Raw genomic sequence first — 40,520 nt, 5'->3', positions numbered from 1 at the left:
CGACGGCCGGGAACCCAAACGGCCGCAGTTGGAGAGTCTCGGCGCGCCGAGCCGACCGGCCGACGCGAAGCGGCGGGTTTAGGGCGCGTACCGCCGGACCGTCAGGCATGCTGGACGCATGGATGTGGAGGCTTTGCTGCACGCGATCCCGCCGCTTCGCGTCGGCCGGTCGGCTCGGCGCGCCGAGACTCTCCAACTGCGGCCGTTTGGGTTCCCGGCCGTCGGCCGACGACAGGCCGCGCAGGCGCCGCCAGATCCATGGGAAGAAACTGTCCTGCGTCCAGCGCAACTGCTCATAGGTGCCTGCTGTCAAAGACCGACGCCTCGCTTCGGGGCTCGCATGGGCCCAATCATGATTGCTGCCAGGCAAATTCAGGGCCTCGGCGGCCGCGGCGGCGAACAACATGTGCCCTTTGGTGGAGGCGTGCACCCGGTCGATGGCCCAGGTGTCCAGCTCGCGCATCGACGGCGCGTTGTAGAGGTCGACGAGCCGGAACCCGTATCGGTCGGCGGCGGCCGTGATCGCCGCGTTGATGCGGGCGAGGCGCCCGGACACCAGCCGACCGAGCGGGAGGAATTGCGCGACGTTCGGGAAGGTCGTCGTCACCACCGTCGCGCCGGATCTGGCCAACGCGGCGTAGACGTGTTCGAGCTCGGCCAGGGCGGGACCGAACGATCGCCCCGGCTGGATGACGTCGTTCATCCCCGCGCACACGGTGATCAGATCGGGCTGCATCGCCAGGGCTTGCGGGACTTGCTCGGACAAGACGTCGGCAACCCGTTTGCCGCGGATCGCGAGGTTGGCGTAGTGCAGCCCCGGGTACAGCGAATCGATCATGACCGCGAGCCGGTCGGCGAATCCGAGGAGACCGACGACGTCGTCGCCGTCCCATAAGCCCTCGGTCTGACTGTCCCCGATGGCGACGTAACGGCGATATCCAGAAGGAATAGCCCCGAACACGAAGCCGAGAATAATAGCGATCGCGATCCCGGTGTGGTAAGCGTGGCCGCCACGCGGCCGACGAGGGTCGCGGTTCGTCGACTAGCGTTGGTGGGCATGGCGATGCCTTTGGAGGGCAATGCAATTCACGCGGGCCGGCGGGGGAACGTCGCGATCGGTGTTTTCGTCGCCCTCGCCTTGTTTGTGGCGGGGTTGCTGTGGGCGAAGTGGCTGCCTTACGCGGGCAAGGCCGCGATGGCCCATCGCACCCACCACTGGTCGGGATCGAGCGTTCTCACTGTGGGCGGCGTGCAACCCGGCGATCGCCCGACCTGGCACGCGGCGGCGACCTTCTTCCACGCGTACGTCGCGTCGATCTGGCCTGCGTTGGTGGCCGCGCTGCTGATCAGCGCGTCGGTGCAGGCGCTGATACCGCGGTCGTGGCTGCCGCGCGCGTTGAACCGCCAAGGGCGGTTGTCCAGCGCGCTGGCCGGCGGGGTCGCTGGCATGCCATCGATGATGTGCACGTGTTGCGCCGCCCCGGTCGCCGTCACCCTGCGGCGCAACGGCGTCACGCCCGCGGCGGCCGTCGCCTACTGGCTGGGGAACCCGTTGCTCAACCCAGCGGTGCTCGTCTTCCTGCTCTTCGTCGCCCCCTGGCAATGGACCCTGGCCAGGGTGGTCGTCGGCGTCGCGACGGTGCTTGGCGTCGGGGCCGCGGTGGGATGGCTGTCCCGACCGTCCGACCCGGATCCGACGGCGCCTGGCGCGATCCCGACTCCGGTCGACGACCGGAGCGCGGGCACGCCGCGCAGGTTCGTGCGGGCGCTGCTGTGGTTGGCGCTGTTCTTGTTGCCCGAGTACGCCGTCTTAGTGCTCCTCGTCGGGGCGTTCCGCGGTTACCTGCTCGCCTTGGGGCAACCGGCGCACCGTGGGCTGCTGCTGGGCCTACTGCTCGTCGTGGTGGTCACGATCGCAGGCACGCTCATGGTCATCCCGACGGCGGGGGAGATTCCGATCCTGCAAGGTCTGGCCCTGCTGGGCGCGTCGTCGGGGACGATCGGCGCGTTGCTGATCACCCTTCCGGCCGTGAGCGTTCCGGGCGCCGCGATGGTCGCCCGCAGCTTCGGGTGGAAGACGACCGCGACCGCTACCGGCATGGTGGTCGCTGCGGGACTTCTCGGCGCGGCCGTGCTCAGCTTGCTGTGAGTCGCAACCGGCGCGAGTACCTTCACTGTCATGCCGAAGAAGCGCGAGCGGGATGCCGAGGCGCCGGTCGCCGATTCGCTTGCGCCGCAGTATCCGATCGAGTCGGTCGACAATGCACTCAAGCTGCTGCTGCTGTTGGGTGAGCAACCCCAGATCCGGTTGAGCGAGGCCACCCGTTACCTGGGCGTGGCGTCGTCCACCGCGCACCGGTTGCTGGCGATGCTGGCCTACCGCGGGTTCGTCCGGCAGGACCCGGCGTCGAAGGCGTACCTGCCCGGCCCGGCGTTGACCGGTGTGGCGTTCGCGATCTTCGGCCGCATCGACATCCAGGGATCGGCCGCCCCGATCATGCGAAGCCTCGGCGAGCAGCTGCGCGAAACCATCCACGTCGGAATGTTGGACGGCGCCAGCGTCCGCTTCATCGCCGCCGTCGAAGGCCCGGCCGCGGTCCGGGTGGCGTCGCGGCTGGGCCGCACCATGCCGGCGCATTGCACGTCCACGGGCAAGGTCATGCTGGCGCAGCTGCCCGAACCGGAGCTGCGTCAGCTGCTGCCGCACGAGCGGTTGGAACGCATCACGTCCTCGTCGATCGGCAGCCGGACCCAGTTGGAGGCCGAGCTCGCCGCCATCCGCGAGCGCGGCTACGCCATCAACCGCGAGGAAAGTGAGGAAGGCGTCGCGTCCGTCGCGGTGCCCATACCGACCCGGGCGCCGGGCCTGCGGCTCGCGCTCAACGCCGCCGCCCCGCAGAACCGGCTGGACCCCTCCCGCTACGGCGCGGTGGCCGCGGCTCTTGGCAAGGCGGCCAAGGAGATTGGCGACCAACTCGGCTGAGCCGCCGCCTCGCCCGCGCTCCCGGCGCTCTCCGCAAGGATGTGCGCGCTGCCGTTTTTGATAGCGCCCGCGCTATCAAAAACGGCGTGACCCATATGGTCCGGAGAGCCGCGCGGCCCTGGGCACAAATGACTACCGATCTCGACAGCGCCGGCACTATCAAATCCGCCGTGTGACAGCCGTGAGGGCCCGAGTGATTTGAGTAGTCCTACGGATTTCGGCGAGCGGCGCGCTGCCGCAAGCTTTTTGGCATGACCGTTCCCAATAGCATGTCCATCAAGGCTGGTTTTCGCGATCGTGGTCAGCATAAATGGGGGCCCTGATGGCGGGCGGCAACCGTGCGACCTCGTGCCGCCAGGCGGCCTCGGCGGTGAACGAGGGCCCAAGGTCGGGCAGGTCGTCCCAGTCGGCGTCGTCGATATCGCGCAGGGTCCCGCCGGCGCCTAGCACCCGCAACGACATTCGGGCCAGCCCGTCGAGGCTGATGGCCTGCAACACCGCCTCCGGCACGGTGGCGGCCGCGCTGGTGATGCCGTGTCCGCGGCAGATCACCACCGGCCGCCCACGCATGGCCGCCACCATCTCCTTGCCCAGCGCCGGGGTGCGGATCAGCACGGCGCGCTCGTAGACGGGCACGCCGCCACGGGCGAGCCACGCGCCGGGAATGTCGAAGGCGCCGTAGATCGGCCGGATCGCGATGCCGGCCAGGTCGGCGGCGACCACGGCGGGTGGGTGCAGATGCGCGACGGCCCGGTGCCGGGGATCGGCCAACATGGTCTCGACGTGGATGGGCAATTCGTTGGGCACCTGGTATCCGTCGAGCTCGCCGTCGGCTCCGGCGCCGCCGTCGAAGGTGATGAGCCGGACGTCGCTGGGCCGGGTGAAAGCCACCCCGGTGTCGGTGTCGCTGCGGCAGCGGACGAGCAGGCGATCGTCGTCGACGCGCAGGCTCAGGTGGCCGAGGATGCCGTCGACGAGGCCGCGGGCCGCGGCCACCCGGCAGCCCTGCGCCACCAGCGCGCGTTGCTCGTCGAGCGGGGTCATCGCGGTGCGCCCAGCCCGAATCCCCCGTCGGGGCGGACGGTTTCGCCGGTGATCCCGCGGGCGCGGTCGGAGGCCAGAAACGCGAAACTCCACGCGTGGTCTTGCCCGGAGAGCGCGACGTTCAGAGGCGTGCGCGCGGCCAGCTCATGCGCCCGGTCGGGGGTGTCGTCCAGGCGGGCGCCCGCGAGCCCGAGGCTGGCGAGCCCGCGCAGGTCGGTGCCCAGCGTGCCGCCGGGCGCCACCCCGTTGACCCGGATATGCGGCGCCAGCTCGTGGGCCAGGGCGGCCACCAGGCCGCGGACGGCGAATTTCGACGACACGTAGAGCGCGCCGCCGCGTCCGGGATAGAACGACGACGCGGACTCGGTCAGGATGATCGAGGGCCCCGTGCCGGCCCGCAGTCGGGGCAGCGCCGCCTTGACGGACTGCAGGTGGCTGAGCACGTTGGTGCGAAACATCTCGTCGAAAGCGTCGGGAAGCTCGTCGGCGTCGATGTCGCCGATGCCCCGGTAGAAGTCGAAGACTCCGACGCAGTTGACCAGCGTGTCCAACCCGCCGTAACCGTCCACCGCCGCGGCGACCGCTCGTTCGTTGGCCTCGCGGGTGGTCGCGTCGCCGTCGACGACCGGAACATCGGGCAACTGACCGCGCAAGGTCTCGCATTTTGCTTGATCGCGTTCCAGCACAGCAACTTTCGCGCCCTCATCGCGAAACACGTCCACTACGGCCCGGCCGATCCCGGAACCGGCGCCGACGACCAGCGCGCGCTTGCCCTCAAGCCAGCCGGTCATCGCCCTCCTCGGCTTCGTCGGGCAGCAGCGGCGCGTGGGAATTGCCGACCATGGCCTCCAGGGTGCGACTGTTCTGCCAAGTCAGGGCCTCCAATTCCAGCGCGTCCAGGCTGATCGACCGCCCGGTTCTGGGTGCGCTGATCAGCAGCCGCGACCCGTTGCGGGTGTCCTCCCGCCGCACCTCGACTTCGGCGAATTCGTTTGCCACCACGATTGGTTCGTTCACAGGAACACTGCCAGATTCTGCATCCGCAAGACGGACTCGTCGACAAAGATGCTGCGGGATGCCAGCTTCCAGCGACCATCGCACCAGCGCAGCAAGTCCTCGCGCCCGCACGACAGCAAGGCGCTTTCGTTCGCGTCGCCCCGGCTGCGGAACAGCAGTTCGGCCGACTCGACCAACAGCTGCGCCGGGTCGTCGTGCTCGAAGGTGCGCACGTTGGTGACGAAGTGGCGCAGCCGCGACGGCGGATCCTCGGCCCAGGCGTGTTCGGTGCCCATCCGCGCGACCCGCTGGGTCAGCGAATACTTGTCCTCGTCGAAGTGGGCCATCCCCGGGGATGCGTCGAACCCGGCGCCACGCGCGGTGGTGACCCGCACGGGCATCAGGTAGCGGACATCGCCGGTCATCGTCTCGAGCCACGCCTCGTATTGCTGGGCATCCAGCAGGTATGCCTCGTCCACCAGGAACTGGTGCGCCTGCAGGTGCCGGATGTCGTTGAAAGGCAATGGTTTTCTCACGACAGGTAGTCCGCCCACATCTTCAGCAGCGCGCGCTGGTTGTGCTCGTTGTAGCCGACCTGCGCGCGGCCCGGCCCGTGAAACGCGTCGGCGGTCAGCGGCTCGACCACCGGGCTGCCGTCGGACAGCAGGCCCATCCGGCTGTTCAGCAGCAGCCGCCGGGCCATCGAACCGCCCGCGGTGGTGGTCAGCGACACCCAGTTCTCCACGTCGTCCTGCTCGAACATGCCGGTCGAGCCGAAGCACATCAGATACGCCTTGTACGAGTCCTGTTTGTACTGCGGGGGAGCGGCGGAGTCCACGGCGAACCACGAACAGACCTCGGTCTCGTTCTCGCTGATCGGTTGCCACAGCCGGATCGAGATGAACGGCAGCACCTGGTCTTCGCGGTCGTGCACCTTCGGCCAGTTGTGCACGAAGCTCAGGTTCGGAAAGCAGGTGGCGGCCGAGATCATGAAGCCGTCCTCACCGACCACCCGCTGGTGCCGCGGCGTCCACGCGTCCTTGATCCGGCCGATCATCTCGTCGGGATAACCGACGTAGCGCATCCGTTCGTCGAAGCCGCCCGGCGGAAGTTTGTAGGTGGTGCCGCCGCCCCGGTGCGCCCAGTAGGTGGCGCCGTCCTTGCGTTTCTGCGCCTTGGGCTCGCGGAACAACCCGATGTCCACGATCGACGCGTGGGTGTGCGGCGTGTGGTACATGTCGCCGGCGAAGTTCTCGGCGCCGATCTTCCAGTTGGCCTTGATGCGCCAGCGCTGCGGCCCCCGCACTTCGAGGCCGCTGGTGCTCTGTTTGGTGTAGAAGTCCAGGTAGAACTTGAAATCGCCGAGGAAGTCCTCGAGCGGTTCGGCGTTCGGGTCCATGCTGATGAACAGCAGACCGTTGTAGCTCGCGAACTTCGGTGCGGGGAGCAGGGTTTGGGCATCCTTCGCGAACCCGTCGTCGCCGCCGTATGCCTCTCGATGGAACGGCAGGCCGGTGAGCCGGCCGTCGTTGCGGTAGGTCCAGCCGTGGTACGGGCAGCGGAAGTTGGAGGCGTTGCCCAGCTCCGCGCGGCAGACCTGCATGCCGCGGTGCAGGCACATGTTGAACATTGCGCGGATCTCGCCGCCGGCATTACTGATGATGAAGGAGTCATCGAGGACCCGGCGCACCACATAGTCGCCGTCCTGCGGGATCTCGGACTCGTGCGCGACGAACATCCATGCTCGCGAGAACAGCCGCTCCTTCTCCAGCGCGAACAGTTCACTGTCGTTGTAGATGTGGGCGGGGATCATCCCGTCGCGGACGCTGGCGAACACGCCGTCGAGACGGCCGTCGCAAGCGTCGCGATGGACCGTCACAGCGACCCCTCCCACCGTCGGTTGTCTGCTCTGCAGAGAAGTACTCCGCTAAGTAGAATCCCGCATTTACCCACCGCCGGTCAATCGCCCCGCCCACCGGGCCCGGTCCGCGGTCAGGGGTTTACAAGAATGCTTAGTGGTAACTCACAGGTTTCTAACAACTAAGGGGCCGGAAGCCCGGGCTACGGTGGTCACGTCAGCTCTGCTGCGCATGTGAGCGTGCGGTAATCAACGGGTAAACGGTTCGATTTTGCGTGCGTTGCTGACTTGTGGCGACGTATGTGAGGAAGGCTGGTGCAATGGCTGCTCGGTCATTGAGTCGATTGCAGAAACTCGGATCACGGGTGGTGTCCGCCATCGGGCGGCAAGAGTGGCTGGATCGGCCGAGCTACCGGTTCGAACACGCGTTGAGCTTCGCCTTCAACGGCCTGGGCGGCGCCCGCAACACCGTCACCAACGCGCTGCACGGCGTGTGGCTCGGCCACCCGGTTCACCCGCCGCTGGCGTCGTTGACGAGCGGCGCGCTGGGTACCACCGTCGCATTGGACGCCCTGAGCCTGCTGCCGGGCCAGCCCGCCACCGAAGTCCGCGACGCGTCGAGGTTCGCGTCGCGCGCTCTGGGGGTGGGCATTCTGGCCAGCATCGGGTCGGCCGTCACCGGCGTCACCGATTGGCAGCACACCCACGAATCCGATCGCCGGGTCGGTGCCGTGCACGGACTGATGAACCTGGTGGCCACCGGGCTGTACGCCCAGTCCTGGTGGGATCGCCGCCGGGGCCGCCACGGACGCGGCATCGCGCTCACCGCGCTGGGTTACGGCATCACCGTCGCGGGCAGCTACCTCGGCGGGGCGTTGGTGTTCGAGTCCGGCATCGGCATCGACCAGTCGGGCGCGCGGCTGCGCGCCGCGGAATGGACGCCCGTGCTGCCGGCGGCCTCGCTGAACGGAAAGCCGGTGCGTGTCGAGGTCGACGGGGTGGGGCTGGTGGTATGCCAGATCAGCCCCGGGCAGGTCGCGGCCTTCGGGGAGTTGTGTCCACACTTGGCCGCCCCGATGGCCGATGGCTGGGTCGACCGGGGCCGGCTCGTATGCCCTTGGCACGGTTCGTGGTTCGCGGCCGAGTCGGGAGAAGTGCTGCGTGGCCCGGCGGCGGCCCCGCTGCCGTGTTATCAGGCGAGGCTGGTCAACGGGATGGTCGAAGTTCGGAGCGAACCCGATCCCGGGCTCGGTGCAGCCGTGGGAATCGGAGAAGGGAAAGCGCAGTGAACGCCTACGACGTGCTGAAAGAACACCACATCGTGATCAAGGGCCTCGGCCGCAAGGTCAGCGAGGCGCCGGTGAACAGCGAAGAGCGGCATGCCCTTTTCGATGACATGCTGATCGAGCTCGACATCCACTTCCGCATCGAGGACGACCTCTACTACCCGGCCCTCAAGGACGCCACCAAGCTGATCGCCGTCGCCCATGCCGAGCACCGCCAGGTGGTCGACCAGCTTTCGGTGCTGCTCAGGACCCCGCAGAGCGCGCCGGGTTACGAGGACGAATGGAACTCGTTCAAGACCGTGCTGGAGGCGCACGCCGACGAAGAGGAGCGTGACATGATCCCGGCTCCCCCCGAGGTCAAGATCACCGACGCGGAGCTAGAAGAACTGGGCAACAAGATGGCCGCGAAAATGGAGCAGTACCGCGGATCCGCCCTCTACAAGATGCGCACCAAGGGCCGGGCCGCGCTGGTGCGCTCGCTGTAACCCCGGCCGCACCGCCGATTTGCGCGGTGTGCGGGGCCATCGAGAGTAGCGTCACGGCTCATGAACCCCGAGTGTCTCGCGTCGCAGCGTGACATCACGGCCGAGATCGCCAGCATCGCAGCCGAATACCGGGGGAGCGAAGCGCAGCCCCGGCTCGACTACCCGCCCTACCGCAGCACCATCCTGCGCCACCCCAAACAACCCCTGGTGCCGGTCGACCCCGAGGAGGTCGAACGCTGGGCGCCGTGCTTCGGCCACCAGGAGGTGGACCCGCTCGACGCCGACCTGACGGCGGGCCATCCCGGCGAGCCCCTCGGCGAGCGCGTCATCGTGGCCGGGCGGGTGGTCGACGGGTCCGGCAATCCGGTGGCGGGCCAGCTGATCGAGATCTGGCAGGCCAACGCCGGTGGCCGGTACCGCCACCAGCGTGACCAGCACCCGGCCCCGCTCGACCCCAACTTCACCGGCGCAGGCCGGTGTCTGACCGGGCCGGACGGGACGTACCGCTTCCTGACCATCAAGCCCGGTCCGTATCCGTGGCGCAATCACCGCAACGCGTGGCGCCCGGCGCACATCCACTTCTCCCTCTTCGGCACCGCCTTCCCGCAGCGCCTGGTCACCCAGATGTACTTCCCCGGCGACCCGCTGTTCGACCTCGACCCGATCTTCCAATCGGTCCTCGATCCCGCCGCGCGTCGACGGCTGATCGCCCGCTACGACCACGACCTCACCGAACCGGAGTGCGCGACCGGCTATCGATGGGACGTCGTGCTGGGCGGTGGCGGCCGAACCCCGATCGAGGCTGGCGATGGCTGAAATTGCTTGCACCCCAGGGCAAACGGTGGGGCCTTTCCTGGACCTGGGGTTGCCGTATCCCGGAGACAGCGACCTGGTCAACGATGACCATCCGCACGCCGTCCGGCTGCACGGCACGGTCTACGACGGCGCAGGCGACGGAGTCCCGGACGCCCTGATCGAGGTGTGGCAACCCGATGGCGCCGGCCGCATCCCGCGCCAAGCCGGTTCGCTGCGCCGCGACACCGCGGTATTCACGGGCTGGGGCCGGTGCGCGACCGACGCCGCCGGGCATTACACCTTCACCACCGTGGCGCCCGGGTCGGCAAGCGCCGGGCGGCCGCCGTTCTTCGCCCTCGCCGTCTTCGCGCGGGGCCTGCTGGACCGGTTGTTCACCCGGGCCTACTTGCCCGACGCCGAGGTGTCCGGCGACCCATTGCTGACGAGCCTCGATGCCGAGCGACGCGCCACCTTGCTCTGCGACGCCGAAAGCGGTTGCGGGCAATACCTTTTCGACATCCACCTGCAGGGCCCGCGCGAGACCGTGTTTCTGGCGTACCGGGACGGTGCGCGATGACGAACCTGTTGTGGCCCGGCGACCACCGGGCCCGAGACCACATGACGGATCGGGCCCTGCTCGAATCGATGGTCGCGGTGGAAGCCGCCTGGCTGGACGCGCTAGTCGCCGAAGGCCTGGCCCCGCCCGAGTGCGCCGGGATGGACCTGCCAATGCTGTTGGTGCACAACGATTGTGAATCCCTGGCGGCCGCCGCCGAGGACGCCGGCAACCCGGTCTTCGGTCTCGTGGCGCTGCTGCGGCAGCGTGCGGCGCCGGCCGTCGCGCCGTGGATTCACCGCGGACTCACCAGCCAGGACGTCCTGGACACCGCCCTGATGCTCGGAGTGCGTGACGTGGTCAGCGAGCTGAGAGCGCAGCTCGCGGAGCAGATCTCGACGCTGACCGAGCTCGCCACCCGGCACCGGGCGACGCCCATGGTGGCGCGCACCCTCACCCAGCACGCGGCACCGACCACATTCGGCATGAAGGCGGCCGGCTGGCTGAACGGCATCGTCGACGCCCTCGAGGGGTTGTCCGCGGTGGTCGTTCCGATCCAGATCGGCGGGGCCGCCGGGACGCTGGCGGCCAGCACGGAGCTGGCGGCGCTGCTCACCGGCGCCGCCGACCCCGCGAAGGTCTCGACCGGCCTGGTGCAAAGCGCGGCGACGGCTTTGGGTCTGACCATCCGCTCACCCTGGCACACGACGCGAACACCGGTCACCGCGGCGGCCGACGCGTTCGTCTGCTGCACCGACTCCTGGGGCCGTATCGCCTCGGACGTCGTCACCCTGGGCCGCCCGGAGATCGGCGAACTGAGCGAGCCGGGCGGCGGGAACCGCGGGGGCTCGTCGTCGATGCCGCACAAACGAAACCCGGTGCTGTCCATCCTCATTCGCCGGGCCGCCGTTTCCGCGCCGCAGCTGGCGGCGACCCTGCACACCGCCGCGGCGCTGGCCAACGACGAGCGGCCCGACGGCGCCTGGCACGCCGAGTGGGATGCCCTGCGCACCTTGGCGCGGCGCACCGTGGTCGCCGGATCCCAAGCCGCCGAGCTGCTGGCGGGGCTGGTGGTGCACGCCGACCGGATGTCCGAAAACCTTGCTGCGGCAGACGTCCTGGGGGAGCAGAAGGCGATCGCCGACTTGGCGGGAAAGCCGGCGTCGCCAAGCTACACCGGCGCGGTGGACCGGCTGATCGGCGAGAGCCTGGACCGCGCCCACCGGGCGCTGGGTCAGCGCTGATAAATGCTGGCCAGCCAGATGTGCAGCAGCGTGTCGATCGCCCGGTCCTCGGGCATCGCCTCGTCCTCGGCGGTGAACGTCGCGGCCATCACCCGCTCGCTCAACATGTTGAGGGCCACCGACAGCTGCTCGGCCGGGACGGTTTCGGGGGCGGCGCCCCGGCCGCGCTCGGCCTTGATGGCCGCCGTGGTCAGCAAGATCCACCTCTGCATGAGCGTGGACCACAACTGCCGCACCTCGGGATTGGTCGCCTTCGCCGAGGCGCCCGCCACGGCGACCGCCGGGTGAGCGCCCGACACCTCGAAGAACGCCTCGATGCGGGCCCGCCACAGCTCCGCCGGATCGTCGGTCGATATGCCGCCGAGCGACATGAGGGCGGCATGGGCCTTGGCGTTCATCTGGTCGAGCAGCGAGAGCAGCACCGCGTTCTTCGACGGGAAATAGAAGTAGAAGGTGGGGCGCGAAATCCCCGCGCCCTTTGCTAGGTCGTCGACGGAAAAGTCGGCGAGCGGCCGTTCCTGCAGCAGGCGCTCGGCCGTGGCCAGTATCGCCTGTTCGCGGTCGTCGCCCGAGTGCGGAGCCGACCGGCGGCCCCGTGAGGCATGCAGGTACTTGGTCTGTGTCGGGAGGTCGGACACGCCCGTTACTGTTGGGCACGTCGATATACGCGAACGAAACTGTCGATTAAGCCCAGCAATAATGTCGATTAAGTTCGACATTTTCTTCGTATGCGTCAACATATTTGCTGACCGTTACGACCCACCGGCCCGGCGGTGCGGTGGGCCGACGAACGACCCCATGATTCGGGACTTCCGCCCCTACTCGGGCCCCGGCGCCAAATGATCGCATCTGGTGATGACAACGAACGACGACGGCACCAAGACGTGCCGCATCGACGTGCTGGTCGAGGAGCGCGACGAACGGACCCGGGCGAAGGCGCGGCTGTCCTGGGCGGGCAGGACGCTCGTCGGCGTCGGCCTGGCGCGACTCGACCCGGCCGATCCGCCCGTGGCCGCGATCGGCGACGAACTCGCGATCGCCCGCGCGCTGTCCGATCTGTCGAATCAGCTGTTCGCCGCGACATCCGTCGATATCCAAACCAGTACCCACGAACCCGTCACGGGTCTGCATCACTGAGCGATGACCATGAGACACCGACCCGATTTACCGGCTGCCTTCGACGTCCAGATAACGACGCACGGCCAGTTGCCCGACGCCGAGGAATACGCGCGCACCAAGATCGGCGAACTCGGCCGCCTCACCCACGAACCGGTGCTGCATGCCCACGTCAGGTTGGCCGAGCACGGCGACCCCGCGGTGGCTCGCCGGGTGATCGCGCAGGCGAACCTGGACGTCAACGGCCGGCCGGTGCGCGCACAGGTCGAAGGGACCACCGCGCGGGAAGCCATCGATCGGCTCGAGGCACGGCTGCGTCGCCAACTGGAACGCGCCGCCGAGCACTGGGAAGCCAAACGAGGCGGCGTGCCCCGTCCGCAGGAGTGGCGGCACGAAACCGAACCGAACCACCGGCCGAAGTATTTCCCGCGACCGGAAAGCGAACGCCGGATCATGCGGCACAAGTCGTACAGCTTGCCCACCTGCACGGTCGAAGAGGCCGCGCTGGAGATGGAGCAGCTCGACTACGACTTCCACCTCTTCACCGAGGAGGGCACGCGGCAGGACAGCGTGCTATACCGCGAAGGCCCCACCGAATACCGCCTGGCACAGGTCAATCCGGGATCCGCCGACGAGCTGGCGCCGTTCGAGATGCCGCTGACCATCAGTCCGCAGCCGGCCCCGCGGCTGGACGTCCAGCAGGCCATCGAGCGGATCGGGTTGCTCGGGCTGCCGTTCCTGTTCTTCGTCGACACCGCTCGGGACCGTGGCAGCGTGCTGTATCACCGCTACGACGGTCACTACGGGCTCATCGCGCCGGCGAGCGAACACCAACAGACCAACTGAAGCCGCGGCGGTCCCGGCATCCCCCCGTCCGGGACCGCCGCTCCAAACTTCTCTTGCCTTGCAGCGCAGGCGATTCGCGCCTACGCGCCGCGGCGGTGGGCCCGCTCGCCTGCGGCGTAGCGCAGCAGCGCGCCCACTCCTTCGGCGGGTGCCATCAGCTGACCGGCCCGGACCAGCGAGGCACCCACCGCGATCGCGTTGAAAGGCAACGCCTCGTCGGCCCTCGCCACCCGTGCCGCCGGTTCGCCGAGTTCGGACAGCGCGTCGGGGTCGGCCGCGATGGTGGTCAGTGCCGTACCGGTGACCACGGTGGCATCGCCGAGCTCGCCGACGATCAGCGTGTCGACGTTGCCGTCGCGAAGCGCCCGGCAGACATCGGCAAGGCCTTCGGCCGCCCGTCCGGATCCGCGGCCGATCTCCGCTTCGAATCGTTTCGCGAGGGCGGACATCTCGCTGTCACGACGGCGGGTGAACTCCTTGCCGGTCAGCTCGCTCATCTCTTCGTCGTCGCAATGGCTCTTGCGGGTCCCCGCATGCAACTCCGACACCCGTTCGGAGACCCGCTCGGGCAATTCGGCAACCAGATCCGCAAGCGAGCGCACTTCCCCGCACAAGAAGACCACCTCGGGATTCGCGTCGTCCACCAGGCGCGTGAGCTCGTCGGCGACCGCGCGGCAGTTCATCCGGATGGCTTCCTCGGTCGTGTGCTGGAAGTCACCGTAGCCGTTCCAGCCGGCGGTCGTCGGCTTGTGCACCGGATAACCGCCGCCCTCAACGCTTTCGGAGCTGACAGCGCCGCCGCGGTACAGGCTGATGTCCGCCCCGGTACGGTCGATCGCGGCGAACACGTAGGTGGGGCGCCGGATTTCCGAATCGATCAGCGGCACGAGGTAGGGATACTCCGACACCCGGATGACCGTGGCCGGCGGCGGGTTGGTCAGGTGCTCGTTGATCAGTACATGTTCGGCGGTCGCGACCACCGCGCGGCCGCGCCGTCCGACGGCGGGCCGATGATGCAACACCGCGTCCTCGAGCATGCCGACGATTTCCCCTGGAGCGCCCATCTCGTGCAGATGCTGCCGGATGCCGTTCCATTTCGCTTCGAGCTGCTCGGCGGCGTCCAGGGTGTCGTGCGAGTCGTCGAAATATACCGAGGCGAAGGGGCCCTTCGCTTTTACCAGCCACCTGAGGCGATCTGATTGCATGCCATCACTCTCCACTGTTGCCTTTGCCGATATCCGCCCACCGTATGGACGGCGGACGCGGCTCCACGAGAGTCGTTAGCCCCCAGCTGGGGGTCTTAGGTCCCGGGCGAAGGGTCGGGCTGTCAACGCTCGTAGAGGGCATCGAGGCGGTCGGCGAACTTGTCGATGACCACCTTCCGGCGCAGTTTCATGCTCGGCGTCAGATCGCCGGACTCGACGGTCAATTCGCGGTCGGCGATCGCGAACTTCTTGATCTGTTCCCAGCGATTCAGTTCGGCATTCAGGGCGTCGATGTATCCGGCGATCAGCTGGTGTGTCTTGTCGTCACGCGCTATCTCGGCAAAGGACTTGCCGGCCAGGCCATTCTTGTTGGCCCAGTCGGTGATCGCCTCGCCGTCGAGGCTGACCAGGGCGACGCAGTACGGCTTGCCCTCGCCATAGACCACCATCTCGCTCACGTACGGGCATGAGCCTTTGAACCGCGCATCGATCGCCGACGGCGCCACGTATTTGCCCTGAGAGGTCTTGAACATGTCCTTCTTGCGGTCGGTGATCCGCAGAAATCCGTCGGGGTCGACCTCCCCGATGTCGCCGGTGTGGAACCACCCACCGTCGTCGAGAGCCTCGGCGGTGGCGTCCGGCAGGTCGTGGTAGGCGGTCATCAGACCGGGCCCTTTGAGCAAGACCTCGCCGTCGTCGGCGATCTTCACATCGGTGGCGGGGAACGGCCAGCCGACCGTTCCGAGCCGATAAGCATTGGGGCGGTTGATGAATGATGCCGCCGCGGTCTCCGTCAGCCCATAGCCCTCGAGCACGATGATGCCCACGGCGTCGAACCACTGGGCGACGTCGCGGTCCAGCGCGGCGGCGGCGGAGACGAAGAACCGCAGACGTCCGCCGAACCGCTCGCGGATCTTGCTGAACACGAGCCGGTCGGCCACCTTGTAGGCCAGCGACGTCGCAAGCGAGGGCTTTGTCCCGGTCTGCCGGGCTTCCGACACCTTGACACCGACCTTCATCGCCCAGTCGAACATCCTCTTCGTCAGCCCGCCCTGTTCGGCGATCATGTCCTGGACGCGGGCGTGCGCCTTTTCGAAGATGCGCGGCGCCGCGCCCATCAGGGTGGGCCGCAGGGCCGCCAGGTTGTCGACGATCCGCTCGACGCGGCCGTCGATGGCGGTGGGAAAGCCGATCTGCAGGGGCAAGGCGAGCATCACCTTGCCGAACGCGTGCGCCAGGGGCAGCCAAAGGAAGTTCAGGTCGGTGGGGCCGAGGATGTCCAGCGAATCGATGGCCGCGGCGGTGTACGTCCAAGCGCCGTGCGTCAGCCGCACGCCCTTGGGCCGCCCGGTGGTGCCGGAGGTGTAGATGAGGCTCGCCAGGTGATCGGGGCCGACGGCTGCGACCCGCTCGTTGACGGCATCGGGCGTGTCCGCGAGCAGTTGCTTGCCCAACAGATCCAGGTCGGCGAGCGAGATCACCCAGTCGCCGTCGCCGTTGCCGTCGATGACGACGACCTTGCTCACGTCGGGCAGTTCGGCCCGGTGCTCGAGCAGCTTGTCGAGCTGGGCCTGGTTTTCGGCGACCACCACCCGGCTTCCGGAATTGGCGACGATGTAGGCGACATCGGCTGCGTTCGTCGTCGGATACACGGTGGTGGTGGCGGCCCCCGCGCACATGATCGCGAAATCAACGAGCACCCACTCGTAGCGCGTCGCCGAGGCGAGCGCGACCCGGTCCTCGTGCTCGATCCCCAGCGCGATCAGCCCCGCGGCCAGATTGCTGACGCGTTCGCCGACTTGCTCCCAAGTCACGCTCGCCCAGGTGTGGTCTTGCGGGTAGCGGAAGGCCTCCGCGTGCGGGGTGGCGGCGACCCGGTTGACGAACATCTGTGCCACCGAGGGCGCGCGGTTCTCGATCTTGCGGAAATCGGGCCTCTCCATTGAGGCCAGTGGTGCTTTCATGACGCATTGCTCCCGAAACAGATACCGATGACGTGGGCGAACCGGTATACCGTTCGATCCTGCGGAGCGCGGCGGCTACTTGGTAGTGACGAAAGTCATGTGGGGGTCGGCAAACGTCCCCGCGGCACGGGCCGTTGTGGCGGCCGTCAGTCGGCCAGGGCTATCTCGATGGAGAGGCACTCGCCCAGGGCGTGGGCCGCGGACCAGTCGCCGCCTTCGACCGCGCGCTCCAGGTCGTCGACCAGGGGGCTGTGGGCGCCAAGCTCCGCCAACCAAGCGGACACGGTCGCGGGTATCTGATGGGCGGGCACTCGGGCAACATGTCCCTCGTGGAGGCGATCCGTCAGCTGATAGATGGTGGCCGTCGACCTGCGCTGCGACCAATGCTGCCGCCACTTCGCTGTTTTCATCTTTCCTCCCCGCTAGCCTTAACGATCCATCCGACCAGTCCCGAAGGTCCGGCGGTAGAGGCCAACAGCACGACTACCGAAAGGCTTTGGTCTTGCTTCCGGCCTGCCGAAGTCCCAGTCCGACAGGGTCTTTTGTCACTACGGTCACCTACTTACTTCTCCCGCGATGGCGGTGCAGGTCGCGTACCGTACATCGGGAAGGGTGCATCGCCACGTTACTCGTTTCGGGGGCACCGGATTACGAAATTGGCGAGATGACCGATTTAGCAATGGATTCGCAATCCGCGCGTGATCCGGGCGCCAGGCTCGGGCTGACGGGTGGGCCGGCATGAGTGCTGTCGACGCCGAGGAGCTGGCGGCGCTGCCCGCGTTCGCCGACATTGCGGCAGAGGATCTTACGGCGTTGGCCGCCCTGCTCGAGCCCCTGCACGCCGCCGCAGGGGAGGTCCTGATGCGGCAGGGGGAACGAGCGGAGTCCTTCGCGATCATCGCGTCCGGTCGAGTCGTGGTGCGGCATGTCGGCCCGAAGGGCCGGGTCACGACCACCGAGCTGTCGTCCGCGACGATCGTCGGCGAGATCGCGCTGCTGCGGCACGCGACCCGAACGGCGACGGTGACCGCGCGAGAAGACGTGCGCGGCTACATCGGATACAGCGCGGCCTTCGACCGCATGCTGGCCATGCCGGTGATCGCCGACCGGATGCTGCGCACCGCGCGGCAGCGGCTGGCCGCCCACATCGCCCCCATCCCGGTGTCGTGCGGCGACGGCGCCGCGCTCTTGCTGCGCCCCGTCCTGCCCGGCGATGCCGAGCGGTTCAAGAGCAGCGGTTCCTTCTCCAAGGAGACGCTGTACCGGCGGTACCAGGGTGGCACCCCAACCGATGCGCGCCTGACCTACCTGTTCGAGGTCGACTACGTCGACCACTTCGTCTGGGTCGTCACCGACGGCGCGGCGGGGCCGGTCGTCGCGGATGCCCGCTTCGTCCGGGATCAAGACGACCCCGCCTCGGCAGAGGTTGCGCTGACCGTGGCGGACGGCTACCAGGGGCGCGGAATCGGTACGCTGCTGCTCGGCGCGCTGGCGGTCGCGGCGCGCGTCGACGGCATCAAGCGCTTCCATGGCCGCGTGCTGTCGGAGAATCCGTCCGCGCGCGCGTTGGGCGAGAAGGTGCACGCGCGTTGGGCGCGCGAGGAACCGGGCGTGGTCACCGCGACGGGCGAGATACCGCGCTTTCGCGACCTGCCCCTCGATCGCGGTGTGTACGAGCAGATTCGGCAGGTGGCCCGCCAGGTGATCCAGGCCTTCGACTAGCGGCCGCAAGTGACAAATGCCCCGCCATCTGATGGCTTTGCGCCCTTATCGGAAGGCCGGATTCGGCCGCAGCATGGGACCTGCTTGCTAGTCGAAGGAGTCGCGCCGACCGATGGCACACCAAGACTGCGCTCCTCCCGTCCTCGCGCTGGTGCGTGGCCTCGTCGAAGAGGTCCACTCGCAGGCCGCGTCGCCCTCGGTGACGCTTGACAGCTCCTTTGACAACCTGGGCATCGGCAGCCTGGAACTGGCGGAACTGTTGCTGCGTGTGCAGGACGAATTCGGGGTGGCGCTGCCGCCCCACACCCTGGCCAGCGCGGAGACCCCGCGCGACCTGGTGGCGGCGCTCAACCCGGTCCTGGGTCGTGGTCACGCCGCGGTGCGTGCGGACCGTGGCGTCGTATCCCGCCCGGCCACCGCGTCGTCCGCGCCGGCCCCCGAGTCAGCGCTGACCCTCAACGACGCCCTCAACTGGCACGTCGGTGCGACCCCGGGCCGCACCCACCTGCGGATCCTCGACGACGCGGGTGACCCCCGGAACAGCACCGACATGACCTATGCGGACCTGCACCGCGAGGCGGCCGCGGTGGCGGCCGGGCTGATCGCGCACGACGTCATACCGGGCGACGCTGTCGCCATCATGCTGCCGACCTGCCGGGCGTATTTCGTGACATTCGCCGGCGTGGTCCTCGCCGGCGCGGTGCCCGTCCCGGTCTATCCACCCGCGCGGCCGTCCCAACTGGCGGACCACCTGCGTCGCACCGCCGGCATCCTGGCCAACGCGCGCGCCACGATGCTGGTAACGGTGCCGGAGGCCGTCGCCCTGGGTCACCTGTTGCGCTCGAACGTCGAAAGCCTGCGTCATGTCGTCATTCCCGAATCGCTCACGCGCACAGGCGAACACGCGCCGTCATCGCTTCCCCGGCCGCGGACCGAAGATCTGGCGCTGGTGCAGTACACCTCCGGCAGCACCGGGCAGCCCAAAGGGGTCGCGCTGAAGCACCGCAACCTGCTCGCCAACATCCGGGCGATGGGTCAGGCCGCGGCGGCGACCGGATCGGACACCTTCGTCAGTTGGCTGCCGCTGTATCACGACATGGGTCTGATCGGTGCGTGGTTGGGCTGCTTGTACTTCGGTGTCCCGCTGGTGGTGATGAGCCCGCAGGCGTTCCTGATCCGCCCGTCGCGATGGCTGTGGGCGATCCACGCCAGCCGCGCCACCATGTCGGCCGGCCCGAACTTCGCCTACGAACTCTGCCTGTCGAAAATCCGCGACGAAGAGATCGAGGGACTCGATCTCAGTTGCTGGCGGCTCGCCTACAACGGCGCCGAACCGGTGAGCGCCACGACCATCGAACGTTTCGGTGATCGCTTCGCCCCGTACGGGTTTCGCCGGGACGCGATGACGCCGGTTTATGGGCTGGCCGAGTCGTCGGTGGGGCTGGCGTTCCCCCCGCTTAACCGCGGGCCGATCATCGACCGCATTCGCCGAGACACCTTCGTGCGGTCCGGGCAGGCCGAGCCCGCCAAGCCCGGCGAGCGGGACCTTCGATTCGTCGCCTGCGGCCGGCCCCTGCCCGGGCACGAGATCCGGATCGTCGACGCGGCCGGCAACGAATTGGGTGACCGCCGCGAGGGGCGGGTGGAGTTCCGCGGTCCGTCGGCGACCGCGGGCTACTTCCACAACCCGGCGGCGACGCGCGCACTCTTCCACGACGCGTGGCTCGACACGGGCGATCTGGGGTACACGGCCGAGGCCGACTTGTACGTCACCGGCCGGATCAAGGACATGATCATCCGGGCCGGACGCAACCTGCACCCCGCGGAACTGGAAGAGGCGGTGGGCAACATCGAGGGTGTCCGCAAGGGTTGTGTGGCGGTGTTCGCCTCGCCTGATCCTTCCGGCGGGCCCGAGCGACTCGTGGTCATGGCGGAGACCCGAGCCATCCGGGATGAGGCGCGAGCCGCGTTGCGCTCCGAAATCGCAGCCACGACAGTCGATCTGCTCGGGGTGGCGCCCGACGACGTGGTGCTGGCGCCGCCGCGCACCGTACTGAAGACGTCCAGCGGCAAGATCAGGCGGGCGGCCAGCCGGGCCCTCTACGACTCCGGCAAGATCGGCGCGCGACCACGGGCGTTGTGGTGGGAACTGGCGCGGCTTCGCCTCCGCGGCGCGGTGCCTTCGCTACGCCGCGTTCGTCGCGCGGCGGGCGACGTGGCCTTCGCCGGCTACGCGTGGGCGGTGTACACGATCCTCGGGCTGGCGGTTGCCGCCTTATTGCTGCTGCTCCCACGGGCGGCGTGGCGCTGGCGGGTGGCCCGCGCCGCGGTCCGGTTGCTGGCTCGCCTCACGGGGACGGCGATCACCGTGCAAGGCCTCGACCGCTTTCCCGCGGGCCCGTCGATCGCGGTGGCCAACCACCCCAGCTGGATCGATCCGCTGGCACTGGCGTCGGAAATGCCGCAGCGGTTTCACTTTGTCGCCGCCGAAGTCCTTGAGCATCAAGGCATCAACGGATTCGTGCTCAGGCGACTGGGCCACCAGTTCGTGGAACGTCACGAACGTGAACACGGCGTCGCGGACGCCGACCGGCTGACCGACCTGGTGCGGGCCGGCCAGTCGCTCGTCATCTTTCCGGAAGGCCGCCTGGCCCGCGCCCCGGGGTTGCGGCCGTTCCACATGGGCGCCTTCGTAGTGGCCGCCCGAACCGGGGTGCCCGTCACGCCGGTGGGGATTCGCGGGACCCGGACGATTCTGCGTCCGGAACACCATTTCCCGCGCCGCGGGGCGATCGACATCGTGGTCGGGGAGCCGATCATGCCCTCGGGCGACAACTGGACCGCAGCGGTCGAATTGCAGCACGCCGTGCGGAACGCCGTGCTCGTGCTATCGGGGGAGTCGGACGTGGAATAACCTGTGGCAGCGGTTTATTCGTCGTGTTTGCTGACGGCGTGACCGGCGCTGCGCACCACGTTGCGGAAGAATTCGATGCGGGCGGTGACCAGGTCGTCCGCCAGGTCCAGTGCGGCGTCGACGACGGTCTTGCGTCGCGACTGCTCGGGGAGCACCGGACTGATCTGGTCGACGAACTTGCGGACGGCCTCGATGGCGTGCTTGCGGCCGGATTCGACGGATTCCAGCACGTCATCGGAGAGCTCGGCCCAACGTGGCTCGGTCTTGTGCGGTGCCTCGGTCATGATCTCACTCCTAATCGACGAGTGGTTTTCGAAAGATGCTTGTGACGGCTCCGAGGTTACGACTGCCCAGACATCGGCGCGAGTGACTAAAGACCCTTCGGCCCCGGTCATATGGCCCAGACCGGCCGCCTGCGCTCGGCATGCCGGCCAAGGACTTTCGCTGCCGTGACCGGGCCGTTAGGCCCTAACCCGCCGATTTCAGCGCCTGCTAATTTGCCACCATGGCGGTACCGACCAACAACGGCGCATCCCGACGCCCGGGCGCTTTGCCGTTGAGCCCACCGGGAGGCGTCGCGCTGGGCAGTGCGGTCAAACCGTTCACCAGCACAGGTCGATACGTCGCCGACTCGTGGCGCGAATATCTCGGACAGCCCCCCGACGAGCTTCCGATCGCGCGACCCACGCTCGCCCTGGCGGCCCAGGCGTTCCGCGACGAAGTCGTCCTGTTGGGCCTGAGGGCGCGGCGCCCGATCAGCCGCCCCGAGGAGTTCGAGCGCATCACGAACGAGGTGGCCGCGGGGCTGAAGTTCTACGGGGACCGGGGATGGCTCACCAATCCGAGGCGATTTTTCGGCGCACCGCCGCCACTGTCGAATGTCACGGTGCGAAAGGTGAAAGGGGGCAGGCGTTCCTTCCACCGCATCTTCTTCGACAGCGGATACCTGCCCCGCCCGGGTGAACCCGGCGCGCGGCGGTGGATGAGCTACACCGCGAACGACCGCGAGTACGCCCTGTTGCTCCGCCATCCGCAACCACGCCCCTGGTTGGTGTGCATCCACGGAACCGAAATGGGCCGGGCCGCATTGGATCTCGCCTTGTTCCGGGCCTGGCGGTTACACGAAGACCTCGGGTTGAACGTCGTGATGCCGGTCCTCCCGATGCACGGCCCGCGCGCCCGGGACCTGCCGAAGGGTGCGGTGTTTCCGGGCGAGGACATCCTCGACGACGTGCACGCGACCGCGCAGGCGGTGTGGGACATCCGGCGGTTGCTGTCCTGGATACGCCGGGAAGAGCCGGAATCGCAGATCGGGTTGAACGGTCTGTCGCTGGGTGGCTACATCGCCGCGTTGGTCGCCAGCCTCGAAACCGGGCTCACCTGCGCGATTCTCGGCGTCCCGGTGGCAGACCTGGTCGGGCTGCTGAGTCGGCACTCCGGGCTCGGCCCCGACGACCCGCGCCGTCAGACGATCGAAGCCGCCGAGCCCATCGGGCGGATGATGTCGCCGCTGTCGCTCGCTCCGCTGGTGCCCATGCCCGGCCGCTTCATCTACGCCGGCGTCGCCGATCAGGTGGTGCATCCACGCGAGCAGGTGGTCCGCCTCTGGGAACACTGGGGGAAACCCGAGATCGTTTGGTACCGCGGCGGTCATACCGGCTTCTTCCGCGCGCGGCCGGTACAGCGATTCCTCGAGGCGGCGTTGCAGCAGTCGGGCCTTTTGGATGGTTCGGTGCCCCGGCGCGACCGCCCCGCTTAGTCGCGGGGGTCGAACATGAATCCGCTGGATCCGCTGGACGCGGCGATGATGACCGCGGAGTGGGTGTCCAACCCGATGCACGTGGGCGCCGTGCTGATCCTGTCGCCGCCTGACGACGCCGGGCCCGGTTACGTCGACGAACTGCACCGCAAGACGCTGGGCGGAAACGATTCGATCGATCCGAGGCTTCGCAGGTATCCGCATCGCGGTGTGGAGACCGGCGGCATGTGGGTCTGGCGGCAGGTGGATTCCGTTGATGTGAGCCGACATTGCCAGCGCCGCACGGTGTCCGGGGACGGGTTCTGGCGGCTGATCGGCGAGCTGGACGCGATGCGCCTCGACTGGAGCCGGCCGATGTGGATGTCGTACCTGATCGACGGCCTCGACGGGGGCCGCTTCGCGTTCTACATCAAGGTGCATCACAGCGTGACCGACGGGGTGGCCGGCTTTCAGATGATCACCGACGCGCTCAGCAGTGATCCCGACCGCCGGTCGATGCCGCCGTTTTACGCCGATTGCCGGCCCGAGCCCTCGCCGCCGGCCTCGTCCGGGTTGCTGTCTCGTCTGGTCGCGCCGCTGCGCTCGCTGACCGATGCCACCGCGTCGAGTGTGGGGCTGATCGGGCGGGTGGCCACCGGCGAGGTCGCAACGGTGCTGGATGCCCTGGTCGGGCACACCACGGTGCTGCCCCTGGGGGCGCCCTACACCCGGTTCAACGGCCGCGTGGGCCCCGAGCGCGCGGTCGCCGCGGGCAGCTGGGCGAAAAGCCGCATCCAAGCCGTGCGGCAGGCCGCCGGCGTGACCGGCAACGACGTGCTCACCGCGATGGCGGCCGGCGTGGTGCGGCGGTGGCTGAGTGATCGCGCCGAACTGCCCGACCGGTCGCTGGTGGCCGCCTGCCCCGTCACGGTGCGCGACCCCGAGCACGAGACGCCAAAAGACCAGCACGGCAACAGGTTCGGGCTGTGGATGTGCCCGTTGGGCACCAACCTGGATGACCCGCTGGCCCGGCTGGACGCGATCCATCGGTCCATGTCGGAGGGCAAGCACTGGGTGGCCAAACGGGGAGCGGCGGCGTCACTGCTGACGAACGCCGGCAGCATCGCCGCGACGGCGATCGGACCGCTGCTGCCGTTCACGCCGAAAATCCGGACCGGATACAACCTGCCGATTTCCCACGTCCGCGGCCCGGTAGCCGAAATGTATTGGAACGGAGCTCGAATCGAGGAGATGTATCCGGTGTCGACGGTGTACGACGGTCACGCACTCAACATCACGACATGCGCGTACGCCGACCGGATCGGGTTCGGCTATGCCGCGGGCCGCGACGTGGTGCCCGATATCGAGACCTTCATACCGGCGACCGAGGAGTGCCTGGCCGAACTCGAAGCGGCAGTAGGCGTTGCCGACTGAGCGTCGGCGCCACGGGTCGGTGTTGCGATCAGCCTCGCGCCCGGTGCGAGGCGCGGCCCACGTGGGCCATGATGCGTTCCAAGACGGTGTTGGACAGGTCGCCGTCATCGGCAACGCGCGACAGGCCGCGGCGCCGCAGGAACGTGTCGAGGCGTCGGTCAGGGGACCAGTCGGCATAAATTGGGCCGAGGTACCGCGATTGCAGGAATTCCGAAGCCAGGGCGTCCACGTCAGAGTCGGTCAACGACAACGTCGGGATACCGCCCATAACCGCCATGCTCCTTCGTTCAGCCGCAACCGCACCAGCCAAGTTACGTCAGACGACGCCATTATTCCGTCACGCGCTGATTGCGGATAGGGCCCAAAGTCATCACTGGAGCCGGCGCCCCCAACGGCCGTGACGGGCCCGGGCGACGCTGCCCGGGCCCCGCTTCAGCCGGCTACTTTGCGGCGACCTTTACGTGCTTCTCCTCGGGCGCGGGCTGTGAGACCGGCACGGAGACAGTGAGGATGCCTTTGTCGTAGCTGGCCTTGATGTCGTCTTCGTTGGCACCGGACGGCAGCGACACGGTGCGGACGAACGAGCCGTAGGAGAACTCCGATCGGCCGTCGAACTCCTTTTTCTCGCTGCGCTCGGCCTTGATGGTGAGCTGACCGTCGCGGACGGTGATATCGACGTCCTTGGCCGGGTCGATGCCCGGGATCTCGGCGCGCAGCTCGTAGCGGCCATCAACCATCTCGTCCTCCAACCGCATGAGCCGGGTGTCGAACATCGGGCGGATTCCGGCGAACGACGGGAACGACGAGAAGAAGTCCGCGAACTCGGGGAACAGCATGTGCGGCTTCTGTGCCGCGGGCAGCGTGCTGGTCATTGTTCTCTCCTGGGATGTCTGTTGTCTTCAAACGGACGTCTTCGATCCGACCACGCAAGCCGCCACCACGGTAGGGACGGAAGTCCTTATCTCGTTTCGGGCGACGACTTTTGGGTGTGACGGGGATACTCGAACGATGGCCGGGACAGCGCGGTCGGCGCGGTGGCCGTCGAGCATCAGGCGCCGGGACGGGCGCCTGGTCCCCTTCGACGTGGGCCGCATCGAGACGGCGATCGCTGGGGCCGCGCGCGAGGCCGGACACCGCGACCCGGACTTACCCGGCGGGCTGGCCAGGTCGGTGGCCGATGCGCTGGCGGGTCAGGCCCGCAGCGCAATTCCGCGGGTCGAGGAGATCCAAGACGTGGTCGAGGCGCAGCTGGCGGCGGCCGGCCTGGACGACGTTGCCCGCGCTTATGCCGACTACCGCCGGCACCACGCCGAATTACGCGCGACCAAAGAGCTGACCGGTGTGCGCGACGAACTCAAATTGAGCGTGGCCGCCGTGACGGTGCTGGGCGAGCGCTATCTGCTGCGCGACGACCGCGGCAGGCCGATGGAATCGACCGGCGAAATGATGGACCGCGTCGCGAACCAGGTCGCGGGGGCCGAGGAGAAGTTCCGCTCCGGGTCCTCGGCGGTGTGGGCCCAACGGTTTTCGGCGCTGCTGCGTGGGCTCGAGTTTCTACCCAACTCGCCGACGCTGATGAACGCCGGCACCGAACTGGGGCTGCTTTCCGCGTGTTTCGTTCTGCCAGTGGCTGATTCGCTGCATTCAATCTTCACCGCGCTCGCACAGAGCGCGGACATACACCAGGCCGGCGGAGGGACCGGCTACGCCTTCACCCACCTGAGACCCGCCGGTGATTCGGTGGCCCGCACCGGCGGGACGGCCAGCGGACCGCTGTCGTTTCTCCGGCTGTTCGATTACGCCGCCGCGGTGATCTCGATGGGTGGCCGCCGGCGCGGCGCATCGATGGCGGTGCTCGACGTATCGCACCCCGACATCTACGACTTCGTCACCGCCAAGTCCCGCTCGGCCAGTGAGCTCAACCAGTTCAACCTGTCGGTGGGCGTGACCGACCGATTCCTGCGCGCCGTCGCGCGCGGCGGCAGCCATCGGCTGGTCAACCCGAGGACGGGTGCGGTGGTCGCGACGGTGCCCGCAGCCGATCTGTTCACCGCGATCTGCGAGGCCGCACACCGGTGCGGCGACCCCGGACTGGTGTTCCTCGACACCATCAACCGCGCCAATCCGACGCCGGCGTTGGGCCGGATCGAGGCCACCAACCCGTGCGGGGAGGTCCCGCTGCTGCCCTACGAATCGTGCAACCTGGGTTCGATCAACCTCGCTCGGATGGTCAGCGGCGGCGGCATCGACTGGGATCGGCTCACGGCGGTGACGGAACTGGCCGTGCGCTTCCTGGACGACGTCATCGACGTCAGCCGGTTTCCCTTCCCCGAAGTCGAAGCGGCCACCAAGGCCACCCGCAAGATCGGGCTGGGCGTCATGGGCCTGGCGGAGATGCTGGCCGGGTTGGGAATTCCGTATGACAGCGAGCGCGGCGTTCGCCTGGCCGGCCGGATCGCCCGCACCGTCAACCGGGCCGCACATGCCGCCTCCGAGCGGCTGGCCGAGGAGCGCGGACCGTTTCCGGCCTTCGCGGACAGCCGCTTGGCGGGCTCGGCGCCGCGGCGTAACGCCCAGCTCACCTCGATAGCGCCGACCGGCACCATCTCGTTGATCGCCGGTACCAGCGCGGGGATCGAGCCGATGTTCGCGATCGCCTACGTCCGGGCGGTCATCGGGCGGCGCCTGCTCGAGGTCAACCCGTGTTTCGACCGGCTCGCCCGCGACCGCGGTTTCTACCATCCCGACCTGATCGCCGAAATCGCCCGGCACGGCGGCGTGCGCGAGGACCGACACGTCCCCGCCGAGGTTCGGGCGGCGTTTCCCACCGCAGCCGAGATCACCCCGGATTGGCACCTGCGGATGCAGGCCGCGGTGCAGCGGCACGTCGACGCCGCGGTGTCCAAAACCGTCAACCTGCCGGCCGAATCGACCGTCGACGACGTCCGCGCGATCTATCTGGCCGCGTGGAAGGCGAGGGTCAAGGGCATCACCGTCTACCGCTACGGCACCCGGGCCGGACAGGTGCTCACCTACGTCGGCTCCGAGGAGGCCCTGCTTGCCGCCGACGCCACGTTCAGCGGCGGCTGCCTGGGACGCCGGTGCGAATTCTGACCGCGTCCCAAGCAGGCCGATTGGCCGCTCGCTCGGGGTCATACGGCCCTAGTTGCGGCCGCGGTAGCGCCCTACTTTCGAGCCAGAGGCGGCAGTGGAACCGCCTCTCCTCAACGACTTTGGAGGTTCGAGGTGCGCGACGCGATCCCGATAGGGCGAGTCGCCGGATTCCCGGTGAACGTCCACTGGAGCGTGCTGGTCATCCTGTGGTTGTTCACCTGGAGCCTGGCCAGCACGCTGCCCGGAACGGTCAAAGGATATTCGCACGGCGCCTACTGGTTGGCCGGAGCGTGCGGCGCGCTGGTGCTGTTGGCCTCGCTGGTGGCGCACGAGCTCGCGCATGCCATCGTCGCCCGCCGCGCCGGGGTGTCCGTCGGGAGCGTGACGCTCTGGCTGTTCGGCGGTGTGACCACCCTCGGTGGCGAGGCCAAGACCCCCAAGGCCGCCTTCCGGATCGCGATCGCCGGGCCGGCCACCAGCCTCGCCCTGGCCGCCGCCTTCGGCGGGCTGGTCGCGGCGCTGCATACGGTGCGCGCCGCTCCTATCGTGATCGGGGTCGCGTCCTGGCTGGCCGTCATCAACCTGCTGCTCGGGCTTTTCAACCTGTTGCCCGGCGCACCTCTGGACGGTGGCCGCGTGCTGCGGGCCATCCTGTGGCGCAGCCACGGGGACAGCGTGCGGGCGAGCATCGGCGCGGCGCACGCCGGACGGGTGGTCGCCTTCATCCTGATCGGGCTGGGGCTGGCCGAATTCTTGTTGGGCGGCGTGATCGGCGGAGTCTGGCTGGCGTTCATCGGCTGGTTCATCTTCGCGGCCAGTCGCGAGGAGGAGACGCGGATATCGACCCAGCAGATGTTTTCCGGCGTGCGCGTCGCCGACGCGATGACCGCCGGGCCGCATACCGCGCCCGGTTGGATCACCGTCGACGATTTCGTCCAGCGCTATGTGCTCGGTGACCGGCACTCGGCATACCCAGTCGTCGACCGGAGCGGGGCGATTACCGGTCTGATCACGTTGCGCCGGTTGCGCGAGGTCGCGCCCGCCCAGCGCGCCACCGTCACCGTGGGGGAGGTCGCGCAACCGCTTCACGAGGTCCCGTCCGGTGCGCCGCAGGAGCCGCTGACGGCCCTGCTGGAGCGGATGGCGCCGGCCGGTCCCCGCAGCCGTGCTCTGGTGTTCGAGGGGGCTCAGGTGGTCGGCATCGTCACGCCCACCGATGTGGCGCGCCTCATCGAGGTCTATCGGCTCGCCCATCCCGAAGACGCGAAACCGGCGTCAGCGCAAAGCTTTTAGTGGGCCTCGTTTTTACAAGCAATGTTGTGTAAACTCTTGCCCATGACGTACGTGATCGGGAAGCCATGCATCGACGTGATGGATCGCGCCTGCGTGGACGAGTGTCCCGTCGATTGCATCTACGAGGGCGGCCGCGCGCTCTACATACATCCCGACGAATGCGTGGACTGCGGAGCATGCGAGCCGGTGTGCCCGGTCGATGCCATCTACTACGAAGACGACCTGCCCGAGGAGCTCAGACCGTACCTGGCCGACAACGAGGCGTTCTTCACCGAAACGCTGCCCGGCCGCGACGCCCCCCTGGGATCCCCGGGTGGGGCGGCCAAGCTCGGGCCGCTCGGTGTAGACACGCCTTTGGTGGCCGCTCAGCCGAGGGCCGACCAAGCGGAAGGAGCGTGAGGGTCCTGTGAAGTTGTCGCCGACGTCGATCGGGGAATCCGCCAGCCGCCGCCGCGAGGTTTTGCGGGTGTTGCGGGCGTCGCCCGATCCCATGAGCATCGCCGCGATCGCCGACGTGCTTGGCGTCCATCCGAACACGGTCCGCTTCCACCTCGACAGCCTGGTCGGTGACGGGCAGGTGGAGCACGTCGAGCTGGACCGCAAGGGGCCGGGTCGCCCGCCGCTGATGTTCCGCGCGGTCCGGCAGATGGACCGCGGTGGCACGCGGCACTACCGCCTGCTCGCCGAGATCCTGGCCGTGGCGTTCGCCGGAGAGCGCGATGCCGGCGCCAAGGCCCAGGCCGCGGGCCGGGCCTGGGGGCGAAAGCTGGACGCCAGCCTGGAAGCGGTGCCACCGGAACCCGCCAGCGCCGACGACGCCATCGACCACTTGGTCAACATGCTCGACGAGCTCGGCTTCGCGCCCGAACGGCGGGCGGCCGACGGGGAGCAACAGGTCGGCCTGCGGCACTGCCCGTTCCTGGAGCTGGCCGAAAACCGGACCGCCGTCGTGTGCCCGGTGCATCTGGGTCTCATGCAAGGCGCCATGGAGGCCTGGGGAGCGCCGGTTTCGGTCGATCGGCTCGAAGCGTTCGTCGAACCGGATCTGTGCGTGGCGCACCTGGCGCCGCGGACCGCGGCCAAATGAGCGCCGGGCCGGCGGTCGCCGTTGCGCTCACCTTCGTGTGGCTCGGCATGGTGTTGGCGATCTCGTTCCTGGAAGCCCCGCTGAAATTCCGCGCGCCCAACGTGACGTTGCAGATCGGGCTCGGCATCGGGCGGCTGGTGTTCCGGGCCCTCAACACCGTCGAGGTCTGCTTCGCCCTGGTCCTCGTGGCGATCGTGGCCGGGGGCTTGACGACGACGGGCACCACCGCCGCGGTTTTCGTCGCGGCGGGCGCGCTGGCCGTGCAGTTGATCGCGGTGCGCCCCCGACTGACCCGCCGCTCGGACAGCGTGCTCGCCGGGTCGGACGGGCCGCGCTCCCGCGCCCACTACGTCTACGTCGGCTTCGAGGTGGTCAAGGTAATCGCGTTGGTCGTGGCGGGGATACTGCTACTGACGGCCTGATGGTGTCCGCTCAACCGCAAAGGACTCAGCTATGGAATCAATCTCGTTGACGAGCCTCGCGTCCGAAAAGCTGGCCGAGGCCAAGGAATCGCACAGCGGGCGGGCCGCCCACACCATCCACGGTGGCCACAGCCACGAGCTTCGGCAGACCGTGCTGGCTTTGCTTGGCGGCCATGAGCTTTCCGAACACGACGGCCCCGCCGAGGCAACGCTGCAGGTGCTGCAGGGCCACGTGCGGATGACCACCGGCGACGACGCCTGGGAGGGCAAAACCGGCGACTATGTCGCGATCCCGACCGAACGGCACGCCCTGCACGCGGTCGAGGATTCGGTGGTCATGCTGACCGTGCTCAAGACCCTTCCGTCGGTTCACTAGCCGGATGCTTTCCACGCCCTGGTCAAGGGAATTCGGGTTGCGGGTACCGATCGTCAACGCGCCCATGGGCGGCGTCGCCGGGGGCCGGCTGGCCGCGGCGGTGACCGCGGCCGGTGGCCTGGGCATGGTCGGCATGGGCAGCGTCGCCACGAGGGAACTGCTGCAAAGCCAGCTGCAGCACGTGCAGGGAACGTTCGGCATCGGCCTGGTCGATTGGGTGATGCGCACCGAGGCGGGGCTGCTCGAGGATGCGCTGGCGGCTCGGCCGGCCCTGCTGTCAGTCAGTTTCGGGACCGACTGGTCCTGGGTCGCAAAGGCGCACGACGCCGGGATCCCCACCGCCACACAGGTTTACGACGGCGCCGGGGCGCGCCAGGCGGCCGATGCCGGCGTCGACATCCTGGTCGCCCGGGGGTCCGAGGGTGGCGGTCACGGCGAGACGAAGCTCGCGACGCTGCCGTTGCTCGACACCGTGCTGGACGCCGTCTCGGTGCCGGTCCTCGCGGGCGGCGGTGTCGCTTCGGCGCGCAGCCTGGCCGCCGTGCTGGCCGCCGGTGCGAGCGGGGCGTGGGTGGGAACCCGCCTGGCCGCGTGTCCGGAGGCGCTCTCCGGCGAAGGCAGCCGCCGCGCGCTGATCGCGGCCCGGGCCACCGACACCGCCGTCACCCGGGCCTTCGACGTCGCCCAGGCCCGGCCGTGGCCCGCGCGGTTCCCGTCCCGGGTGCTGACCAACGACTTCGTCGAGCGTTGGACGGGTAAAGAGGACACGCTCAACCCGCAGGCCTGCGACGACCTCGCGGCCTCCATCGCCGCCGACGACCGCCGGGTGGCCCCCGTGGACGCCGGTCAGGGCGTCGGGATGATCCGCGACGACGCGTCGGTGGCAGAGGTGATCGACGAAATGTGTTCGGGCGCAGAGCGTCTGCTGAGCGTCTGGGGCTCCTAGCGTCCGCCTAGCCGCCGGGGGTGAGCACGACGCAACAGCGGTCGGGCCCCGGGCACAGCTGGGCGTCGGGACCGTGCGGCGCCAGGGCATCGGCGACGCCGGTGATCAGGGCGTGGCTCATGTTGCAGGCCAGCTCGGTCTGCTCCTGCGCGAGCGCGTGGAACGGGCAGTTGGCGAGTTCGATCCTGCGGCCGACGGCGCGGGGTTCGTAGCCGTACCTGCTCAAGACCTTGACGGCGAGCTTGAGTCCGGCGGCGGCGCTGGCGGGCCGGCGCGGCGTGGCGGCGATGGTCTGCCCGTAGTCGTGGGCGACGCCGTTGAGGACCTCGGCAACGGGCGCGCCGGTGGAGGACGACTCGGCGATGGCTTTTGCCATCAAGCGTCCCGCCAGTTCGTATTCGCGCTGGGGGAGGCTGACGGCGATGTCGCGGCTCGCCCGGCGGTACAGCTTGGACGTCCGCCCCGCGCCCGGCCCGGATCGGCCCGTGACGCGCGCGTAGTCGCTTTCCAGCAGGCCGTCGGCGGTCAACCGATCCAGGTGAAACTTGGCCTGGTGGTGCGCAATCCCGACGGCGTCGGCCGCCTGGTCGCGGCTCACCGGCGCCGACTGGGCGCACACGAACCGGTAGAGCTCACGTCGCACCGGGTCGGCGAGCGCCCCGATGCCCGCGGCGTCGCGCTTCAGGGAGTCGTCGTCCACGTCGGCAGCCATTTCTAACGGATAAAACTCTTGACGCTACAGTCTACAGCTTCTAACGTTCAAATTATTGTCTGTTAGAGGAGGATTCCATGAGCACCACCAACGCCACCCCGGCGCTCTCCGCTCAGTTGAAGGACCCGGCGCTGTCGGCGTACTACGCCCTGCGCACGGTTTTCACCATCGCGCCCATCGTCTTCGGGCTGGACAAGTTCTTCAACGTGCTGACCCACCCGCATCACTGGAGCATGTACCTGGCCGGCTGGATCAACGACCTGGTGCCCGGGACCGCCGATCAGTGCATGTATCTGGTGGGGGTCATCGAGATCGTGGCCGGCGTGCTGGTCGCCGTCGTGCCGCGGTTCGGCGCATGGGTGGTCGCCGCGTGGCTGGCCGGGATCATCATCGACCTCGTCACCGGGCCGGGCTTCTACGACGTGGCGCTGCGCGACTTCGGTTTGCTGGTCGGCGCCATCGCGCTCGCCCGGCTGGCGCAGGGCGTGCACACCGGCAGCATCGGGCGCCGATAGCCTGCCAGGCTCAGACCCCGCGCAGATAGCGCTTGGCGATGACGCGCTGGGCCACCGCCACCACTGGCCTGGCGGCCTTGCTCCACCAGGTCGCGGGCCGCGAGAACGCCGTCACCTCCGCGAACACCGCGGAGGTGGCGGGGTCACGCCGGACGACGAAGCGCTCCTCGCCGGACTCCGGATGTCCCGGCAATGTCCCGTAGGCGAATCCGCGGATGTCGGGCTCGTCGACGACATACACAACCCGGCATGGCGCGGGCAGAAAACCCATGCGCACCACCACAACTGTGCCGACCTCGGCGACGTCGGAGCTGGCGCGCACCCGCAACCCCGCCCCGTGCTGCATGCCCCAGCGCATGACGGCGTCGGCGGCCCGCTCGAAGCGCTGCTGGCCCGTGCCGATCTGAGTCTCCGTGTGCAGGTGGCCGTATCCCGCGGGCAAGTTGCCGGATGCGGTCGCCCCCACCTCGGGATAGGTCAGCGGGAGTTCCTCGAGCGCTGCTAAGTCCACCCGCCCAGCTTGCCACGCCGAGGTGCGCGGCGACATTTCCGGCGTACGGTCGTAAAAGTGACCGCACAAAACTCGAAAACTGTTGCACAAGCGTCCGGAACCTTCACCCTCGGCGGCGACTTGACCATCAACCGGCTCGGGTTCGGCGCCATGCGCCTGACCGGCAAGGGTGTCTGGGGCCCGCCCGCCGATCGCGACGAATGCGTCCGGGTTTTGCGCCGCGCCGTCGAACTGGGCGTGAACTTCATCGACACCGCGGACTCCTACGGCCCCTACATATCCGAGGACATCATTCGCGAGGCGCTGCACCCCTACGACGGATTGGTCATCGCGACCAAGGCGGGGCTGCTGCGCACCGGGCCGGACGTCTGGATCCCGCTGGGCAACCCGAGCTATCTGCGCCAGGAATGCGAGATGAGCCTGCGCCGCCTGGGCGTCGACACCATCGACCTGTTCCAGCTGCACCGCATCGACCGCGACTTCCCGCTGGCCGACCAGGTGGGCGAGCTGCTGACCCTGAAGAACGAGGGCAAGATCCGCCACATCGGTCTGTCCGAGATCAACGTCGACCAACTCTCGGAGGCCCAGCGGACCACCGAGATCGTGTCGGTGCAGAACATGTACAACCTGTCCGCCCGGGGCGCCGAACCGCTGCTGGACGCCGCCACCCGACAGGGCATCGGTTTCATCCCGTGGTTCCCACTGGCCGCCGGGCCGCTGGCCGCCCCCGACGGCCCGCTGCAGCGCATCGCCGGTGAGCACCACGCGACTCCGTCGCAACTGGCGCTGGCGTGGTTGCTGAAACGGTCGCCGGTGATGCTGCCGATTCCGGGCACCTCGAAGGTGGCTCACCTGGAGGAGAACGTCGCCGCCGCCGAGATCACGCTGTCCGACGACGAGTTCGACACCCTCTCAGCGGCCGGGGCTCAACAGACGGTCTGACCGCGCCGCCCCTTCGGCCGCGCAATACGGTGTGCTGGTGGCGGAACATCAGCAGCACCCCGGCGGCGGGTTCAACCCACCGGAGCCGACGACCAAGGGCGGGCCCGACTACGGCAGGTTCATCGATGCCGTGCGCACCCTGCAGGACCACGCCCGCGCCGTCGACGCCCCCGACGCGGTGATCACCGAGGCCGCCAACCTGCTGGACAAGGTGTCGGCGCTGCTGAGCCCGTTCGACGCCGACGAGTGGGAGTCCCCGTCGGGGCGTCGCATGGACCTGCCGATGCGCGGCAACATCCTGTCGGTGCCCATGAAGGCCCGCAAGACCGACGACGGCCGCATCCAGGGTTCGGCCCGGTTCGCCCGGTTTCACCTGGGCCGCAACGGTGCCGTGCACGGCGGCTGCCTGGGAATGCTGTTCGACAGCGTGCTGGGGCTGACGTCCTCGGTGCTCACCGGGGGCCCCTACCAGCGCACGGCCTACCTGAAGATCGACTACCGCCGCATCGTGCCGATCGAGAAGGAATTGCGGTTCGACGCCGGCATCGACCGGGTGGACGGGCGCAAGATCTTCGTGTCCGGCCGGTTGACCGACGGTGACACGCTGCTGACCGAAGCCGACGCCCTGTTCGTGCGGCTCAAGCCGGGTCAGCCCTAACGGCCCAGCAAGCGCCACAGGTCGGCGGCGTCGGCGTCAATCGCCTCGAAGATGTCGGCAGTCCGCTCTTGGCCCCACACGGCAGGTCCACTCGCCAACAGCTTTTCGCGGCTGACGGCGTCGGGACTGGTTTTCACATTGCCGGCGCCGCCGCGGGGAACACCGCATTCGGCCGCCAACTCCTGTCCGTCGCGCAACCTCACCCGTACCCGGGCCGGGAAGGTCATGGTGAATGCGTCCAGCGCTGCCGGCGCCCACAACTGTCCTGTCGCCGCTCGTCCGGCCGCCCCGATTCCACCATCGCGCAGCGCGCGGAGTAGGGCGACCGAGTCGCCGAGGGCGAAGCGAACGCCCTTGTGTTCCTTGCGAGTTCGCCGGACGGCGGCGAGCAGCCGGCGGGCTGGCGTGCCGACTGTCATAGCGCGAACCGGAAGAAGCGGCGCCATCGCCTCGGCCGTACGCAAGGTGAGCGACCAGTCGTGCCGCAACGACACCCGTGCGGCGACGTCGGCGAGCTCGCGGTGGTGGCCGGCCAGCCATTCCTCGTTGACCTCGTCCGGTGTGAGCCGGCCGGCGACAAGAGTGGCGGCAACGGTCCACGGGATCGAGAAGTTGATGGTCACCGGGGTGGGCGTGCGGCCGGCCGTGTACCCGTGCGACAGGGCGTCCATCCCGCACGTCAGCACGCCCGCATCGACGACCACCGACGCGACGTCCGCGGCCGGCGGCGGCCCGAGTTCGTGCAGCGCGTCGACGGTCGTGTCGACATACGCGCAGCCCGGATACCGCTTGACGCTCAGAGTCCGTGTCGCCCAACCGGAGCCAAGCCCGCCCAGAAGTGCGGGCAGCGGCGCGTAGGAGAACGCATCGAAGAAGCCTTGTGGGTGGTCGAGGGCATCCAGTGGGCCGGTGACGCCGTTGGCGGCCAGGCGGGCGGCCCGGACGCCGGCCAGTGTCGGTTCCGCGGCCGTCAGCAGCTTCGAATCGGGGGCCATGAACCCCGGGACGGTGGCGCGCGGAGCCTGGTAGAGAGCAAGGGCCAGGGCATGTGCCAGCCGGCGCGCATCGAGTCCAAGCAGACGTCCGGCGCTGACGGCGGCTCCGGCGGCATGCACGAACGACCACAGCTGACCGTTGAGCGGCCCCAGCAGGCAGGCGCCGCCCAAGCGGGCCTCGAGCTCGTTGGCCGCGACCTGGGCGGCCAATTGCTCGGCCGCCGGGGCGCCGGTCTCGGCCGCGAGGAGGACCGGTACCCATACGGCGGAGTGGCCGGCGTGCGCGAAGCACATGTAGTCGTCGAAGTCGAGCGCGATCGACAACGCGGCCGCGGCGTAGAGGGCGTCGTCGACGGCGACGGATCGGTGTAATCCCGGCACCGCCGCGGGGCCGTCGCCGGCCCAGCTCGCGACGCCGGCGAGCACGCGCCGTGACGCGGCGTCGCGGGCCGACGCGGCCGTGGCCGCGAACACGGATCGGCGCTGGGTGCGGCACAGGTCGACCACGGTGTCGGGGACGTCCTCGAGACGCAGGTCAGCGGCCCACCCGGCCAACCGTTCGATGGTGGTGACCACGCTGGCACGGTAGGCGCAGTTCGATCGAGGGGTCAATCAGTGGTGGCCCGGCGGTGTGGGGTGGTGGTCGGCCACACGGATAGCATGGTCGCGATCGTTCCGAGATGTCCAAAGCCTGGAGAATTGACCCGATGAGTGCCGCCGCACAGCTCACGCCGCAAGCCCCGATCCGGGTTCCTGCCGGCACTACCGCGGCCGCCGCGGTGCGGGAGGCGGGGCTGCCGGGCCGGGGTTCCCCGGACGCGATCGTGGTGGTGCGCGACGCCGACGGCAGGTTGCGCGACCTGAGCTGGGTGCCCGAGGCCGACGTCGAGGTCGTCCCGGTGGCGGCCAACACCGACGAGGGGCGCAGTGTCATCCGGCATTCGGCCGCGCACGTGCTGGCCCAGGCCGTCCAGGGCATGTTCCCGCACGCCAAGTTGGGCATCGGGCCGCCCATCACCGATGGCTTCTACTACGACTTCGACGTGGCGGAGCCGTTCACGCCCGAGGATCTGGCGGCGCTGGAAAAGCGGATGCGCCAGATCGTCAAAGAGGGGCAGCTGTTCGAGCGGCGCGTTTATGAGTCCAAGGACCAGGCGCGCTCGGAGTTGGCCAACGAGCCGTACAAGCTGGAACTCGTCGATGACAAGTCCGGCGACCCCGACATCATGGAGGTGGGTGGCGACGAGCTCACCGCCTACGACAACCTCAATCCCCGCAGCCGGGAAAGGGTTTGGGGCGACCTGTGCCGCGGGCCGCACATCCCGACCACCAAGCACATCCCGGCGTTCAAGCTGACCCGAAGTTCCGCCGCCTACTGGCGGGGCGACCAGAAAAACGCCAGCCTGCAACGCATTTACGGCACCGCGTGGGAATCCCAGGAGGCGCTGGACCGCCACCTCGAGCTGCTCGAGGAAGCGCAGCGCCGCGACCACCGCAAGCTGGGCACCGAGCTGGACCTGTTCAGCTTCCCCGACGAAATCGGTTCCGGGCTGGCGGTTTTCCACCCCAAGGGCGGCGTCGTGCGCAGGGAGCTGGAGGAGTACTCGCGGCGCAAGCACATCGAGGCCGGGTACGAATTCGTCAACACTCCGCACATCACCAAGGCGCAGCTGTACGTCACGTCGGGTCACCTGGAGTGGTACGCCGACGGAATGTACCCGCCGATGCATCTCGACGCCGAGTTCAACGAGGACGGCACGGTGCGCAAGCCCGGCCAGGACTACTACCTCAAGCCGATGAACTGCCCGATGCACCACCTGATCTACCGGTCGCGCGGACGGTCGTATCGCGAACTTCCGTTGCGGCTCTTCGAGTTCGGCAGCGTGTACCGCTACGAGAAATCCGGCGTGGTGCACGGCCTGACCCGGGTGCGCGGCATGACGCAGGACGACGCGCACATCTACTGCACGCGCGAGCAGATGCGCGACGAGCTGGCGTCGGTGCTGCATTTCGTGCTCGACCTGCTGGCCGACTACGGACTCGACGACTTCTACCTGGAGCTGTCCACCAAGGACCCGGAGAAGTACTCCGGTTCCGACGAGCTATGGGACGAGGCCACCGAGGTCCTGCGCGACGTCGGCGTGGCCTCCGGGCTGGAGCTGATCCCCGACCCCGGCGGCGCGGCGTTTTACGGCCCGAAGATCTCGGTGCAGGTCAAGGACGCGCTGGGCCGGAGCTGGCAGATGTCGACCATCCAGCTCGACTTCAACATGCCGGAACGCTTCGAGCTGGAATACACCGCCGCCGACGGCTCGCGTCAGCGGCCGGTGCTGATCCACCGCGCGTTGTTCGGGTCCATCGAGCGGTTCTTCGGCATCCTCACCGAGCACTACGCCGGCGCGTTCCCGGCGTGGCTGGCGCCCGTCCAGGTGGTCGGCATCCCGGTCGCCGACGAACACGTGCCCTACCTGGAAAGCGTTGCCGCGCAGCTCAAATCGCAGGGTGTGCGGGTGGAGGTGGACGCCAGCGACGACCGGATGGCCAAGAAGATCGTCCACCACACCAACCAGCGCGTCCCGTTCATGCTGCTGGCCGGCGACCGCGACGTCGAGGCCGATGCCGTCAGCTTCCGCTTCGGTGACCGCACGCAGATCAACGGCGCGCCACGGGACAGCGCCGTCGACGCCATCGTGGCTTGGGTCGCCGATCGCCAAAATGCCGCTCCCACAGCCGAACTCGTAAAGGTGACCGGCGGTGAGTAGACAATGACCGAAGAGGAACGCGCCGACGACACCATCCTGGACACGGGCGTCGGCCAAAGTGACCACCTGCAGCGCCTGTGGACGCCGTACCGGATGAACTATCTGGCCGAGGCGCCGATGAAGCGCGACCCCAACTCCTCGGGCAAGACCGAGCAGCCGTTCACCGACATCCCGCGACTGTCCGACGAGGAAGGCCTGGTGGTCGCCCGCGGCGAGCTCGTCTACGCCGTCCTCAACCTGTACCCGTACAACCCCGGGCACCTGATGGTGGTGCCGTACCGGCGGGTGTCCGAGCTCGAGGACCTCACCGAGGACGAGAGCGCGGAGTTGATGGCCTTCATCCAGAAGGCAATTCGCGTCATCAAGAACGTGTCGCGGCCGCACGGATTCAACGTCGGGCTCAACCTCGGGACGTCGGCGGGCGGGTCACTGGCCGAACACCTGCACGTGCACGTCGTGCCGCGCTGGGGCGGCGACGCGAACTTCATCACCATCATCGGGGGGTCGAAGGTGATCCCGCAGTTGCTGCGCGAAACCCGGCGGCTGCTGGCCACCGAGTGGGCACGACAGCCATGAGCCGCGGCGGCGACGATGCAGAGCGGAGCGATGCTGAGGAGCGGCGCCAATGAGTAAGGTGCCGTTCCTGTCGCGGGCGGCGTTCGCGCGGCTCACCACTCCGACCGCCCGGGCGTGCCTGCGGCTGGGTCTGACCCCCGACGCGGTCACCATCCTGGGCACCATCGTCGCCGTGGCGGGGGCGCTGATCCTTTTCCCGATGGGCAAGCTCTTCATCGGCACGCTGGTGGTGTGGTTCTTCGTGCTGTTCGACATGCTCGACGGGGCGATGGCCCGGGAGCGCGGGGGTGGCACCCGTTTCGGCGCCGTGCTGGACGCCACGTGCGACCGGATCAGCGACGGCGCGGTGTTCTGCGGGCTGCTGTGGTGGATCGCGTTCGGCCTGCACGACAAGCTGCTGACGGTGGCGACGCTGATCTGCCTCGTCACGTCACAGGTCATCTCCTACATCAAGGCGCGCGCCGAAGCCAGCGGACTGCGCGGCGACGGCGGCATCATCGAACGCCCGGAAAGGTTGATCATCGTGCTGGTAGGTGCCGGCGTGTCCGACTTCCCCTTCGTCGCCTGGCCGCCCGCCCTGGCGGTGGCGATGTGGCTGCTGGCGGTGGCCAGCGTGGTCACCTGCGTGCAGCGGTTGCGCACCGTGTGGACCTCGCCCGGCGCGACGGAGCGCATGCCGTGATCCCGGGCCTGAGTTTGATCGGCACTCCCCGCCGCCTGGCATCCGGCACCGCGAGCGACTGGGGGTATGCGGCCGGCTGGATGGCCGTGCGGGCGATGCCGGAATTCGCCGCGCGCACCGCGTTCGGGGCGGGGGCGCGCTACGCGGCCCGCGGCGGCGGCCCGGACCAATTGCGCAAGAACCTGGCCCGCGTCATCGGCGTGCCGCCCGCCGAGGTGCCCGATGCGCTGATGCGGGCCTCGCTGGCCTCCTACGCCCGCTACTGGCGTGAGGCGTTCCGCCTGCCGGGCATGGATCTTCGCGCGGTCGCCCGCCAGCTCGACGAGACATTCAAGGGTGCGGACAACCTGGACGCGGCGCTGGCGAAGGGCCGCGGGGCGGTCTGCGCGTTGCCGCACAGCGGCAACTGGGACATGGCCGGGGTGTGGCTGGCGCAGACGCGGGGCACCTTCACCACCGTCGCCGAGCGGCTCAAGCCCGAATCGCTGTATCGGCGTTTCATCGACTACCGGGAAAGCCTCGGCTTCGAGGTGCTGCCGCTGTCCGGCGGCGACCGGCCGCCCTTCGAGGTGCTCTGTGACCGGCTGCGGGACAACCGGGTGGTCTGCCTGATGGCCGAACGTGACCTCACCCGCTCCGGCGTGGAGGTCGAGTTCTTCGGTGAACCCACCCGGATGCCCGCCGGGCCGGCGAAGCTGGCGATCGAGACCGGGGCGGCGCTGCTGCCCTCGCACTGCTGGTTC

The 40,520-nt window shown here is 68.7% G+C and carries 42 protein-coding genes and 1 pseudogene; 27 read left to right on the top strand and 16 right to left on the bottom strand.

Going from position 1 to position 40,520, the window contains the following annotated elements; genetic code table 11:
- Window positions 1-157 precede the first annotated feature (157 nt).
- A pseudogene (locus tag A5709_RS12580) lies at window positions 158-961 on the bottom strand (SGNH/GDSL hydrolase family protein); the annotation flags it as partial.
- 96 nt (window positions 962-1,057) lie between these two features.
- Between A5709_RS12580 and A5709_RS12575 the strand changes: the two are divergent.
- Together A5709_RS12575 and A5709_RS12570 are read left to right on the top strand one after the other, a co-directional pair.
- A complete protein-coding gene (locus A5709_RS12575) occupies window positions 1,058-2,149 on the top strand; it encodes a permease (protein WP_068120132.1) in 1,092 nt (363 codons plus the stop codon).
- A gap of 30 nt (window positions 2,150-2,179) precedes the next feature.
- Window positions 2,180-2,983: an IclR family transcriptional regulator gene (locus tag A5709_RS12570; RefSeq protein WP_068120130.1), complete on the top strand. Its 804-nt coding sequence runs from the start codon at window positions 2,180-2,182 to the stop codon at window positions 2,981-2,983.
- Window positions 2,984-3,259: 276 nt separating this feature from the next.
- On the opposite strand, the gene A5709_RS12565 is transcribed toward A5709_RS12570, so the two are convergent.
- Genes A5709_RS12565 through A5709_RS12545 form a run of 5 tightly spaced genes read right to left on the bottom strand, consistent with a single transcriptional unit; the run spans window position 3,260 to window position 6,836 of the window.
- A complete protein-coding gene (locus A5709_RS12565) occupies window positions 3,260-4,027 on the bottom strand; it encodes a class II aldolase/adducin family protein (RefSeq protein ID WP_068120128.1) in 768 nt (255 codons plus the stop codon).
- Window positions 4,024-4,818 (bottom strand): 3-(cis-5,6-dihydroxycyclohexa-1,3-dien-1-yl)propanoate dehydrogenase, encoded by a 795-nt coding sequence (gene hcaB / locus A5709_RS12560; protein WP_068120126.1) that lies wholly within the window; start codon window positions 4,816-4,818, stop codon window positions 4,024-4,026. The genes A5709_RS12565 and hcaB overlap by 4 nt, the downstream gene beginning before the upstream one ends.
- Entirely contained in the window at window positions 4,802-5,044 is a 243-nt protein-coding gene (locus tag A5709_RS12555; protein WP_082973856.1) for a dihydrodiol dehydrogenase, read from the bottom strand. The genes hcaB and A5709_RS12555 overlap by 17 nt, the downstream gene beginning before the upstream one ends.
- Window positions 5,041-5,559 (bottom strand): 3-phenylpropionate/cinnamic acid dioxygenase subunit beta, encoded by a 519-nt coding sequence (locus A5709_RS12550; RefSeq protein WP_068120124.1) that lies wholly within the window; start codon window positions 5,557-5,559, stop codon window positions 5,041-5,043. Before A5709_RS12550 ends, A5709_RS12555 begins: the two co-directional genes overlap by 4 nt.
- Window positions 5,556-6,836: an aromatic ring-hydroxylating dioxygenase subunit alpha gene (locus A5709_RS12545; RefSeq protein ID WP_068120140.1), complete on the bottom strand. Its 1,281-nt coding sequence runs from the start codon at window positions 6,834-6,836 to the stop codon at window positions 5,556-5,558. The genes A5709_RS12550 and A5709_RS12545 overlap by 4 nt, the downstream gene beginning before the upstream one ends.
- A 365-nt stretch (window positions 6,837-7,201) precedes the next feature.
- Here A5709_RS12545 and A5709_RS12540 point away from each other — a divergent pair, with 365 nt between their 5' ends.
- Genes A5709_RS12540 through A5709_RS12520 form a run of 5 tightly spaced genes read left to right on the top strand, consistent with a single transcriptional unit; the run spans window position 7,202 to window position 11,247 of the window.
- On the top strand, window positions 7,202-8,170 hold the full coding sequence (locus tag A5709_RS12540) for a Rieske 2Fe-2S domain-containing protein (RefSeq protein WP_068120122.1): 969 nt from the start codon (window positions 7,202-7,204) through the stop codon (window positions 8,168-8,170).
- The gene (locus A5709_RS12535; protein WP_066950130.1) at window positions 8,167-8,652 is read left to right on the top strand and encodes a hemerythrin domain-containing protein; all 486 of its coding nucleotides are present in this window, start codon (window positions 8,167-8,169) and stop codon (window positions 8,650-8,652) included. Before A5709_RS12540 ends, A5709_RS12535 begins: the two co-directional genes overlap by 4 nt.
- A gap of 60 nt (window positions 8,653-8,712) precedes the next feature.
- Window positions 8,713-9,468: a protocatechuate 3,4-dioxygenase subunit beta gene (gene pcaH / locus A5709_RS12530; protein WP_068120120.1), complete on the top strand. Its 756-nt coding sequence runs from the start codon at window positions 8,713-8,715 to the stop codon at window positions 9,466-9,468.
- Window positions 9,461-10,024: a protocatechuate 3,4-dioxygenase subunit alpha gene (gene pcaG, locus A5709_RS12525; protein WP_068120136.1), complete on the top strand. Its 564-nt coding sequence runs from the start codon at window positions 9,461-9,463 to the stop codon at window positions 10,022-10,024. Before pcaH ends, pcaG begins: the two co-directional genes overlap by 8 nt.
- Window positions 10,021-11,247 carry a lyase family protein gene (locus tag A5709_RS12520; protein ID WP_068120118.1) on the top strand — a complete coding sequence of 409 codons (1,227 nt, stop codon included), beginning with the start codon at window positions 10,021-10,023 and terminating at the stop codon, window positions 11,245-11,247. Before pcaG ends, A5709_RS12520 begins: the two co-directional genes overlap by 4 nt.
- On the opposite strand, the gene A5709_RS12515 is transcribed toward A5709_RS12520, so the two are convergent.
- Window positions 11,238-11,885, bottom strand: a complete 648-nt coding sequence (locus tag A5709_RS12515; protein ID WP_067948793.1) for a TetR/AcrR family transcriptional regulator — start codon at window positions 11,883-11,885, stop codon at window positions 11,238-11,240. The two genes, A5709_RS12520 and A5709_RS12515, sit on opposite strands and share 10 nt — an antisense overlap.
- Window positions 11,886-12,102: 217 nt before the next feature.
- On the opposite strand from A5709_RS12515, the gene A5709_RS12510 reads away from it, so the two are divergent.
- Window positions 12,103-12,384 (top strand): DUF1876 domain-containing protein, encoded by a 282-nt coding sequence (locus tag A5709_RS12510; protein WP_068120115.1) that lies wholly within the window; start codon window positions 12,103-12,105, stop codon window positions 12,382-12,384.
- Window positions 12,385-12,393: 9 nt separating this feature from the next.
- The gene (locus A5709_RS12505) at window positions 12,394-13,209 is read left to right on the top strand and encodes an HPF/RaiA family ribosome-associated protein (RefSeq protein WP_068120113.1); all 816 of its coding nucleotides are present in this window, start codon (window positions 12,394-12,396) and stop codon (window positions 13,207-13,209) included.
- A gap of 80 nt (window positions 13,210-13,289) precedes the next feature.
- Here the strand turns inward: A5709_RS12505 and A5709_RS12500 are convergent, their stop codons facing one another.
- The 3 genes from A5709_RS12500 to A5709_RS12490 all read right to left on the bottom strand — a co-directional run bounded on the left by A5709_RS12500 (window position 13,290) and on the right by A5709_RS12490 (window position 16,788).
- Window positions 13,290-14,414, bottom strand: coding sequence for a Vms1/Ankzf1 family peptidyl-tRNA hydrolase (locus A5709_RS12500; RefSeq protein WP_068120111.1), 1,125 nt, complete (start codon window positions 14,412-14,414; stop codon window positions 13,290-13,292).
- 122 nt (window positions 14,415-14,536) lie between these two features.
- Window positions 14,537-16,378, bottom strand: coding sequence for a long-chain fatty acid--CoA ligase (locus tag A5709_RS12495; protein WP_068007373.1), 1,842 nt, complete (start codon window positions 16,376-16,378; stop codon window positions 14,537-14,539).
- 146 nt (window positions 16,379-16,524) lie between these two features.
- Entirely contained in the window at window positions 16,525-16,788 is a 264-nt protein-coding gene (locus tag A5709_RS12490; protein ID WP_067948781.1) for a hypothetical protein, read from the bottom strand.
- 328 nt (window positions 16,789-17,116) lie between these two features.
- Between A5709_RS12490 and A5709_RS12485 the strand changes: the two genes are divergently transcribed.
- Both A5709_RS12485 and A5709_RS12480 read left to right on the top strand, forming a co-directional pair.
- Window positions 17,117-18,100, top strand: a complete 984-nt coding sequence (locus tag A5709_RS12485) for a GNAT family N-acetyltransferase (protein ID WP_068007370.1) — start codon at window positions 17,117-17,119, stop codon at window positions 18,098-18,100.
- A gap of 112 nt (window positions 18,101-18,212) precedes the next feature.
- Window positions 18,213-21,014, top strand: coding sequence for an AMP-binding protein (locus tag A5709_RS12480; protein WP_068007367.1), 2,802 nt, complete (start codon window positions 18,213-18,215; stop codon window positions 21,012-21,014).
- Window positions 21,015-21,028: 14 nt separating this feature from the next.
- Here the strand turns inward: A5709_RS12480 and A5709_RS12475 are convergent, their stop codons facing one another.
- On the bottom strand, window positions 21,029-21,298 hold the full coding sequence (locus A5709_RS12475) for a hypothetical protein (protein ID WP_067948774.1): 270 nt from the start codon (window positions 21,296-21,298) through the stop codon (window positions 21,029-21,031).
- Window positions 21,299-21,519: 221 nt separating this feature from the next.
- Between A5709_RS12475 and A5709_RS12470 the strand changes: the two genes are divergently transcribed.
- Both A5709_RS12470 and A5709_RS12465 read left to right on the top strand, forming a co-directional pair.
- Entirely contained in the window at window positions 21,520-22,773 is a 1,254-nt protein-coding gene (locus A5709_RS12470) for a S9 family peptidase (protein ID WP_068007363.1), read from the top strand.
- A gap of 15 nt (window positions 22,774-22,788) precedes the next feature.
- Complete coding sequence (locus A5709_RS12465) at window positions 22,789-24,186, top strand: wax ester/triacylglycerol synthase family O-acyltransferase (protein ID WP_068120109.1); 1,398 nt, start codon at window positions 22,789-22,791, stop codon at window positions 24,184-24,186.
- A gap of 28 nt (window positions 24,187-24,214) precedes the next feature.
- Here A5709_RS12465 and A5709_RS12460 read toward each other — a convergent pair whose 3' ends face one another.
- Both A5709_RS12460 and A5709_RS12455 read right to left on the bottom strand, forming a co-directional pair.
- Complete coding sequence (locus A5709_RS12460) at window positions 24,215-24,430, bottom strand: hypothetical protein (RefSeq protein ID WP_197500882.1); 216 nt, start codon at window positions 24,428-24,430, stop codon at window positions 24,215-24,217.
- Between the two features lie 196 nt (window positions 24,431-24,626).
- Window positions 24,627-25,058, bottom strand: coding sequence for an Hsp20/alpha crystallin family protein (locus A5709_RS12455; RefSeq protein WP_067948765.1), 432 nt, complete (start codon window positions 25,056-25,058; stop codon window positions 24,627-24,629).
- Between the two features lie 136 nt (window positions 25,059-25,194).
- On the opposite strand from A5709_RS12455, the gene A5709_RS12450 reads away from it, so the two are divergent.
- From A5709_RS12450 to A5709_RS12420, 7 genes are all read left to right on the top strand, one after another.
- Window positions 25,195-27,300 (top strand): adenosylcobalamin-dependent ribonucleoside-diphosphate reductase, encoded by a 2,106-nt coding sequence (locus tag A5709_RS12450; RefSeq protein ID WP_197520132.1) that lies wholly within the window; start codon window positions 25,195-25,197, stop codon window positions 27,298-27,300.
- A 132-nt stretch (window positions 27,301-27,432) separates the two neighbouring features.
- Window positions 27,433-28,593 carry a site-2 protease family protein gene (locus tag A5709_RS12445; protein WP_067948763.1) on the top strand — a complete coding sequence of 387 codons (1,161 nt, stop codon included), beginning with the start codon at window positions 27,433-27,435 and terminating at the stop codon, window positions 28,591-28,593.
- 42 nt (window positions 28,594-28,635) lie between these two features.
- Entirely contained in the window at window positions 28,636-28,992 is a 357-nt protein-coding gene (gene fdxA, locus A5709_RS12440) for a ferredoxin (RefSeq protein ID WP_067948761.1), read from the top strand.
- A gap of 7 nt (window positions 28,993-28,999) precedes the next feature.
- Entirely contained in the window at window positions 29,000-29,680 is a 681-nt protein-coding gene (locus A5709_RS12435) for a metalloregulator ArsR/SmtB family transcription factor (protein WP_067948759.1), read from the top strand.
- The gene (locus A5709_RS12430) at window positions 29,677-30,102 is read left to right on the top strand and encodes a hypothetical protein (RefSeq protein ID WP_067948819.1); all 426 of its coding nucleotides are present in this window, start codon (window positions 29,677-29,679) and stop codon (window positions 30,100-30,102) included. The genes A5709_RS12435 and A5709_RS12430 overlap by 4 nt, the downstream gene beginning before the upstream one ends.
- Before the next feature lie 31 nt (window positions 30,103-30,133).
- A complete protein-coding gene (locus A5709_RS12425) occupies window positions 30,134-30,478 on the top strand; it encodes a cupin domain-containing protein (protein ID WP_067948757.1) in 345 nt (114 codons plus the stop codon).
- Window positions 30,479-30,482: 4 nt separating this feature from the next.
- A complete protein-coding gene (locus A5709_RS12420) occupies window positions 30,483-31,424 on the top strand; it encodes a nitronate monooxygenase family protein (RefSeq protein ID WP_067948755.1) in 942 nt (313 codons plus the stop codon).
- A gap of 7 nt (window positions 31,425-31,431) precedes the next feature.
- Here the strand turns inward: A5709_RS12420 and A5709_RS12415 are convergent, their stop codons facing one another.
- Window positions 31,432-32,136, bottom strand: coding sequence for a metalloregulator ArsR/SmtB family transcription factor (locus A5709_RS12415; RefSeq protein ID WP_197520131.1), 705 nt, complete (start codon window positions 32,134-32,136; stop codon window positions 31,432-31,434).
- Between the two features lie 77 nt (window positions 32,137-32,213).
- Between A5709_RS12415 and A5709_RS12410 the strand changes: the two genes are divergently transcribed.
- Window positions 32,214-32,651, top strand: coding sequence for a DoxX family membrane protein (locus tag A5709_RS12410; protein ID WP_067948753.1), 438 nt, complete (start codon window positions 32,214-32,216; stop codon window positions 32,649-32,651).
- Between the two features lie 10 nt (window positions 32,652-32,661).
- Here A5709_RS12410 and A5709_RS12405 read toward each other — a convergent pair whose 3' ends face one another.
- Complete coding sequence (locus tag A5709_RS12405; protein WP_067948751.1) at window positions 32,662-33,162, bottom strand: DUF1990 family protein; 501 nt, start codon at window positions 33,160-33,162, stop codon at window positions 32,662-32,664.
- 57 nt (window positions 33,163-33,219) lie between these two features.
- Between A5709_RS12405 and A5709_RS12400 the strand changes: the two genes are divergently transcribed.
- Together A5709_RS12400 and A5709_RS12395 are read left to right on the top strand one after the other, a co-directional pair.
- The gene (locus tag A5709_RS12400) at window positions 33,220-34,104 is read left to right on the top strand and encodes an aldo/keto reductase (RefSeq protein WP_067948749.1); all 885 of its coding nucleotides are present in this window, start codon (window positions 33,220-33,222) and stop codon (window positions 34,102-34,104) included.
- A 31-nt stretch (window positions 34,105-34,135) separates the two neighbouring features.
- Window positions 34,136-34,762 (top strand): PaaI family thioesterase, encoded by a 627-nt coding sequence (locus A5709_RS12395; RefSeq protein WP_067948747.1) that lies wholly within the window; start codon window positions 34,136-34,138, stop codon window positions 34,760-34,762.
- On the opposite strand, the gene A5709_RS12390 is transcribed toward A5709_RS12395, so the two are convergent.
- Window positions 34,759-36,333: an MmgE/PrpD family protein gene (locus tag A5709_RS12390; RefSeq protein ID WP_068120107.1), complete on the bottom strand. Its 1,575-nt coding sequence runs from the start codon at window positions 36,331-36,333 to the stop codon at window positions 34,759-34,761. The genes A5709_RS12395 and A5709_RS12390 overlap by 4 nt on opposite strands.
- 131 nt (window positions 36,334-36,464) lie before the next feature.
- On the opposite strand from A5709_RS12390, the gene thrS reads away from it, so the two are divergent.
- The 4 genes from thrS to A5709_RS12370 form a co-directional block, all read left to right on the top strand.
- Entirely contained in the window at window positions 36,465-38,519 is a 2,055-nt protein-coding gene (gene thrS / locus A5709_RS12385) for a threonine--tRNA ligase (RefSeq protein ID WP_067948743.1), read from the top strand.
- Between the two features lie 3 nt (window positions 38,520-38,522).
- The gene (locus A5709_RS12380; RefSeq protein WP_067948741.1) at window positions 38,523-39,095 is read left to right on the top strand and encodes an HIT domain-containing protein; all 573 of its coding nucleotides are present in this window, start codon (window positions 38,523-38,525) and stop codon (window positions 39,093-39,095) included.
- A gap of 49 nt (window positions 39,096-39,144) precedes the next feature.
- The gene (gene pgsA / locus A5709_RS12375) at window positions 39,145-39,777 is read left to right on the top strand and encodes a phosphatidylinositol phosphate synthase (protein ID WP_067948739.1); all 633 of its coding nucleotides are present in this window, start codon (window positions 39,145-39,147) and stop codon (window positions 39,775-39,777) included.
- The coding region (locus tag A5709_RS12370; RefSeq protein WP_369827318.1) for a phosphatidylinositol mannoside acyltransferase at window positions 39,741-40,520 on the top strand (780 nt) is incomplete at its 3' end. The genes pgsA and A5709_RS12370, both read left to right, overlap by 37 nt.

It is taken from the genome of Mycobacterium sp. E1386 (assembly GCF_001672745.1).
GTDB lineage: Bacteria > Actinomycetota > Actinomycetes > Mycobacteriales > Mycobacteriaceae > Mycobacterium.
The sequence above is the reverse complement of the archived record's forward strand: the minus strand, read 5'-3'. Positions and strand labels throughout refer to the sequence as shown.

Excerpts from the sequence above, each read along its gene's own strand:
- A5709_RS12520 (WP_068120118.1), top strand. The coding sequence starts at position 10,021 with ATGACGAACCTGTTGTGGCCCGGCGACCACCGGGCCCGAGACCACATG.
- A5709_RS12575 (WP_068120132.1), top strand. The coding sequence starts at position 1,058 with ATGGCGATGCCTTTGGAGGGCAATGCAATTCACGCGGGCCGGCGGGGG.
- hcaB (WP_068120126.1), bottom strand. The coding sequence starts at position 4,818 with ATGACCGGCTGGCTTGAGGGCAAGCGCGCGCTGGTCGTCGGCGCCGGT.
- A5709_RS12565 (WP_068120128.1), bottom strand. The coding sequence starts at position 4,027 with ATGACCCCGCTCGACGAGCAACGCGCGCTGGTGGCGCAGGGCTGCCGG.
- A5709_RS12450 (WP_197520132.1), top strand. The coding sequence starts at position 25,195 with ATGGCCGGGACAGCGCGGTCGGCGCGGTGGCCGTCGAGCATCAGGCGC.
- pgsA (WP_067948739.1), top strand. The coding sequence starts at position 39,145 with ATGAGTAAGGTGCCGTTCCTGTCGCGGGCGGCGTTCGCGCGGCTCACC.
- A5709_RS12490 (WP_067948781.1), bottom strand. The coding sequence starts at position 16,788 with ATGAAAACAGCGAAGTGGCGGCAGCATTGGTCGCAGCGCAGGTCGACG.
- A5709_RS12425 (WP_067948757.1), top strand. The coding sequence starts at position 30,134 with ATGGAATCAATCTCGTTGACGAGCCTCGCGTCCGAAAAGCTGGCCGAG.
- A5709_RS12570 (WP_068120130.1), top strand. The coding sequence starts at position 2,180 with ATGCCGAAGAAGCGCGAGCGGGATGCCGAGGCGCCGGTCGCCGATTCG.
- pcaG (WP_068120136.1), top strand. The coding sequence starts at position 9,461 with ATGGCTGAAATTGCTTGCACCCCAGGGCAAACGGTGGGGCCTTTCCTG.
- A5709_RS12470 (WP_068007363.1), top strand. The coding sequence starts at position 21,520 with ATGGCGGTACCGACCAACAACGGCGCATCCCGACGCCCGGGCGCTTTG.
- A5709_RS12420 (WP_067948755.1), top strand. The coding sequence starts at position 30,483 with ATGCTTTCCACGCCCTGGTCAAGGGAATTCGGGTTGCGGGTACCGATC.
- A5709_RS12485 (WP_068007370.1), top strand. The coding sequence starts at position 17,117 with ATGAGTGCTGTCGACGCCGAGGAGCTGGCGGCGCTGCCCGCGTTCGCC.
- thrS (WP_067948743.1), top strand. The coding sequence starts at position 36,465 with ATGAGTGCCGCCGCACAGCTCACGCCGCAAGCCCCGATCCGGGTTCCT.
- A5709_RS12500 (WP_068120111.1), bottom strand. The coding sequence starts at position 14,414 with ATGCAATCAGATCGCCTCAGGTGGCTGGTAAAAGCGAAGGGCCCCTTC.
- A5709_RS12545 (WP_068120140.1), bottom strand. The coding sequence starts at position 6,836 with ATGATCCCCGCCCACATCTACAACGACAGTGAACTGTTCGCGCTGGAG.
- A5709_RS12510 (WP_068120115.1), top strand. The coding sequence starts at position 12,103 with ATGACAACGAACGACGACGGCACCAAGACGTGCCGCATCGACGTGCTG.
- A5709_RS12380 (WP_067948741.1), top strand. The coding sequence starts at position 38,523 with ATGACCGAAGAGGAACGCGCCGACGACACCATCCTGGACACGGGCGTC.
- fdxA (WP_067948761.1), top strand. The coding sequence starts at position 28,636 with ATGACGTACGTGATCGGGAAGCCATGCATCGACGTGATGGATCGCGCC.
- A5709_RS12475 (WP_067948774.1), bottom strand. The coding sequence starts at position 21,298 with ATGACCGAGGCACCGCACAAGACCGAGCCACGTTGGGCCGAGCTCTCC.
- A5709_RS12540 (WP_068120122.1), top strand. The coding sequence starts at position 7,202 with ATGGCTGCTCGGTCATTGAGTCGATTGCAGAAACTCGGATCACGGGTG.
- A5709_RS12410 (WP_067948753.1), top strand. The coding sequence starts at position 32,214 with ATGAGCACCACCAACGCCACCCCGGCGCTCTCCGCTCAGTTGAAGGAC.
- A5709_RS12465 (WP_068120109.1), top strand. The coding sequence starts at position 22,789 with ATGAATCCGCTGGATCCGCTGGACGCGGCGATGATGACCGCGGAGTGG.
- A5709_RS12505 (WP_068120113.1), top strand. The coding sequence starts at position 12,394 with ATGAGACACCGACCCGATTTACCGGCTGCCTTCGACGTCCAGATAACG.
- pcaH (WP_068120120.1), top strand. The coding sequence starts at position 8,713 with ATGAACCCCGAGTGTCTCGCGTCGCAGCGTGACATCACGGCCGAGATC.
- A5709_RS12480 (WP_068007367.1), top strand. The coding sequence starts at position 18,213 with ATGGCACACCAAGACTGCGCTCCTCCCGTCCTCGCGCTGGTGCGTGGC.
- A5709_RS12455 (WP_067948765.1), bottom strand. The coding sequence starts at position 25,058 with ATGACCAGCACGCTGCCCGCGGCACAGAAGCCGCACATGCTGTTCCCC.
- A5709_RS12495 (WP_068007373.1), bottom strand. The coding sequence starts at position 16,378 with ATGAAAGCACCACTGGCCTCAATGGAGAGGCCCGATTTCCGCAAGATC.
- A5709_RS12430 (WP_067948819.1), top strand. The coding sequence starts at position 29,677 with ATGAGCGCCGGGCCGGCGGTCGCCGTTGCGCTCACCTTCGTGTGGCTC.
- A5709_RS12415 (WP_197520131.1), bottom strand. The coding sequence starts at position 32,136 with ATGGCTGCCGACGTGGACGACGACTCCCTGAAGCGCGACGCCGCGGGC.